Raw genomic sequence first — 56,531 nt, 5'->3', positions numbered from 1 at the left:
TGGAAGTTGCGGTTGGCCGAGGCGCTGACGTGGATCATGCCCGGCACGTCGAGTTCGACCATCTTCTCCCAGAGCGGGTACCAGAAGCGGTCGGAGAGCGGCGGGTCGGTCCAGTAGCCGCCGGACGGGTCCGGGTTGACGTTGCAGCCGACGAAGCCGAGCTCCCGCACGCAGCGCTCCAGTTCCGCCGTGCAGTTCTTCGGCGAGACGCCCGGCGTCTGCGGCAGCTGGCAGACGCCCACGAAGTTCTGCGGCATCAGGCTCGCCACGCGGTGGATCATGTCGTTCGACACGATCGACCAGTCGAGACTGGTCCGGGCGTCGCCGATGTGGTGGCCCATCCCGCCGGCCCGCGGCGAGAACAGGGCGAGCGAGATGCCGCGCTCGGACTGGAGCTTGAGCTGACGGCCGGCGACGCTCGCCCGCACCGCGTCGTCGCTGACCTTCAGGTCGGCGGGGGCGGGCGACTGCGCGGGATCGTTGACGGCGTCGATCTGGCGCTTGCGCCAGGCCAGCATGGCGGGCGGCTCGGTGGTGTAGTGCCCGTGGCAGTCGATCACGAGACCCGTATAGGGCGCGGCCCGGGCGGGGCCGGGCGCGGCGACCGCGGCCGCCCCCAGGCCCGCGAGGCCGCGCATGAAGCCGCGGCGCGGCAGGCAGCAGGGGCAGGCGGCGCCCGGCACGGGATCTGTCTCGGCGATCATCGGCCTGCGCCCTCCTGCAGGGCGGCGCCCTGGGGCAGGGCAGTGCCCTGGGGCAGGGCGGCGCGCTTGCGCAGCACCATCTCGCCCCGGAACAGGAATTTCTGCGCGCGCTTGCCGGTGTCGACCTCGGTGGTGAAGACGTTGCCCTTCGAGTCGACCGCGAGATTGTGGACCCAGTGGAAGTCGCCCGCCATCCGGCCGTTGCGCCCGAAGCGGCCGAGGACCTCGCCGGTGTCGCGGCTGAGCGTGCGGACCTCGTTGTTGGCGCCGTCCGCGTTGAGCAGGTAGCTCTGGCGCTCGTCCGGCCAGAGGGCGAGTTCCCACACGGCGCCGTTGGCCCGCGTGTTCCGCTCGACGAACATCTCCTTCACGAAGCTGCCGTCCTTGGCGAACACCTGGATCCGGTTGTTGGTGCGGTCGCAGACGTAGACGAGCCCGTCGCGGGCGATCTGCACGCAGTGGACCGGGTTGCGGAACTGCGCCGCGGGCTCCGCCGCCGGGTCGTAGGGACCGAGCTTCTCGTCGGTCGGCGGCTTTCCGTAGGCGCCCCACATCCGCTTGAACGCGCCGGTCTCGGCATCGAACACGATGACGCGGTGGTTGTAGTAGCCGTCGGCCACGTAGAGCTCGTTCGTCTCCGGGTCGACCATCATGCCGGCCGGCTTGCCGAGGCGGGTCGTGTCCTGGCTGTCCGTCTGCGGGCCCTGCTTGCCGATCTGGAGGACGAAGCGGCCGTCGGGGGTGAATTTGAGGATCTGGCCATCGGTGTCGCCGTTGCCGGCGAGCCAGACGAAGCCCTTGTGGTCGATGTGGATGCCGTGCTCGTTATGGGGCCACTGGTAGCCCTCGCCGGGGCCGCCCCAGGACCGGATCAGGGTCCCGGCCTGGTCGAAGACGAGGACCGGCGGGGCCGGCTTGCAGCACCGGGTGCGGGGCGGATCGAGGCTCGCGGCCTTCTCGTCGTCGGTCAGCGTGCGGGGCCGCTGGACCACCCAGACATTGTCCTGCGCGTCGACCGCGACGCCCGCGGCCTGCCCCATGATCCAGTCGTTCGGCAGCCGCTTCGGCCAAGCCGGGTCCACCTCGAAGCGGAGCGGCTCCTCCGCCGCGGTCGAGACGGTGAGGCCAAGGAATACGACGGCCACCAGACGCCGCAGCATGGCGTTTCTCCCTGTGTTTTATTGGCTTTGTGTCAGCAGCTGCATCAGATGATGCTTGGCCATCGGCGTCCAGCTTCTGGAGCGGGGTGCCTCGGACTTTCGGCGACGCTTTCGGTGGATTGTTTTCGGCCGACGGAGCCTTGACGGGCCCGTCCGCTTCGCGCCGTCCCGGAGGCCCTTTCCAGAAGCCCGCGCGGCCGGGGGTGGCGCCGGAGACCGGGCGCATCGGCTGGCCGTCAGGACCCTCCGGTCTCCGCCGAAGCGGGAGCGACCTCGGACCGCCCCGCATCGGCGAAGGCCTGCCGGGCCCGCTCGATCTCGGCGTGATGCGTTTCCGCCCAGAGCCAGACGCCGCAGAAGGCGGCGCCCAGGCTCTTGCCCAGCGGGGTCAGCGCGTAGTCCACGTGCGGCGGGATCACCGGATGCACCGTCCGGCGCACGAGGCCGTCGCGCTCCATCTGGCGGACCGTCTGCGTCAGCATCTTCTGGCTGATGCGGCCCACCGCCCGGCCGAGTTGCGTGAACCGAAGGGTGCCGTGCTCCTCCAGTGCCTCCAGGATCAGCAGGGTCCACTTGTCGGCGACCTTGCCGATGATGTCGTGCACCAGCGCCTCGATGCGCGGATCGGTCTCCGCCGGGACCTCCCCCCGGCGCCGCGCCTCGATCTCGGGGTCCGGTGCCGCCCTGCGCATTCGACACTCTCCTTCGGGTCCGTATAAATCTTTTGGGTGCCTACTTCAGCACGGAGAGCGTCCTCCATACCCTCGTGGGCGACACCGACGAAGGGCGCCGCCATGAAAACCTCAGGCAACACCATCCTCATCACCGGCGGGGGCTCGGGCATCGGGGAGGCCCTCGCGCACCGCTTCCACGATCTCGGCAACACCGTCATCGTCGCCGGCCGCCGCATGGACGCGCTGGAAGCGGTCGCCGCAGGCCGGCCGCGGATGCACGCGATGCCGCTCGACATCGCGGATGGCGGGGACATCGCCGCGTTCGCGCGACGGATCATCGCCGAGCACCCGTCCCTCAACGTGCTGATCAACAACGCCGGCATCATGCGCTTCGAGGCGCTCGACCGGGCGCGCGACCTCTCGGACGCCGAGGCCACGGTCACGACCAACCTGCTCGGCCCGATCCGGCTGACCGACGCGCTGGTCGAGCATCTGGCGGGGCAGCCCGACGCGGCCCTCATCAACGTCTCCTCGGGCCTCGCCTTCGTTCCGCTGACGGCGACGCCGACCTACAGCGCGACGAAGGCGGCCATCCACAGCTACACGCTCGCCCTGCGGGAGGTCCTCGCGGGCAAGGTCGAGGTGATCGAGCTGGTGCCACCCGCGGTCCAGACGGAGCTGACGCCGGGCCAGGCGACCCGCGAGGGCTATATGCCGCTCGCCGCCTTCATCGACGAGGTGATGGCGCTGTTCCGGGTGCAGCCGACCCCGCGCGAGATCCTGGTGGAGCGCGTCGCCTTCCAGCGTAACGCCGAGGCGGAACACCGCTTCGACGCGGCTTTGACGAGTCTCAACGAGGCCGCCCGCAAGGCGCGGGAGGCGCAGTCCTAGGCGTCGGGCCGGAGGATGCCGATGGCCGCGGAGGCCCGGTCGCCCGCACGTCACGCGCGCACAGCCGCGATGACGCCATCAGTGCCGGACCGACGTGCGGGTTGTGCTGGATGGTCGCGGCGCCGACGCAGCGTGATGGCCGCGCCTCGACATCCGGCTCCGCCAGCCCGCCCGCGAACTCGCCCAGAGCGAGAAATTGAGCAATAAATACAACTTCTGCAAGTATTACGCACGAAGCCGACTCGCCCGAGCGCCCGGCCCGGCCTGCCAGGGCCCCTCTCCCGAATACAGAGCCCTTCGGTACGACGACGGCATCTTCTTCGCGACGGCTCGAACGTGTGCGGCCGCCGCGGCGCGGCCTCCAGACCGGATGACGACTGGCCGCTGATCGATCACGATTGTTCCGGTGATACCGGTATACCAATAAAAGTGACGCCCGACCCGGAACCCGTTTGCGCGCAATCCGTTTGTGCCCCGCTGCCAGACCGGCGGCGGGAACCAGAGGGTGTTGCGGACCGTGACGGCGGGGGTCGACAGGCATGAGCTCCGGCAGATCATCGCCGGCCTGAGCGAGGGCGTGATCCTGGTCGAGCCCGACCAGACCATCGCCTACGCCAACGTTGCCGCGCTCGCCATGCACGGGGCCGGGTCGATCGACGAGCTCGGTCCCACCGTCGATGCCTACCGCGAGCGCTTCTGCCTGCGCTACCGCAACAACCGCACGCCCGAGGCCTACCCGATCGAGCGGGTCGTGGCCGGCGAGCGCTTCCACGACGTCGTCGTGGAGGTGACGCGCCCCGACAAGCCGGAGGTCGCGTTCGTCCACTCGCTCCGAAGCCTGGTCGCGACGGATCACCAGGGCAATCCGAGCTGCCTCGCGCTCATCCTGAAGGACGTCTCCGACCAGTTCGAGGCCGAGGAGCGCTTCGAGCGGACCTTCAACGCCAACCCGGCGCCCGCCGTGATCACGCGGCTCTCCGACCTGCGCCACGTCAAGGTCAATCACGGTTTCCTGGAGATGACCGGCCACACCCGGGACGCCGTGATCGGCCGCAGCGTCTACGAGGTCGACGTGCTGTCGGGGGCGCGCAACCGCGACCTCGCGGTCTCGCGCCTTCACCAGGGCGGCACCATCCCGCAGATGGAGGCCTGCCTGGACCTGCCGGACGGGGGCAGCCGCTTCGTGATCGTTGCGGGCCAGCCCATCGCGATGGGCGACGAGCCCTGCATGCTCTTCACCTTCGCCGATCTCGAGCTGCGCCGGAAGGCCGAGACGGCTTTGCGCCAGAGCGAGGAGCGCTTCGCCAAGGCCTTTCGGCTCACCCCCGTGCCGACCCTGCTGGCGCGGGCGCAAGACTTCCAGGTCACCGGCATCAACGAGGCCTTCACCCGCGTCTTCGGCCTGGGCGAGGACGGAATCGTCGGGCGCTCGCTCGCAGAGGTCGGGCTCTGGGTGACGGACAAGCAGCGCCTGACCTTCGAGGCGGCCCTTGCCCGGGACGCCTACGTGCTCGGGGTCGAGGTCTGCCTGCGCCACGGCGATGGGGCGAACCTCGACTGCCTGGTCTCCGCCGAGCGGGTGACGATCAACGACGACGCCTTCGTGCTGCTCGTGCTGCAGGACATCAGCGAGCGCAAACAGACGGAGCGCGAGCTGTTCGACGCCATCGAGACCGTGATGGCCGACACCTCGTGGTTCAGCCGCGGCCTGATCGAGAAGCTGGCGAACCTGCGCCGCCCGGGCCGCGACGGCGCCGACGCATCGGCGCCGAACCTCACGGTGCGCGAGCGCCAGATCCTGAACCTGATCTGCTCAGGCCTCGACGACGACGCCATCGCGCGGAAGCTCGGGCTCTCGCGCAACACGGTGCGCAACCACGGCGCCGCCCTCTACCGCAAACTCGGCATCCACAAGCGCACGGAAGCTGTCGTCTGGGGACGCGAGAACGGCTTTCCGTATCAGGCGAGTAGCAGTTGATGTCCGGCATACCAGTATGTCCGCATCATTGAACCGGGCTCGACGGCGCACATCTGCCGGCCGGTGCAGCGTTTTCCGGAGCGGGACGTCGCGGCCGGGACCGAACACGGGATCTCGGCTTCGGCCGAGCAAGGCGAGGCCCCGATAGACGGGGCCGCCATCCACCTCGCCCGAAAGACCGCGGCGAGATCATCCGGGGCTGTCCTCGCGGCGAGCCCGGCACACGACAGGAGAAGCACATGGTCGACATCGACAGGGTCACGGGTGCCGCCCGGGAGATCGGCGGCAAGGTTCAGGGCGCGGTCGGCGACCTCACCGGCTCGCACCGCGACTCGGCCGAGGGCCGCGTCCGCGAGGCGGCCGGTCAGGCCGAGAACCTCTACGGCCAGGCCAAGGATGCCGTGCGTCACGCCGCCGACGAGGCCTACGACGTCGCCGAGGACGTCTACGACCAGGGCCGCCGCTACCTGCGGGAGGGACACGACCAGTCCGCCGCCTGGCCGCACGCCTCGCTCCTCGTGGCAGGCCTCGTCGGCTTCGGCCTCGGCCTTCTCGTCAGCAAGCTCTGACGCCCCCTTCCATCGCCCGATTCAAAGACCGGAGTAACCGCGTGAGCACGACGTCCAGCGTTTCCCCCGTCGCCGCAGGCGACACCCGCGCCATCCTTCTCAACGAAGTCTCCTGGGGCGCCATCTTCGCGGGCGCGGTCACCGCGCTGGTGGCCCAGGTGATCATCAACCTCGTGGGCGTCGGCGTGGGCCTCGCCTCGGTCGGCACCAACGCCGCCGACAACCCGGCCGCCTCGACCGTCTCGCTCGGCGCCGGCCTCTGGTTCGTCGGCTCGGGCATCGTCGCATCGCTCGCGGGCGGCGCCATCGCGGGCCGGCTCTCCGGCAAGACCCTGCCGGGCGCGGCCGCGCTCCACGGCCTCGTCTCCTGGGCGGTGACCACGCTCGTCGTGCTCTACCTGCTGACCTCGGCCGCCACCGGCCTCGTCGGCGGCACGCTGAGCACAGTCTCGGGCGCGCTGGGCGGGGCGGGCAACCTCGTGGGCGGCACGATCCAGACGGCGGCCCAGGCAGCGGCGCCCTCGCTCTCGAAGATCTCCAACCCGCTCGACGGCATCGAGCAGAAGGTGCGCGAGCAGGCCGCCGGCCAGGATCCGCAGGCCGCCCGCGACGCGGCGGTGGCGGCCGTGCGCGCCGTGCTGACCGGCGACCCGGCTCAGAAGGAGCAGGCCAAGACCCGGGCCGCCGACGCGCTCGCAAAGGCCCAGGGCATCTCGCCCGATCAGGCCAAGGCGCAGATCGACGACTACCAGAAGCAGTACGAGCAGGCGGTCGCCACCGCCAAGCAGAAGGCCGAGGCCGCCGCGGTCGCGACCAAGTCTGCGGCGACCCAGGGCGCCTTCTACGCCGCGCTCGCCCTGATCCTCGGCGCGCTCGCGGCCTTCTTCGGCGGCCGCCTCGCCGCCCCGAAGCCCGTCACCCTGCTCGGCACCTACGACGCCCGTCGGATCTGAGCATCCCCGATCGGTCCCCACGCGACTGCGGGGGCCGCCCACGACCGGCGCGGCCGGTGACCCGCAACCTTCGACAGCAACCTTCGAGAGGAGAGCACGCGATGAGCAGCACCACGGACAAGCTGAAGGGCCTGGCCAACGAGGTGGCCGGCAACGTCAAGCAGGGCGTCGGCAAGGCGACCGGCAATGACAAGCTCGTGGCCGAGGGCAAGGCGCAGGAGCTGAAGGGCGAGGCGCAGAAGACGGTGGGCGACGTCAAGGACGGCGCCGGGAAGCTCGCCGACAAGTTCACCGGCAAGCACTGAGCGGCACTGAGCCGCCCTTCGGGCCGTCCGGGCTCGCCGGGAGCATTCCGCCATCGGCGGCAGAGCGGGGCGTCGGGCAGGTGTCCGGCGCCCCGCCTCGGCTCCGGGGCGCCCGAGGGCCGGACTTTTCAAGCCCTTGCCTTTTACGGCATCTTAGGCGCCCTCGGGGACAAGGACCTTTTCGCACGGGATCCCACGCGCCATGGACACCAGCACGACGCGGGACCCCGAGGCCCGCGGGCCGGCCCGCGACGGCATCCTGCCGGCCGAGGACATCGCGGCGCTCGCCGAGGCCGGGTCGATCCGCTCCGCGATGCCCTTCGCGCCGGACCAGATCCAGCCCGCGAGCCTCGACCTGCGGCTCGGGCGCCGCGTCTTCCGCGTGCGGACGAGCTTCCTGCCGGGCCGGGAGCGCGCCGTCTCCACCTGCGTCGCGGCGCTCTCGCTGCACGAGATCGACCTCAGCGAGGGCGCCGTGCTGGAGACCGGCTGCGTCTACATCGCTGAGCTCCAGGAGAGCCTCGCGCTGCCGGGGGACCTCGCCGCCTCCGCCAACCCAAAGAGCTCGACCGGGCGCATCGACGTCTTCACCCGCGTCATCACCGACCGGGCCGCCGCCTTCGATCAGGTCGAGCCGGGCTATGCCGGCCCTCTCTACGCCGAGATCTCGCCGCGCACCTTCCCGGTCCTCGTGCGCACCGGCTCGCGCCTGTCGCAGATCCGCTTCCGCCGGGGCGACCCGCGCCTGCGCGAGGCGGAGCTCGCCGCGCTCCATGCCCGCTCGCCCCTCGTCAACGTGGCCGAGCCCTCGTTCCAGGGCGGGGTCGCGGTCTCGGTCGATCTCGCGGGCTTCGACGGGCTGATCGGCTACCGGGCCAAGCGCCATACCGGCCTCGTCGACGTCGACGCGCCCGGCCGCCATCGGGTCGGCGACTTCTGGGAACCGCTCGCCGCCGACGGCTCCGGCACCCTGATCCTCGATCCCGGCCAGTTCTACATCCTGGCCTCGAAGGAGGCGGTGCAGGTCCCGCCCGACCACGCCGCCGAGATGGTGCCGTTCGATCCGCTGGTCGGCGAGTTCCGGGTGCACTACGCCGGCTTCTTCGATCCGGGCTTCGGCCATGCGGGGGCGGGCGGCAGCGGCGCCCGGGCCGTGCTGGAGGTGCGCTCGCGCGACGTACCGTTCCTGCTGGAGGATGGGCAGATCGTCGGCCGCCTCGTCTACGAGCGGATGGCGGCGCTGCCCCGGACCCTCTACGGCGCGGCTGGCGCCGGCTCGAACTATCAGGCGCAGGGCCTCAAGCTGTCCAAGCACTTCGCCTGAGCGGTGGGGAGCGGGCCCGGCGGACGACGCGGCGGGCCCTTCGCCGTACAATCCGCCGGATGACGCCGTCCGGTTTCGACCCTCCCGCTCCAGCCCGCTGCGGAGGACAGATGTCCCCGAAGGAGGGCAGGGCGGAGGCCGGTGCCGCGTCGGAGAAGAATCCGCCGTTTGAGAGGCGTCGGCCCGCCCGGGGCCGACCTCTCATACCGTGTCCGTTTGAATAGCTCGGTCCGGCCCGCCGCGCCGTCATTCCGGGGCGCCGAAGGCGAGCCCGGAATCCATGAACAACCGCCGTTCATCGTCCCGCCGCTTCGGTGTTCTTGATCCCGGGCTCCGCTTCGCGGCCCCGGGATGACGCGGAGACGACACCGAGGCGATCATCCGGAACCGCCATCACCGGTGTGGTCGGGCGTGGGCGCGAGCCCGCGCCCGCTTGGCTCACGCAGCCCGCACGGTGGCGAGGAAGCGCCCGACCTCCAGGCTCAGGTGCTCGGACTGGCGCGAGAGCTCGGTGGCCGAGGTCAGGACCTGGGTCGCGGCGGCACCGGTCTCGGTCGCGGAGCCGGCGACGCCCGCGACGTTCGTGGTGACCTCGCTCGTGCCGGCCGCCGCCTGGGAGACGTTGCGCACGATCTCCTGCGTCGCGGCCGTCTGCTCCTCCACCGCCGCCGCGATCGCGTTGGCGACGCCGCTCAGATCCCGGATCCGCTCGGTGATGCTGCCGATCGCCGTCACTGCCTGACCGGTCGATCCCTGGATCTGGCCGATCTGGCGCCCGATCTCCTCGGTCGCCCGGGCGGTCTGGTTGGCGAGCTCCTTCACCTCGGCGGCCACCACCGCGAAGCCCCGGCCCGCCTCGCCCGCGCGCGCCGCCTCGATCGTGGCGTTGAGCGCTAGAAGGTTCGTCTGGTTCGCGATCTGCGAGATCAGCGCCACCACGTCGCCGATCCGCGCCGCCGCGCCGCTCAGCGCCTGCACCAGCTCGGCCGTGCTGTCGGCCTCGGCCACGGCCGTCTGGGCCAGGCTCGCCGAGCCCGCCACCTGCCGGCCGATCTCCTGGACCGAGGAGCCGAGCTCCTCGGCCGCCGCCGCCACCGTGGCCACGTTCGAGGCCGCCTCCTCGGCCGCGGCCGCCACGGCGCTCGACTGGCCGGCGGCGGCATCCGCCGTGCCCGACATGCTGCGGGCGGTGGCCTGCAGCTCGGTCGCCGCCGACGTGACGGTCGCCATGATGCCCCCGACCGCCCGCTCGAATCCGTCCGCCATCTGGCGCATGCCGGCCTTGCGCTGCTCCTCCGCCGAGGCGCGGGCGAGGGCGGTCTCCTCCTCGAGCTGGCGGGTGCGGATCAGGTTCTCCTTGAAGACCTGCACGGCGCCCGCGATCGCGCCGATCTCGTCCTCCCGCTCGCGGTAGCTCACCTCGGTTGTCGCATCGCCGCCGGCCAGACGCCCCATCAGGCCGGTCATCGTGCGGAGCGGGCCGGACACGGTGCGGTTGAGCAGGAAGATGCCGAGGAGGGCCGCGCCGATCATCGCCAGCAGGCCGGCCAGGACGGCGGTGCGCGTCTCCGACGAGGCCGCGGCGGCCGTCGCGACCCGCCCTTCCAGCAGGGCGCGCTCGGCCGCGTCGATCTCGGCGACCCGGGCGCGCAACGCGTCCATGGGGACCTTGCCCTGACCGGAGATCTCGATCTGCCGCGCCTGGGCGCGGGTCTCCGGATCGCGCATCAGGGTGATGGCCCGCTCGGCGATCTGCTCCCGCCACTCCCGCGCCAGCCCGTCGATCTGGTCGATGCGCCGCTGCTGCTGCGGATTGTCCGCGGTCAGCTTGCGGATCTGAGCGGAGGCCTCGGCGTAGCTCCTGACACCGGTCCGGTAGGGTTCCAGGAACTGCTGGTCGGCGGAGAGCAGGTAGCCGCGCAGGCCGGTCTCCTGGTTGACCATGGCGGCGGCCAGGTTCTGAGCCTGCTCGAGCACGCGGTGCGTGTGCTCGTTCCAGTCACCGGCGTCCCGCATGGACGCCACGCCGCGCCACGTGACCGCGGCGGAGCCGAGCGCAGCGAGAATCAAGATTGAGAAGACGGCGGCCAGTTTCGTGACCAATCGAAGCCGAGCGAAAGCGCGCATCGGAGCGGTAACCTCATATTCGGTGGATCGGCGACACGGGCATCGGTCGCGCATCCCCAGAACATGAGCAAAGAGAGTAAGGAAATCTCTAATTGAACTTCGGCTCCGGCCACAAAGACGCCAACCGGGAGGTGCATTTGGAAATATATACAACCCATAATCATCAAATTGTCACGCTCGAGCGCGGTGATCAATCGATCGTGATCACCTGCCTCCGCGAGCCCGACGCGAAGGTGACTGGACAAAGCGGCCGACGCGGTGCCGTTCAGGTCCCGGACACGCTGCGGGCGAAGGCGTGCACCAGCACCATGTCGAGCTTGCCCGCCATGCCGAGCAGCACGTCGACGGCCTCACCGCTCGGCATCGGCGCGCGGTAGGGCCGGCTCTCCACGAGGGCGGCGTAGATGTCGCAGATCGTCACCAGCCGGACGGGGTCACTGATGGCGCTGCCCGCAAGGCCGTCCGGGTAGCCCGAACCGTCGAGCACCTCGTGGTGGTGGCGCACGACGTCGAGGGTCAGGTCATCGAAGCCGCCCGCTTCTACGAGGATGCGGTGCCCGACCGCGGCGTGGGAACGCATCACGGCCTGCTCGGCCGGGTCGAGCCGGCCGGGCTTGTTCAGGACGTCCAGCGGGATGCGCGCCTTGCCGACGTCGTGGACCAAGGCGGCGCGCACGATCTGCTGCCGGTCGCGCTCGGAGAAGCCGAGGTCGATGGCGAAGGTCGCGGCGAGCCCGGTCACCAGCAGGCAGTGCTGGTAGGTGGCGTCGTCGTAGCTGCGCACGGTGGCGAGCCAGCGGTCCAGACCGCCGGTCTCGACCGCGGTGAGCACCGGCGTCAGGCCCGCGTCGATCGCCTCGGCGCGGACCAGCTCCCCGTTGCGCGCGGCGTCGAGCAGGCCGGTGATGACCGTGCCGGTCTCGGCGGCCCCGCGGGCCACGACCGCCTCGATCCCGGTCGAGGCCGGGCGCAGATGCGCGAGCACCGCCTGCGCCACGGTGCGGATCGGGGTGTCGCCGGGCAGGCAGAGCTCGGCCCCCTGGCTGCGCGCCTCGGCGAGGCTGCGCTCGCCCATGCTGCGCATCAGGCAGATCAGGGGCGTGCGCGCGCCGCCGGCCGCGCCCCGCAGGGTGCGCAGGCTGCGCGCGGCTTCCGGCTGGAGCAGGTCGACATCCGCGACGAGGCCGAGGGCACCCTCGATGCGCCCCGGAAAGCGCCCCTGCACCGTCGAGACCCGGCAGGGCGCGATCTGCTCGAGAAGCTGCGCCAGGGCTACGGTGCGGTCGGGCCGGTCGGTGAGAAGGAGGAGCATGCCCGGAGCCGGGGACCGACGGTTGAGTGGAGGTGCCGAATCTGCCGTTCCAGGCACGCGGCTGGATGAAATACCTATCGCATCCCGTCGGAGTTTTCCCAGGGGTGTTCCCGAATCTATCCAGGGCGGCTCTCGGCAATGCCGAAGAGATTACTAATTCCGTCTCCCGCCCGCGGGACCGTCCGGCACCTCGCGGACGGCGGTGCGCTCCGGCGCGGCCATACCCGCCTCCGGGCCCCGGTCCGCCTGGGCCGCGGAGGTCCGGACGGCCGCGCGGGCGGGCCGTGGCTCAGCATCGCCGGCGGAACCGCCGAGGCGCACGAACGGAAGCGTGAAGGCTGCCAGGAAGGCGAGACCGAGCAGGGCGCCGGTGAGCATGCCGGCCGCCACGCCGCTGCCCACGCGCATCTGCGCAGGCCGCAGCGGACCGGGCACGATCCGGCTGCGGCGGCGGAACGACAGGCCGCGCGCGGTGGGACGCCGGGAGGGCGCAAGGTCTTCGGTCATCGGGAGCGGTGAGCCCGGCGGATCGGTCGCCCTACCGGATCCTGCCGCCACGGCGGAATCATGGCCGTTCGCCGCACCGCAACGCATTCTGCCGATCTTCGTCATCGAAGCGTTGCGGGATCCGCCGCGGCGCCGCCCGATCACGCCTCCGCCGCCGCCGCATCAATGAGCCAGACCAGCCGGCCGAGGCTCGCGGCGCGGCCCGCCGGCAGATCCTCGCCCGCGTGCAGGCGCCGCAGTGCCTCCCGCTTGCCCGTGCCGGTGACGAGGAACAGCGACCAGCGCGACGAGGCGAGCGCCGGGTAGGTGAGGGTGATGCGCGGCACGAAGGGCGCGAGCCCCGCCTCCGGCACGCCGACCGCGAGCGCGTCGGTCTCGGCGAGGGCCGGCTTGCCGGGAAACAGCGAGGCGGTGTGGCCGTCCTCGCCGAGGCCGAGCAGGACGAGGTCGAAGAGCGGCCGCGCCGGATCGAGCCGCTCGGCCCCGTAGAAGTCGAGCAGGGTGCGCTCATAGGCCCGCGCGCCCGCCTCGGGCCCCAGATCGGACGGGATGAAGTGCAGGTGCGTCTCCGGCACCGGCGCGCCGTGCCCGAAGGCCTCGCGCACCATGCGGACGTTGCTGCGCGCGTCGTCCCAGGGCACCACCCGGTCGTCGCCGAAGAACCAGTGCAGGCGCGCCCAGGGCAGGCGATCGACGTAGTCCGGCCCGGCCAGCAACTCGTAGAGCCGCTTCGGCGTCGAGCCGCCCGAGAGGCAGACCGCGATCCGGTCCCCGGGCGCGTCGGCGCAGACCGCCACCAGATGATCGGCCGCCGCGCGGGCGACCGCGTCGGCATCGGGCAGGATCTGGGCGCCGGGGGGCAGATGGCTCGGCATGGCGGTCCTTCGTCGAGTCCGTCGTCTGTTCGGGTACCCCGTCGCGCGGGCCGCAGTTCCTCACATCTTCGGCTGCTTCGGCTCCAGATGGCCGCCGAAGCCCTTGCGCATCGCGGAGAGCAGCTTGTCGGCGTAGCTCTCCTGCTCGCGCGAGCGGAAGCGACGGTAGAGCGCGTTCGACAGGACGGTGGCGGGCACGCCTTCTTCGACCGCCGCGTTGATGGTCCAGCGGCCCTCGCCCGAATCCTCCACGAAGCCCGAATAGTCCTCGAGGTGCTCGTCGCCGGCCAGAGCGCTCGCCGTCAGGTCGAGGAGCCAGGACGAGATCACGCTGCCGCGCCGCCAGACCTCGGCGATGTCGCCGAGTTCGAGCTCGTAGCGGCGCGCCTCGGGCACGCTCTCGGCATTGGCGTGGCGCAGGATGTCGAAGCCCTCGGCATAGGCCTGCATCAGCCCGTACTCGATGCCGTTATGGACCATCTTCACGAAGTGGCCCGCCCCCGAGGGGCCCGCGTGGATGTAGCCGAGCTCGGCCCGGGGATCGCGCCCCTCGCGGCCCGGGGTCCGGGGGATCTCGCCCGCGCCCGGCGCGAGCGTGCGGAAGATTGGGTCGAGCCGGTCGACGGTCGGCTTGGCGCCGCCGATCATCATGCAGTAGCCGCGTTCCAGGCCCCAGACGCCGCCCGAGGTGCCGACATCGACGTAGTGGATGCCCTTGGGCCGCAGCTCGCCCGCCCGCCGCACGTCGTCGCCGTAGAAGGAGTTGCCGCCGTCGATGATCGTGTCCTCGGGCGCCATCAGGTCTCCCAGCTGCCGCACCGTCTCCTCGGTGATCGCGCCGGCCGGCAGCATCACCCAGGCGGCGCGCGGCGCCTCCAGCTTGGCGACGAGATCCGCCAGGCTGTCGGCACCCGTGGCGCCCGCCTCGACCAGGGCCGCCACCGCCTTCGGGTCGCGGTCGTAGACCACCGCGCTGTGTCCGTCCCGCAGGAGACGGCGGACGATGTTGCCGCCCATCCGGCCGAGGCCGATCATGCCGAGTTGCATCGCTGCCCTTCCTTCAGATCGCCCCCGGTTTGGTTCGGGACGAAGATCAGCCGATCGCCGCCTTCAGCGCCGCCGCGACGCGCTTGAGCCCCGCGTCGAGATCGCCCTTGATGTGGACGCGCAGCGCCCGGCGCCCCCGCTCGGAGAGAACGGAGAAGTCACCCCGCGCCTGCGCGGCCACCACCGTCGCGAAACCGAGCTTGCGCCCGGGGATCGCGAGGTCGGCCGCGGGCTCGGCGGTGATCTGCAGGAACACGCCGGTGTCCGGCCCGCCCTTGTAGGCCTGCCCCGTCGAGTGCAGGAAGCGCGGCCCGAATTCGAGGCAGGTCGCGACGTGGCGCGCGTCGCGCACCGCGAGGCGGGCCTCCTGCAGGACGGCGTGGTTGGCCTCGTTGCGCGGCAGGTAGGCCAGCAGCGCGAGGTAGTCGCCGGCCTTGAGGCGGCCGAGATGGGCGTGCAGCGCCGGGTCGAGCCCGTCGGCCGCCGGCCCGAGCGCCTCGGCATTGGCGAGATCGGCGTAGAGCGCGATGCTCCCGTCCTCGTAGAGCGGCGTCTCGGCGGGCAGCGACCCGCTCTCTTCGGCCGCCGAGAACAGCTTCTTGGTCTCGACCTTGCTCGCCTCGACGTCGGGCTGGTCGAAGGGGTTGATGCCGATCACCGCGCCGGCCACCGCGGTCGCCATCTCGAAGCGGAAGAATTCCTGCGGCAGTTGCTCGACCTTGTCGATGCTGATGCGCACCACCGGGTGCCCCTCGCGCTCCAGGCTGCGCAGGGCCTCGTCCTGCCGTGTCACCGCGTGGCCGTCGAGGCGCAGGTAGACGAAGACGCGGTCGTGGCCGTAGGCCGCCGGCACGTCGACCGGCTCGCCGTCGATCGGGATCAGGCCCTTGCCCTGCTTGCCGGTCGATTCGGCGATGAGCTGCTCGACCCAGCCGCCGAAGCTCGCGATGGCCGGCGAGGCCACCAGCGTGACCTTGTCCCGGCCCTGGAGCGCGGCGGCGCCGAGCAGCGCGCCGAGGCGCACGCCCGGGTTCTCGGAGGGCGGCACCGCCGGCCCGCAGGAGCGCACCATGGTGCGGGCGATGTCCAGGAACTCGGCGACATCGATGCCGATGGCAGCGGCCGGCACCAGCCCGAAGGCCGAGAGCACCGAGTAGCGCCCGCCGATCTGCGGCACCCCGTAGAAGATTTTTTCGAACTGATCATCCTTCGCGGCCTGCTCCATGGCGGAGCCGGGATCCGTGATCGCCACGAAATGGGAGCCGGCCCTATCGCCGACCTCCGCCTTCATCCGGCCGAGGAAGTAGTCGCGGAAGACGTTCGGCTCCAGCGTCGAGCCCGACTTCGAGGCGACGATGAAGAGCGTGTTGCGCAGATCGACCGCCGCCTCGACGGCCCGGACCTCGTCGGGATGCGTCGAGTCGAGGATGCGGAGCTTCGGGAAGCCCTCGCGGTTGCCGTAGGTGAGGCTCAGCACCTCCGGCCCGAGGCTGGAGCCGCCCATGCCGAGCACCACGGCGTCGCTGAAGCCGCGCCCCTTCACCCAGTCGGCGAAGTCGGCGTACTGGCCGGCCTTCTCCAGCTCGTCCTCGACGATGCGGAGCCAGCCGAGCCACTTGTCCTCGTCGGCCCCCGACCAGACGGTCTTGTCGTGGGCCCAGAGTCGGCGGATCGCGCCGCTCGCGCGCCAGGACTCGACCACCTCGGCGGTGGCCTTCTCCAGATCCTCGGCGGTGGCGAAGCTCTGGCCGTTGAGCCGGTGCCCGAGGAGCGCCGCGCGCTTGCCCGCGACCGCACCGAGCAGCTTGTCGGCGGCGTCGATGAAGAGCTGCACGCCCTCGTCCACGAGCTGCTTGGCCACCGCCTCGATGTCGATGCCGGCATTCGCCAGCGCGCTCATCACCGCGCGGGCGCCCTCGACATCCGCCTCGATCGTGGCGCGCACCTGCCCGTGATCGCGGAAGGCGTCCATGGTGGCGGGCGGCATGGTGTTGACGGTGTTCGGACCGATCAGCTCCTCGACGTAAAGCACGTCCGAGTAGGCCTTGTTCTTGGTGCCCGTGGAGGCCCAGAGCAGGCGTTGCGCCTTGGCGCCCTTCTGGGCCAGATCCTGCCAGGTCGACTCCGAGAAAATCGCCTTGTAGCGCTGGTAGGCGAGCTTGGCGTTCGCGATCGCGACCTTGCCCTTCAGCGCCTCGAGCGCGGTCTTGCTCGCCGGGTCGTTGGCCGCAGCGATCTTCTCGTCGAGGAGCTTGTCGACGAGGCTGTCGATGCGGCTGATGAAGAAGCTCGCCACGCTCGCGATGCGCGAGACGTCGTGGCCGGCCTTCGCGCGCTCCGCCAGCCCCTCTACGAAGGCGCGCGCCACCTTCTCGTACGCGCTCTGCGAGAACAGCAGCGTGACGTTGATCGAGATGCCCTCGGCGGTGAGCTGGCGGATCGCCGGGATGCCCTCGGGGGTGGCCGGCACCTTCACCATCAGGTTGTCGCGCGAGACCGCCTGGTGAAGCCGGCGCGCCTCGGCGAGCGTCGCCTCGGTGTCCAGCGCGAGGTAGGGCGAGACCTCCAGGCTGACATAGCCGTCCGCGCCGTCGCTCGCCTCGTAGACCGGGCGCAGCACGTCGGCGGCGTTCTGGATGTCCTCGACGGCCATGCCCTCGTAGAGGTCGATGACGCGGGCATCACCCTGCTCCATCACGGCCTTGAGGCTGGCGTCGTACTCGTCCGAGTGGCCGATCGCCTTCTCGAAGATCGACGGGTTCGAGGTGACGCCGCGCAGGCCGTCCCGCTCGACGAGCGCCTTCAGCTCGCCCTTGGCGATGAAGCCGCGCGCGACGAAATCGAGCCAGACCGCTTGATCCTGTTCCGCATGCAGGGCCTTGAGCGCGTTCATGTCGATCCCTCGGAAGAGCTGGGGCGCGCGTGAGAAGGGCGCCGCCCCGGACGGGGCCTACGGACGATGTAGGGGCGCGGAGCACCCGCCCACAGGGGGCGATCCGCGCCGCAGGGCCTACTTCTTGTGCTTGGCGATCTGGTCGCGGGCGGCCTGCAGCACCTTGTCGGGGGTGAAGCCGAACTTGGTCAGCAGGTCCTTGATCGGCGCCGAGGCGCCGAAGGTGCTCATGCCGATGATGGCGCCCGCCGAGCCGGCGTAGCGGTCCCAGCCGATCACCGAGCCCTGCTCGACGGCGACGCGGGCCAGCACCTCCGGCGGCAGCACGCTGTTCCGGTAGGCCTCGTCCTGACGCTCGAAGAGGTCCCACGACGGCATCGAGACGACGCGGGCCTTGACGCCCTCTTCCTTCAGCGCCTCGTAGGCGCCGACGCAGAGCTGCACCTCGGAGCCGGTGCCGATCAGGATCACCTCCGGCGTGCCCGCGCTGTCGGCCAGCACGTAGCCGCCCTTGGCGGTGCCGGAGGCCGCGCCGTACTTGGTGCGGTCGAGCGTCGGCAGGGGCTGGCGCGAGAGCGCCAGCACGGCGGGCTGGTTCCGCAGCGTGAAGATCACCCGGTAGGCCTCGGCCACCTCGTTGGCGTCGGCCGGGCGGAGCGTCACGAGGCCCGGGATGCAGCGCAGCGAGAGCAGCTGCTCGACGGGCTGGTGGGTCGGCCCGTCCTCGCCCACGCCGATCGAGTCGTGGGTGAAGATGTGGAAGATCGGCAGCTCCATCAGGGCGGAGAGGCGGATCGGCGGGCGCATGTAGTCGGCGAAGACCAGGAAGGTCGCCCCGTAGGCCCGCAGGCCCGAGAGGCCGAGGCCGTTCACGATCGAGCCCATCGCGTGCTCGCGCACGCCGAAATGGATGTTGCGCCCGCCCGGCTCGAAGGGGGTCAGCGAGCCCGCGCCCTCGAAGGTGAGGTTCGACTTGTTCGACGGCGCCAGATCCGCCGAGCCGCCGAGCAGGAACGGCACGTGCTTGGCGATGGCGTTGAGCACCTTGCCCGACGATTCGCGGGTCGCGAGCCCCTTGGCGTCGGCCTCGAAGACCGGGATGTCCCGGTCCCAGCCCTCGGGCAGGCGGCCCTCGAAGAAGGCGTCGAGCGCCTCGGCGTGCTCGGGGTCACCTTGCTTGGCGGCGGTCAGGAAACCCTGCCACTGGTCGTAGAGGGCGGCGCCCCGCTTGCCGATCCCGTCGCGGAACACCTCCTTGACGCCGTCCGGCACCAGGAACTCGGCGTCCTCCGGCCAGCCATAGGCGCGCTTGGCGCCCTTGACCTCGTCGGGGCCGAGCGCGTCCGAGTGAGCCTTGGCGGTGTTCTGCTTCGTCGGGGCGCCGTAGCCGATGATCGAGTTGACGATGATGATCGTCGGCCGGTCGCTCGACTGCAGGAAGGTCTCGAGCGCGGCCGCGATCGCGTGCACGTCGTTGGCGTCGGCCACCCGCAGCACCTGCCAGCCATAGGCCAGAAAGCGCGTCGCCACCTCCTCGCCGAAGGCGAGCTCGGTGTGGCCCTCGATGGTGATCGTGTTGTTGTCGTAGATCCAGCAGAGGTTCGACAGGCGCAGGTGCCCGGCGATCGAGGCGGCCTCCGAGGCCACGCCCTCCATCAGGTCGCCGTCCGAGCAGATCGCGTAAACGTTGTAGTCGAAGAGCGGCAGGTCCGGCTTGTTCAGGCGCTCGCCGAGGAAGCGGCCGCCCATCGCCATGCCGACCGAGTTCGCCACGCCCTGGCCGAGCGGGCCCGTCGTGGTCTCGACGCCGGTGGTGAAGTGGTACTCGGGATGGCCCGGCGTGCGGCTGTCGAGCTGCCGGAATTTCTTGATGTCGTCCAGCGAGATGGCGGGCGCGTTGCCGCCGTCCTTCTCGGCCACCTCGGCGAGGTGGAGCAGCCCGTAGAGCAGCATCGAGGCGTGGCCGGCCGAGAGCACGAAGCGGTCGCGGTTCGGCCAGTGCGGGTGCGCGGGGTCGTAGCGGAGATACCGGTTCCACAGGGTGTAGGCGACGGGGGCCAGCGCCATCGGGGCGCCGGCATGGCCGGAATTGGCCCGCTGCACCGCGTCGATCGCCAGCGTGCGGATCGTGTCCACCGCCAGCTTCTCGGTCTCGCTCAAGCCCGTCTTGGCGACGGTGTCTGCTCCGCTCATCGTGTCAGCCTTCCAAAAACGTAGGGGCGCTCAGAGCGCGGGCGATGCGGCGACGTGGGCCTCGGCCGGACCTTTGCCCGGACTCCCGCTCTCCGCCCCGCCGCGCTCCCTGGCCGGGCCTTCCGTGCGGCTGTAATTGAGGATGGTGTTCACAAGCGCAACATGCGTGAACGCCTGCGGGAAGTTTCCCACCTGGCGTTTGGCCTGCACGTCGTACTCCTCGGAAACCAGCCCGACGTCGTTGCAGATCCCGATCAGGCGCTCGATCAGCGCGCGCGCCTCCTCCCGGCGGCCGAGGCCGATCAGGTTGTCGGCGTACCAGAAGCTGCAGGGCAGGAAGGCGCCCTCGCCGCCGGGCAGGCCGTCGGTCGCCTGGTCGTGGGTCTCGTAGCGCAGGATGAAGCCGTCGCGCATCAGGTGTCGGCCGATGGCCTCGACGGTGCCGACGACGCGCGGGTCGTCCTGCGGCAGGAAGCCCATATGGGCCATCAGGAGCAGGCTCGCGTCGAGGTCCTTCGAGCCGTAGAACTGGACGAAGCTGTTCAGCTCACGATCGAACCCCCGCTCGCAGACCTCGGCGTGAATCTCGTCGCGGGTGGCGCGCCACGCCGCCAGCGGCGGGTCGGGCAGGCGGCGCCCGCTCGGACTGATCGCGGCTCCCGCCTCGCAGATCGCCTCCCAGCTGCGGATGGCGCGGTCGTAGGCGACCCAAGCCATCACCTTCGAGTGCACGAAGTGCTTGCGCCCGCCGCGCACCTCCCAGATGCCCTCGTCGGGCTCGCGCCAGACGCGGTCGAGATGGTTCATCAGGGCGCGGCCGACGCGGAACCCCTCGCGGTCCTCAGGCATGCCGCGCTGGCGGGCCTGATAGAGCGCGTCGAAGACCTCGCCGTAGACATCGAGCTGGAACTGCTCGATCGCGGCGTTGCCGACGCGCACGGGCTTGGAACCCTCGTAGCCCGGCAGCCAGTCGAGCTCGATCTCGGGCAACAGGCGCTCGCCCGCGATGCCGTAGAGGATGTGGGCCTGCTGCGGGTTGCCGGCGACCGCCCGGGTCAGCCAGTCGCGCCACGCCCGGGCCTCCTCGATGTAGCCCGAATCCATCAGCGCCAGCAGGGTGAAGGTCGAGTCGCGCAGCCAGCAGAACCGATAGTCCCAGTTGCGCACGCCGCCGAGCTGCTCGGGCAGCGAGGTGGTGGGCGCTGCCACGATCCCGCCGGTCGGCCGGTAGATCAGCGCCTTGAGGGTCAGCAGCGAGCGCTTCAGGATGTCGTCCCAGGGCGTTCCCCTGGCGCAATGGTGCGACCAGTCGCGCCAGAACCGGGCGGTCGCGGCCAGCACCCGGCGCGGCTCGACGGGGGGCGGATCGTCCTCGTGCGAGGGGCCGTAGCTCAGCACGAAGCGCACGGTCTCGCCCTCGTGCACCGTGAATTCCGACACGGTCGTCTGGCGGTGCGAGCCCCGCAGGGGCACGTTGGTGCGCAGCACCACCTTGTGGGGTCCGGAGATCATGCGCAGGTCATCGAGCTCGCTGCGCGAGACCCAGGGAACGGCGAGCCCGTAATCGAAGCGGACCGCCAGCTCCGTGCGCATCGCGACCTTGCCGCTCAGGCCCTCGACCAGGCGGATCAGGTGCGAGCCGTCCTCGGCGGGCATGAAGTCGGTGACCTTGACCTCGCCCTCGTGCGTCCGGTGGCGGGTCTCTAGGATCAGCGTGCCGTCGCTGTAGGCGCGTGTGGTCTCGGCGTGCGGGGCCACGGGCCCGAGTTGCCAGAAGCCGTGATCGTCGGTGCCGAGCAGGCCCGCGAACAGGGCGGCGGCGTCGAAGCGCGGGAAGCAGAGCCAGTCGACGCTGCCCGCCCGGCTGATCAGGGCAGCGGTACGCCCGTCCCCGACGAGCGCGTAATCCTCGATGCGTGCGGCCATGGGAATGCTGTCTGCTCGGGCTCTCGATGCACCGCACCTAGTTCGGCGCGGGAACGGGTCCAGAGCGGGGCCGCGGCGATCTCGGATGAGCGGGCCGCGCGGCCCTCAGCGCATCCGGTCGACGAAGATCGAGACCGAGCCGCCCAGCGCGGCGGCGCGACCGCGCACGTAGCCTACCGCCTCGCCGACGGCGTGGGCCGCCGGTGCGAAGGGCAGGGCGAGGCCGGGCAGCCCGTCCTCCTCCGCCTCGACGTCCGGAATCGCGGCCGGCGGGACGAGCCAGGGCTGGGAGATCGCCACGGGCGCAGGTGCGGGTTCGGCGAGAGGTTCGGGCAGCGGTTCGCGGACGCGCTCCGCCGCGCGGGCGACGACGACCTCCGGCCGGCGGGCCGGAGCCTGCGCGGCCACCGGGCGGCGCACGGGTGCTACGGCGACACGCGGTGCGGGCACCGGGCGCGCCACGACCGGCAGATCCCCGGTGGCGCCGGACGTCACCGGAAAATGCTCGGCGAAGATCAGGGCGGCGGGCGCGCGCGCAGGGGTGGAGGGCACGTGGGCAGCCGCCGGTGCGAAGGCCTGCGCGTCGACGCGCGGCGCGGGCGGCGGCGTGGCCGGCCCGCGGCAGAGCAGGGAGCTGGCGCCGATCAGCATTGCGGTGACGAGCGTCGGCAGGAACGGGAGCGACAGGCGGGGTCCCGTCGTATCCCGCAGCGGGTCCTGTCCAAGCATCCGACTCACCGATCCACCTCGCGATCCGCGCCGCCGACACCGGAGAATGCGGCTCCGTTTGCGGCGGAAGCTGGGCCGTCGCGTCTCATTCTGTAAACGCGCGCCGCGGGCCGCCTCACAGGCACGGGCATCCGCACGGGCATGTGCCTTGCGTCGCCCATGGCAAAGCATAAGAGCGTGTCGGGAGAGTCGATCGTCACGCTCCGCCCACCCGTCGCGGACGAGAACACCGATCGGCACGGGAAGCCCCAGGGACTTGGCCGGAACCGGGCCGCGATGACAGATACCAACCTCACCGTCGCCGTGATCGACCCGAGCCGGGCGCGCGCCGCCATCCTGGAGGAGGGCTTGCGGGCGGCCGGGATCGGCCGCGTCGTGGTCGTGCCCGACACCGCCGACCTGATGGAGCGCGTCGCCGCGCTCGCCCCCGACGTGGTGGTGATCCACCTGGAGAGCCCTAGCCGGGACATCCTGGAGCAGATGTCGAGCGTCACCCGGCAGGCGGAGCGGCCGGTGGCGATGTTCGTCGACCGCTCGGATGCCGCGATGATGCAGGCGGCCGTCGATGCCGGGATCTCGGCCTACGTGGTCGACGGACTGAGACCCGAGCGGATCCGCTCGATCCTCGACATCGCGATCCTGCGCCACAACGCCTTCGCGCGGCTCCAGCGCGAGCTCTCGGAGGCCCGGGGCGAGCTCGCCGACCGCAAGCTGATCGAGCGGGCCAAGGGCATCCTGATGAACCTGAAGGGTCTCACCGAGGAGGAGGCCTACAAGCAGCTGCGCCGCAAGGCGATGAACGAGAAGCGCAAGATCGCCGACATCGCCCGCGCCATCGTCACCACCGCGGATTTGCTGGGATAGGACGATGCGCCTCCACATCGGATACGTGCCGCTCTGCGACGCCGCCCCGCTCATCGCGGCGCACGCCTTCGGCTTCGCCCGGGCCGAGGGGCTCGACCTCGACCTCTCGCCCGAACCCTCCTGGGCGACGCTGCGCGACCGGCTCGCGCTCGGCCATCTCGATGCGGCGCAGATGCTGGCGCCGCTGGCGCTGGCGAGCGGACTCGGCCTCTCGGGGCCGCCCGCGGATCTCGCGGTGCCGCTCGGGCTCAACCTCAACGGCAACGCCGTCACGGTGACGAACGCGCTCTGGGAGGCGATGGCGCCGGAGGGCGACGACCTCGACGCGGTCGCCCGGGCGCTCGGCCGGGTGGCGCGAGCCCGGGCCGAGACCGGCCGGCCGCTCACGCTCGGCACCGTCCATCCGTTCTCGTGCCACACCTACCAGCTCCGGCTGCTCGCCGAGCGGGGCGGGTTCGACATGGCGCGGACGCGCCTCGTCGTGGTGCCGCCCCAGCACAGCGTCGAGGCGCTCGGGCGCGGCCTCGTCGACGGCTTCTGCGCCGGCGCGCCCTGGAACGGCGTCGCGGTGGCCGCGGGCCTCGGGCACGTCGCGGCTCTCGGGCGCGATCTCGCCCCCGGCGCGCCCGAGAAGGTGCTGGCGGTCTCGCGGCGGCGCGACGCCGCGACGCTGCCGCTGGTGCGCGCCGTCGCGCGGGCCGGGCTGTGGTGCGCCGAGCCGGACAACCGCGCCGAGCTCGCCCACTGCCTCGCCCGGCGGAACTACCTCGATATCGACGCGGAGCTGATCGGCCGCACGCTCGCGGGCGATCTCACGGTCGGCGCCGCGCCGCGCCGCGTACCGGACTATATCCGCTTCGGCGCGGAGGCCCAGGCGCCGCGGCCGGACCACCTGCGCTGGCTCCTCGCCCAGATGCGGGCGGCCGGGCAGGTTTCGGCGGACCAAGACCTCGAGCCCGCGGCGAGCGCCCTCTACCGGCCGAACATCCTGGCGGAGGCTCTGCCCGGAGGCGCGGAATGAGCGGACGCCTCATCGCACGGAACAGTGAGGCGGTCCGGGCGTTGAGCTCCGCCATGCCCGGATGCCGCAAGCTCGACACCCTCCCAACCACGCCCCGTCCAGCGGACGGGCGGGTGGTGCTGTCGCACTACGTCCGGCTCCGTGCCCGACCGCCCCGGCCCGCGAACGACAACCGGCACGCCGCCGGCCCGGCCCTCTGGCACTGGGCGCTCCTCGTCGGCATCGGCCCGGTATTCGGCCTGATCGCCGCGGTCTCTGCCCTGATCTGACGACCCGGCCGAGCGACGTCGGAATTCCCACGCATCCTTGCCGGCATCCCGGGATCGCGATGCGGAACCAGCGGATCCGCACACGCCGACGCGGTAGGACATGAAGCCGCGCAGTCGGCGCCCTCCGGACGCGCCTGCGGCGCCTTGTCCTGACGGCCGAGAGACCCGGAGCGGCCCCGGGCAGTCGCCCTGCTCGCGCCTTCGCTGCCCGCATCGAATCCATTCGCCTCAATTTTGTGCATCGCACGCCGCTCACCGAGCGGCCCTGCTCTGCTGTCTCGAACAGGAAGAATTCCAAGTCGGCACGGCCACTTGGGAGCGATGCAGGGCGTCTGGCACGGAACCTGCCTTGAGGAAGGTGTTCGTCAACGGCGATGAACAGCACCGTCAGCGAGGCCGCTGATCCGGTTCGCGCTCAGGGCGGTCACAGCCGCGCGGGGGCGAACGGTCAGCGGCTTTTTGTTTTGGCGCTCCGCCCATCCCTTTCTCCGAGGATCGAGACTCTTCAGGCGATGGCAACATTCCGGACGGATCCGGCGGACGCCCAGAGGCCGCCCAGCGCAGAATTGCCGCGCGAGCGGCTCGTGGTCGTGGGCAACGGCATGGCCTCGCTCCGCTTCCTAGAGCGCCTGACCGAGGGCTCGCCAGGCCGCTACGACGTCACCGTGGTCGGCGCCGAGCCGGTCGCCGCCTACAACCGAGTCCTGCTCTCGTCGCTGCTGGGCGGCGAGGTTGACGAGGCGGCCTGCGCCTTCCGGGGCCTCGACTGGTACGCGGAGCACGGTATCCGCCTGATCACCGGCGCGCCCGTCACGCAGATCGACCGGGAGAACGGCCTGGCGATCGTCGGCGAGGCCCACGTCCTGCCCTTCGACAAGCTGGTGCTCGCGGTCGGCTCGACGCCGGTCCGTCTGCCGAAGCCCGGCATGGAGCTGTCGGGCGTCATCACCTTCCGCGACCTCGCCGACGTCGCGGCGATCCGCAAGGCCGCGGTGGAGCATGCCCGGGCCGTCGTGATCGGCGGCGGCCTGCTCGGGCTCGAGGCCGCGGTCGGGCTCAGTCGGCTCGGCGTCGACACAACGCTGCTCCACGTCATGGACCGCCTGATGGAGCGCCAGCTCGACCACGCGGCGGCGAACCTCGTGAAGCGCGCCATGGAGGCGCGCGGCGTCCGGGTCCTGCTCAAGGCCGACACCGCCGCGGTCGAGGGCGACGGCCGCGTCGAGCGGCTCGTGCTCGCCGACGGCACGGTGCTGCCGGCCGACCTCGTGGTGATGTCGGTCGGCGTGCGCCCGTCGGTCGCGCTGGCGCAGGCCGCGGGCCTCGCGGTCGCCCGCGGCATCACGGTCGACGACCGCATGACCACGTCCGACTCCCGCATCTTCGCGCTCGGTGAGTGCGCCGAGCACCGCGGCCAGATCTACGGCCTCGTCGAGCCCGCCTACGAGCAGGCCGACATGCTGGCCCGCCACCTCGCGGGGGAGGCGGCGGCCTATGCGGGCACCGCCCTCTCCACCAGCCTGAAGGTCTCAGGGCTCCCGGTCTTCTCCGCGGGCGTGGTCGACACGCCGGAGAACGCCGAGGCGATCGTGCTCTCGGATCCGGGGGCGGGCCTCTACCGCAAGCTCCTCGTCGCGGAAGGCCGCCTGATCGGCGCGGTCTTCGTCGGCGACATCGGCGAGCAGGCCCTGTGCAAGCGCCTGATCCGCGACGGTGAGCCGGTCGGCGACGATCTCGACGACATCATGTTCGGGCGCCCGGCGCCCGAAGCCCTGGCAGCGTGACGGAGGCGGACATGGCTGAGGACTTCAACGCCGAGCAGAAGCGCTACCTCGAAGGCTTCGCCTCCGGCATCGCGGCGGCCCGCCTGACGGGCGGCCTCGCGATCGGGCAGGGGACCGGCGCGCCCGCGGCCGAGCCGACGGGCCCCGACGCGATCCACATCAAGGCACAGGACCGCACCATCAAGGACGGCGGCAAGCTCTGCGACCAGGAGAAGTGGAAGCGGGCCGAGAACCCGTTCGACGGCCACAACCGCCTGAAGGCCGAGGCCGCCGCCGGCAAGCAGCCGAAGCCCGAGGACAATTTCCGCTGGCGCTACCACGGCATGTTCTGGGTCGCGCCGAACCAGGTCTCCTACATGTGCCGGATCCGGGTGCCGAACGGCATCCTGCACCACTGGCAGTTCGCCGGCATCGCCGACCTCGCGGACGCGCATGGCGGCGGCTACAGCCACGTCACCACCCGGGCGGGCCTGCAGGTGCGCGAGATCGCGCCGGAGCACGCCCAGCCCTTCCTCGATGGGCTGACCGATCTCGGCCTGACCGCCCAGGGCGCGGGCGCCGACAACATCCGCAACGTCACCGGCTCGCCCACCGCCGGCATCGACGCGCAGGAGTTGCTCGACACGCGGCCGCTCGCCAAGTCCTGGCACAACTGGATCCTCAACGACCGCTCGCTCTACGGCCTGCCGCGCAAGTTCAACGTCTCGTTCGACGGCGGCGGCGTGATGCCGGCGCTCGAGGAGACGAACGACATCGGCTTCCAGGCGATCCAGGTGCTGGAGGGGGCCTCCGTCGCGCCGGGCGTCTGGATGCGCCTCGTGCTCGGCGGCATCTCGGGGCACCGGGATCTCGCCCGCGACACCGGCGTCGTCCTCAAGCCCGAAGATTGCAACCGGGTCGCCGACGCGATCATCCGGGTCTTCATCGAGAACGGCGACCGGACGAACCGCAACAAGAGCCGGATGAAGTACGTCCTCGATGCCTGGGGCTTCGAGAAGTACCTCGCCGCCGTCGAGGAGAAGCTGGGCTACAAGCTCGACCGGGTCGCGCCCGAGCACGTCGCCCCCCGCAAGCCCACCGACCGCTTCGCCCATGTGGGCGTGCATGCCCAGGTGCAGGAGGGCCTGAACTGGGTCGGCGTGGTGCTCCCCGTGGGCAAGATGACCACCGACCAGATGCGGGAACTCGCCAAGATCGCCGCGGCCTGCGGCGACGGCCAGATCCGCATGACGGTCTGGCAGAACTTCATCTTCTCGGGCGTGCCGGATGGGCGTGTCGCCGAGGTCGAGGCCCGGGTGCTGGCGCTCGGCCTCTCGGTGAAGGCCGCGGGCATCCGCTCGGGCCTCGTGGCCTGCACGGGCGCGCGCGGCTGCAAGTTCGCGGCCTCCGACACCAAGGGCCACGCGATGCTCATCGCCGACCACGTGGAGGCGACCGTGACGGAGCTCGACGTGCCGGTGAACGTGCACCTCACCGGCTGCCACCATAGCTGCGCCCAGCACTACATCGGCGATATCGGGCTCATCGGCGCGAAGGTCGTCGTCTCGGAGGAGGGCGACACCGTCGAGGGCTACGACATCGTGGTCGGCGGGGGGTTCGCCGAGAATCCGAAGATCGGCACCGAGATCTGGAAGGCGGTCAAAGCCGAGGAGTGCCCGGGGCGCGTCGAGGCGCTGCTGCGCACCTACCTCGCCCGCCGCCAGGGGCCGGAGGAGAGCTTCCAGGCCTTCACCGCCCGCACCGGCGCGGAGGCGCTCCGCGACGCCGCCGAGGAACAGCCCGCCCTGAAGGCCGCCGCATGACCCAGCACGTCTCGCCCCCTCTCGTCCTGATTCCCGAGACCGCGCCCTTCGACGCGGACCAGCGCGCCTGGCTCTCCGGCTACTTCGCGGCGCTCCTCGGCCCGGCGATCCCTGGCGCGACCGCGCTGGCGCCGGGGGAGGGCCCCGCGGCGGGCCCGAAGCTCGCCGACAACGATGATGCGCCCTGGCACGACCCGTCCATGCCGCTCCCCGACCGGATGGACCTCGCCAAGGACCGCTCCGAGCCGCAGCAATTCATGGCCGCCATGGCCCAGCAGGATTGCGGCCAGTGCGGCTACAACTGCGCCGACTACGCCAACGCGCTGTTCCTGAAGAAGGAGGAGCGCCTGAACCTGTGCCAGCCCGGCGGCAAGGACACGCTCCGGATGCTGAAGAAGCTGGAGGAGGCGTTCGGCGCGTCCGGCGGCGCGGCGCCTGCGAAGGCCGCGGACGAGGGGCCGAAGGCGCCCGTCGAGCTGGGGCCGCTGGGCTTCTGCCGCGAGAACCCGGTCGAGGCGACCTTCCTCTCCCGCACGCGCCTCAACGCGCCGGGCGGCGAGAAGGAGACCTGGCACATCGAGATCGACCTGAAGGACACGCCGATCGACTATGTGGTGGGCGATTCGCTCGGCCTGTTCCCGGCCAACGCCCCGGCCCTGGTCGACGCGGTGATCGCGGAACTGGGCGCGCGGCCCGAGCGGATGATCGGGGGCAAGACGCTCCGCAACCGCCTGCTCACCGAGTACGCGCTGGGTGCCGCGCCGGACGGGCTCTACCAGCTCCTCTCGCTCCTCACCTCGGGCGAGCAGCGCAAGAAGGCCCAGGCACTCGCCTCCGGCGAGGATCCGGACGGCGACGCGCAGTATCTCGATGTGCTGGCCGCGCTCCACAAGTTCCCGGGCGCGCGCCCCGACGCCGAGGTCTTCCTCGAGGCGCTCGACGAGCTGCAGCCGCGGCTCTACTCGATCTCGTCCTCGCCCAAGATGGACGTGGGCAAGGTCTCGCTGACGGTCGACGCGGTGCGCTACAACCACCGCTCGCGGCTGCGCCTCGGCGTCGCCTCGACGCATCTGGGCGAGCGCCTGCCCGAGCAGACCAAGGTCCGGATCTACCTGCAGAAGGCGCACGGCTTCGCGCTGCCGGACGATCGCTCGAAGGACGTGATCATGTGCGGCCCCGGCACCGGCATCGCGCCGTTCCGGGCGTTTCTCCGCGAGCGCGCCGCCACGCGGGCGCCGGGCCGCAACTGGCTGTTCTACGGCCACCAGCGCCAGGCCTCGGACTTCTTCTACAAGGACGAGCTGAACGGGCTGAAGGAGGACAAGGTGCTGACCCGCCTCTCGCTCGCCTGGTCGCGCGACGGCTCGGAGAAGACCTACGTCCAGGACCGGATGCGCGAGAACGGCGCCGAATTGTGGAAGTGGCTGGAGGGCGGCGCCCATTTCTACGTCTGCGGCGACGCCAAGCGGATGGCCAAGGACGTCGAGCGCGCGATCATCGACGTCGCGGCCCAGCACGGCGGCAAGAACCCGGACGAGGCGGTGGCGTATCTGGCCGCGCTGAAGAAGGCCGGGCGGTATCAGGCCGACGTGTACTGACCAGCCCGATCCTCCTCCCCTCCGGGGGAGGACGATCGCGGAGACGAACCGGCTTCCCTCCGCCGTCATTCCGGGGCGCTCGCCGCGTGAGCCCGGAATCCATGACCACCGCAGCGACTCGTTCTGACGCTTCGGTGGGCACGGATCCCGGTTTCCGCCGACGCGGCCCCGGGATGACGGCGCGGCCATGGTTGCAGCCGGACGCGAAGGCCCTCACCCGCAGAAGGGGGAGGAAGCGCGCGGGCGGCCCGACTCTTGCTGCCGTCCTCGACAACGATCCCGTGAGGAAGTGCCCATGACCGTGCACGTGCCGGAGCAGACGGTTCGCACCACCTGCCCCTATTGCGGGGTGGGCTGCGGGGTGCTCGCCACGCCGGATGGGCAGGGCGGCGCGGGCATCGCGGGCGATCCCGAGCATCCGGCCAATCTCGGTCGGCTCTGCTCCAAGGGCTCGGCGCTCGGCGAGACCCTGTCGCTGGAGAACCGCCTGCTCCACCCGCAGGTCGACGGCGTCCGCCAGAGCTGGGAATCGGCGCTGGGCACCGTCGCGGGCGGCCTGCGCAAGGTCGCCGAGCGGCACGGGCCGGACGCGATCGCCTTCTACCTCTCGGGTCAGCTCCTCACCGAGGATTACTACGTCGCCAACAAGCTCGCGAAGGGCTTCATCGGCACGCCCCACGTCGACACCAACTCGCGCCTCTGCATGTCGTCGGCGGTCGCCGCCCACCGTCGCGCCTTCGGCTCGGACACGGTGCCGGGCTGCTACGAGGATCTCGACGAGGCCGACCTCATCGTGCTCACCGGCTCCAACACCGCGTGGTGCCATCCCGTCCTGTTCCGCCGCATGATCGATGCGCGCACCAAGCGCGGCACCAAGCTCGTGGTGATCGACCCGCGCAAGACCCAGACGGGCGAGGAGGCCGACCTCTTCCTCGGCCTGAAACCCGGCAGCGACACCGCCCTGTTCTCCGGCCTCCTCGTGCATCTGGCCGACACCGGCGCCCTCGACGCCCGATACGTTGCCGACCACACCGCGGGCTTCGACGCCGCCCTCGACCGAGCCCGGCTGATCGCCCCGGACCGCGCCGCCGTCGCGGCGCTCACCGGCCTGTCGGAGGCCGAGATCGGCGGCTTCTATGACCTGTTCGCCCGTACCGAGCGGGTCGTCACCGCCTTCTCGCAGGGTGTGAACCAGTCGGCGCAGGGCACCGACAAGGGCAACGCGATCGTCAACTGCCATCTCGCCACGGGGCGGATCGGGCGCCCCGGCATGGGCCCGTTCTCGCTCACCGGCCAGCCCAACGCGATGGGCGGGCGCGAGGTCGGCGGGCTTGCCAACATGCTGGCCGCCCACATGCACTTCGCGCCGGAGGAGGTGGACCGGGTCCGCCGCTTCTGGAGCGCGCCCAACATCATCACGGGCGAGGGCATGAAGGCGGTCGCCCTGTTCGAGGCGATCCAGCGCGGCAAGATCAAGGCCCTGTGGGTGATGGGCACCAACCCGCTGGTCTCGATGCCGCGGGCCGACCTGATCCGGGAAGCGATCGCCAAGCTCGACCTCTACGTGGTCTCCGAGGTCATGGCCGATTCCGACACCGCCCGCGCGACGGGACGGAAGACGGTGCTGCTGCCGGCGCTCGCCTGGGGCGAGAAGGACGGTACGGTGACGAACTCGGAGCGGCGCATCTCGCGCCAGCGCCGCTTCCTCAAGGCCCCGGGCGAGGCGCGGCCCGACTGGGCGGTGCTCGCCGATGTCGGGCGCCGGCTCGGGCACGGGCAGGCCTTCAGCTTCACCAGCGCGGCCGCCGTGTTCCGCCAGCATGCCGGCCTCTCGGCCTTCGAGAACAACGGCACGCGCGACTTCGACATCGGCGGGCTGGCCGACATCTCGGACGCCGCCTACGAGGTGAACCGTCCGGTGCAGTGGCCTCTGCCGAAGCGCGGCGGCACGAAGGCCCGGCTCTTCGCGGACGGGCGCTTCTACACCTTCGACGGCCGCGCCCGCTTCGTCGCCGTGCAGGCCCCGGCGCTCGCGCAACCCGTGAGCGAGGCCCAGCCGCTGGTGCTCAACACCGGCCGCGTCCGCGACCACTGGCACACGATGACGCGCACGGGGAAGAGCCAGCGCCTCTCGGCCCACCGCGCCGTGCCGTTCTGCGAGGTCCACCCGGACGACGCCGCCCGCTACGGCCTGACCGACGGCGCCATCGCGGCGGTCTCGACCGAGCACGGCTCGGCGGAACTCGAGGTGATGGTGACGCCCTCGGTCGCCCCCGGCAACCTGTTCATGCCGATGCACTGGAGCGACGCGACCGCCTCCAAGGCCCGGGTCGGCGCCCTGGTGCGCGGCGTGCCGGACCCGGTCTCGGGCCAGCCCGAGCTCAAGGCGACGCCGGCCTCGGTCGCTCCGGTCGCCTACCGGGCGCGCGGTTACCTGCTCACCCGGGAGGGCATCGCGCCGCCCGAGGGCTGGTGGTGGGCCCGCGCCGCGGTCACCGGCGGCTGGGGCCTGCTCTTCGCCGCGCAGGAGGGCTCGCGCGAGATCGCGATGCTGATGCGCGGCCTGTTCCAGGGCTACGAGCTCGCCGAGTACGCCGACCACGCCCGCGGGCGCTACCGCTGCGCGGTCTACGAGGGCCAGCGCCTCGTCGCCTGCCTCGCCTACGCGCCGGCCGACCAGAAACCCGACTGGGAGGCCGCCAAGGCGCTCTTCGCCCTCGATGCGCCCGACGCCCCCGAGCGGCGCGCGCTCCTGTCGGGCCGGGCGGCGAGCGCGGCGGCGGGCCCGGTGGTCTGCGCCTGCCACGGCGTCGGGCTCGACGTGATCACGGCGGCGATCGCCGGGGGTGCGGGCAGCGTCGAGGCGGTGGGCGCGGCCTGCAAGGCGGGCACGAATTGCGGCTCGTGCATCCCAGAGATCCGCAAGCTTCTGCCCGCGGCGCTTGCGCGCTCGGCGGCATGATCGCACTTTGGACGGATTCCCGTGTCGAAGCCCATCCTCATGCGCAGTCCCCGTGAACCCCGCGAGACCAAAGCCGGCCTGGAGCCGCTCGCCGTCCTGCCCGTCTTCGTGCCGCTCCAGGGCAAGCGCGCGGTGCTGGCGGGCTCGAACGGCGGCGCGCCCTGGAAGGTGAAGCTCTTGGCCGCCGCCGGCGCCGAGGTCGACGTCTACGCGGAGGACGCGAGCGAGGAGCTGCGCGCGGTGCCGGGCGAGATCGTCTCGGGCCGCGTGACGCTCCACGCGCGGCGCTGGACGCCGGAGGATCTCTGGGGCGCGGCCTTCGCCATCGGGGCGATGGAGGACGAGCGCGACTGCGTGGCCTTCGTGGCCGCGGCGCGGGGCGCCGGCGCCATCGTCAACGCGGTCGACCGGCCGCATCTCTGCGACGTGAAGTTCGGCGCCATCGTCAACCGCTCGCCGCTCGTCGTCGGCATCTCGACCGAGGGCGCCGCCCCGGTCTTCGGCCAGACCGTGCGGGCGCGGATCGAGGCGATGCTGCCGCGGGGCTTCTCGCGATGGGTCGCCGCCGCGCGCGACTGGCGCGAAGCGGTCACCGAGCGCTTCCACGGTTTTGCCGAGCGCCGCTTCTTCTGGGAGCGCTTCACCGAACGCGCCTTCGCCGAGCCCGACCGGGCGCCGGGCGCCGACGACCTCGCGGGGCTGCTCGCCCAGACCGAGGCGGCGCCGAAGGGCGGCGCCGTGACGCTCGTCGGCGCGGGCCCGGGCGACGCGGAGCTCCTGACGCTGAAGGCGCTCCGGGCGCTCCGCAACGCCGACGTGATCCTGTACGACGACCTCGTGGCGCCCGAGATCCTCGACTACGCCCGGCGCGAGGCCCGCACGATGCTCGTCGGCAAGACCGGGCACGGGCCCTCCTGCCGCCAGGACGACATCAACGCGCTGATGGTGCAGCTCGCCCGCTCGGGCAAGCAGGTGGTGCGGCTGAAATCCGGCGACCCGCTGGTCTTCGGCCGGGCCGGCGAGGAGATCGAGGCCTGCCGCGCCGCCGGAATCCCGGTCGCGGTGGTGCCGGGGGTGAGCGCGGCGCAGGGCGCGGCGGCCACGCTCGGCGTCTCGCTGACCCATCGCGACGCGGCGCGCCGCCTGCAATTCGTCACCGGCCACGACCGTCGCGGCGCGCTGCCCGACGACCTGAACTGGGGCGCGCTGGCGGATCCGAGCGTCACCACCGTGGTCTACATGCCCAAGCGCACCCTGCGGGCGCTTCTGGAACGGGCGGTGGCGGAAGGCTTGGCGCCGACGACGCCGGCGCTCGTGGTGTTCAACGCCACGCGCCCGACCCAGGCGACGGTGCGCGGCAGCGCCGCCGACCTCGCCGACCGGATCGAGGCGGCGGGGCTCGACGGTCCGGCGATCCTGATGGTGGGCGAGGCCCTGTCGGAGGCGCGCGGCGCCGCGCTGGCGGCGGAGGCGGTGGAGCGCGTCGCGGTCTGACCCCGAGACCTGAGGACTTGCCGCCTCCCACCTGCAGAGCCAACGACGTCTTGCACATCTCGGGCGATCCCCCCGCATTCTCCCTCTCTCCTCTGCAGGAGAGGGTGGACCGGCCGTTAGGCCGGGTCGGGTGAGGGGTGTGACAGTGCCGGAAAGGGCGCGGCCGTCACGCAGGGCACAGTCCTATTCTGAAGCGTTCACCCCGCTCCCGACCCCTGCTGACACAGGGGCCACCCTCCCCCGCAGAGGGGGAGGGAGGATGCGGGGGCACCGGCCCGGGATTTTGAAGGCGATCTGCCCCGACCTCAGGCCGCCTGGGCCTGCGCCAGCGCCTCGGCGATCGCGTCGAGCGCGGCCTGCGCGCCCGCACCGTTCGGGCCGCCCGCCTGGGCCATGTCGCGGCGGCCGCCGCCGCCCTTGCCGCCGAGATGGCCCGCGCCCGCGCGCACGAGCCCGACCGCGTCGTAGCGGCCGGTCAGATCCTCGGTGACGCCGACCACGAGGCCGGCCTTGCCGTCCGCGGCCACGCCCACGATCGCCACGATCCCCGAGCCGAGCCGGGTCTTGCCCTCGTCGGCGAGGCTCTTGAGGTCGCGCATCTCGACGCCCTCGACCACGCGCGCCATCAGCTTCACGCCCGCCACCTCGCGGGCCTCGTCGCCCCCGCCTGCGGTTGCCCCGCCCATCGCGAGCTTCTTGCGGGCATCCGTCAGCTCCCGCTCCAGGCGGCGGCGGTCCTCGATCAGCGCCGCGAGCCGGTCCGGCGCCTCGGCGACCGGCGCCTTGAGCTGGCCGGCGAGCGCGGCGAGGGCCCGGCCCTCCTCGGCGCGGTAGCGGCGGGCCGCGTCCGCGGTCATCGCCTCGATACGGCGGACCCCGGCACCGACCGCGCTCTCGCCCACGATGGTGATGAGGCCGATATCGCCGGTGCGGGCCGCGTGCGTGCCGCCGCAGAGCTCGATGGAGAAGTTCGGCAGGCGGGGAGCCTCGGCGGGCGCGCCGGAATCCTCGACCGGCCTGCCCATCGAGACGACGCGCACCTCGTCGCCGTACTTCTCGCCGAACAGGGCGCGGGCGCCCGACGCGATGGCGTCGTCCACGGCCATCAGCTTGGTCACCACCGGCTCGTTCTGCAGCAGCACGGCGTTCGCGATGTCCTCGACCCGCTGCAACTCGGCCGGCTCGATCGGCTTCGGGTGGCTGATGTCGAAGCGCAGGCGTTCGGGCGCCACCAGCGAGCCCTTCTGGGCGACGTGGTCGCCGAGCACCTGCCGCAGGGCCTCGTGCAGCAGGTGGGTGGCCGAGTGGTTGGCCCGGATCGCCCGGCGGCGGGCGTGATCGACCTTCAGCTCGACGGCGCCGTCGCGCGCGAGCGTGCCCTCCTCCACGGTGACGTGGTGGACGAAGAGGTCGCCGAGCTTCTTCTCGGTGCCGCTGACGCGGGCGCGCAGGCCGGGACCCGCGACGATCCCGGTATCGCCGACCTGACCGCCGGACTCGGCGTAGAACGGGGTCTGGTTCACGAGCATCAGCCCGCTCTCGCCGGCTTTGAGCGCCTCGACCTCGGCGCCCTCGCGGAGCAGCGCGACGACGATGCCCTCGGCGCCCTCCGTCTCGTAGCCCAGGAACTCGGTGGCGCCGACGCGGTCGCGCACGCCGAACCACACCGTCTCGGTCGCGGCCTCGCCCGAGCCCTTCCAGGCCTCGCGCGCCGCCTGTTTCTGGCGCTGCATGGCGGCGGTGAAGGCCTCGGTGTCGACGCCGATGCCGCGGGCCTTCAGCGCGTCCTGGGTCAGGTCCAGGGGGAAGCCGTAGGTGTCGTAGAGGGTGAAGGCGGTCTCGCCCGAGAGCTGCCCACCCGCCGTGAGGTCGCGGCTCTCGGCGTCGAGGATCGCCAGGCCGCGCTCCAGCGTGCGGCGGAAGCGGGTCTCCTCCAGCCGCAGGGTCTCGGAGATCAGGCTCTCCGCCCGCATCAGTTCGGGATAGGCCTGGCCCATCTCGCGCACGAGCACCGGCACGAGGCGGTACATCATCGGCTCGCGCGAGCCGATGAGCTCGGCGTGGCGCATGGCGCGGCGCATGATCCGGCGCAGCACGTAGCCGCGGCCCTCGTTCGAGGGCAGCACGCCATCGGCCACCAGGAAGGACGCGGCGCGCAGATGGTCGGCGATGACCCGGTAGGAGGCGAGCGTCGCGGGCTCCGGCGCGCGGGAGACGGCGTGGGCCACCGCGTCGATCAGCGCCCGGAACAGATCGGTCTCGTAGTTCGAGTGCACGCCCTGGAGGATCGCCGCCATGCGCTCCAGGCCCATGCCGGTATCGATCGAGGGCCGCGGCAGGGCGAGGCGGTTGCCCGGCTCGATCTGCTCGTACTGCATGAAGACGAGGTTCCAGAACTCGAGGAAGCGGTCGCCGTCCTCGTCCGGAGAGCCGGGCGGGCCGCCCTGGAGCGCGGGGCCCTGATCGATGAAGATCTCCGAGCACGGCCCGCAGGGGCCGGTGTCGCCCATCTGCCAGAAATTGTCCGAGGTGCCGATTCGTATGATCTTCTCGTCCGAGAAGCCCGCGATCTTCTTCCAGAGCGTCGCCGCCTCGTCGTCGTCCGCGTAGACGGTCACCAGCAGGCGGTCGGACTTGAGGCCGAACTCCTTCGTGATCAGGGTCCAAGCCAGCTCGATCGCGCGCGGCTTGAAATAGTCCCCGAACGAGAAGTTGCCGAGCATCTCGAAGAAGGTGTGATGGCGCGCGGTGTAGCCGACATTGTCGAGGTCGTTGTGCTTGCCGCCCGCGCGGACGCATTTCTGCGCCGTGGTCGCGCGCTGGTAGGGCCGCTTCTCGACGCCCGTGAAGACGTTCTTGAACTGCACCATGCCGGCGTTCGTGAACATCAGCGTGGGGTCGTTCTTCGGGACGAGCGACGACGAGGGCACGACGGCGTGGTCGGCCTTGGCGAAGTAGTCGAGAAAGGTCGACCGGATCTCGTTGACGCCGCTCATCGAGGATAGACTCTGCTGGGAACGTTCGTGTCGTGCGCCTCAGCCGAGGCCGGCGCGTTCGCGCCCTCTTAGCCGAGGCGGACCGATTAAGTCACGGGTGACATTCTACGGCTAAGCTCGCCCCAGTCGGGGCGGCGTTTGCCACAGGATCGTCCCAAGCGCGGCCGTGTTGTCGCCACATCTGTCAAGCCATCTCACGGACAGGGCGCCGTCACCGGCGCGTGATCAGGGCACGTGAGTCGCAATGCAGGGCCGCACCGTCGGAACGTCGCGCAACGCCTCCTCTGTCGCCAGCAAGGCGCCCTCCCGCTTCGGTGCCGGCCCGGCCGACGCCATCACGGCCGAGACCCGGGTGGGACGCGACCACGGCAGCCGCCCGGCGCTCGCCCGCTCCCTCCTCTCCGTCACCCTGGTCGCCGGCGGCCTGAGCGCGGTGCTGATCGGCTCCGGGGCCGAACTCGGCCGGATCGGCCTCGACACCGCGGTCTCGACAGCGCACGCCGCCACCGAGATCCAGATGCCGCGCCCCCGGGTGCAGACCGTCTCGCTTGCTCCGCGCGCGGTCGAGAACCCGGCGCCCCGCGCGCCGCTGCGCGCCTCGACGGCCTTCGCGCAGGTTCACGATCTCGATACCGATCTCGGCTCGAACAGCGTCGACCGCGTTTCGTACGACTTCCTCCTGTCGGAGAGCGCGGTCGGCGACCCGAACGACGTGCTGGAATTCGGCCCGATGAAGATCCGGCGCCACCTCGTCCAGACCATCGTGAAGGCCGCCCAGGCCGTGCAGACCGATCCCGTGCTGCTGATGGCGGTGGCCGACAAGGAGTCGAGCTTCATTACCGCGGTCCAGGCCAAGACCTCCTCGGCCACCGGCCTCTACCAGTTCATCGAGCGGACCTGGCTCGGCGTGGTGCGCGATTTTGGCGCCAAGTACGGCCTGGAGAAGGACGCCGCCCTGGTGGTGGCCGACGCCAACGACCGGCCCTCCGTGCAGGACCCGGCCGAGCGCGCCCGCATCCTCGAACTGCGCCGCGATCCATACCTGTCGGCCCTGATGGCGGGCGAGATGCTGAAGCGCGACGCCGCCCGCATCGCGCTCCGCATCGGCCGCGAGCTGACGCTCGGCGAGGTCTACCTCGCCCACTTCCTCGGGCCGGACGACGCCGAGGAGTTCCTGGCCAAGGTCGTGAACACGCCGGGCGCCGCCGCCGCCGCCCTCCTTCCGGGGCCGGCGCGGGCCAACCGCACCATCTTCTTCGCCTCCGCCGCCCAGCGCGGGCGCCGGGCCAAGAAGGCCGTCAGCCTCTCGGTCGCCCAGGTGCACGAGAAGTTCGAGGCGATGATGAACACCCGCGGCGCCCGCTACCAGAACGTGCGCGCGGTCTCGGGGATCATGGCCTTCGCGGACGCCGACGCGCCCGCCACGCCGTAGAGCCCCGCGGAATCGCGGGGGCCTCGCGCAACTGACGGCCGGTTCCCGACTTCTTTCCAGAGGCCCCGACCGGGGCGGGCAGAAGCGTTCGGGAGGTATTTTGAGCACAGCGGACCGCGACGGGGCCGGCGCGCGGCGCATTCCCGCGCTGGACACGCTCTCGCCGGGCGTTCCCCTGGACCAGATCGGGCAGACCCTGGCCTCGTTCTACGACGACCTCGTGGCCGAGGGCGTGCCGGAGCACCTCGCCGCCCTCGTCCGGCGCGTGCGTCAGGCCGAGTCGGAGCCGGCCGCAGAGGCGGCGCCCGCGCCCGCCGCCGCGGAACCGAAGCGCCTCGCCCTTGTGGTCGAGGACGAGCCCCAGATCCGCGACCTCGCCGAGACCCTGCTGGAGGAGACCGAGCTCGCCGTCATCGGCTGCGACAGCGCCGAGGCGGCGCTGCGAGTGTTGCAGGAGCGCGGCGGCGACGTCGCCCTGGTCTTCGCCGACGTGCGGCTGGCCGGCGCCATGGACGGGCTGCAGCTGGCGCACGCGGTGGCGACGCTCTGGCCGCGCGCGCGGCTCGTGATCACCTCCGGGCACGGGGTGAGCCGGCCCGACCTGCCGCCCGAAGCGGTGTTCATCCAGAAACCCTGGCGCCCGCTCGACGTTCTGGTCGAGGCCGAGCGCGCGAGCGGCGAGCCGCCGCCGCCCGTGCTCTGATCCTCCGATGCCGGGGCAGGGCGCGGCTCTTGCATCGCGCCGCGTTCCTCTCCCAGCGGTGTGCCCCATGAAGATCAGGACCGGTTTCGACATCGCCTTCGATTCGGGCCAGCCAACACCGATGATCCTGATGCTCAGCGTCCACCCCTCGCGGATGCCGGACGTGCTCACCCCGCACGTGATCCGCCTCGACCCGCCGGTGCCGGTGCACGAGTACCGCGACCGGTTCGACAACATCTGCCACCGCATCGTGGCCCCGCCCGGCCGGATCGCGATGTCGGCCTCCTTCGAGGTGCAGGATACCGGGCAACCCGACGACTACGCCCCTGCGGCGCGCCAGATCCCGGTGCAGGACCTGCCGGACGACGTGCTCGTCTTCCTCCTTGGCTCGCGCTACTGCGACACTGACAAGCTCGCCCAGACCGCCTGGAACCTGTTCGGCAACACGCCGGAGGGCTGGGCCCGCGTCCAGGCGATCGTGGACTACACCCATAACCGCATCCGCTTCGACTACATGCGGGCGGACGCGACGCGCTCGGCCCATGACGGCCACACCCAGCAGGAGGGCGTCTGCCGGGACTTCGCACATCTCGCCGTCACACTCTGCCGCTGCATGAACATCCCGGCGCGCTACGCCACGGGCTATCTCGGAGATATCGGCGTGCCGAAGGACCCGGCGCCGATGGACTTCTCGGCCTGGTTCGAGGTGTTCCTCGAAGGCCCCGAGGGGCCGCGTTGGTACACGTTCGACGCGCGCCACAACCGGCCCCGCATCGGCCGCATCGTGATGGCGCGCGGGCGCGACGCCACGGACGTCGCCATCACGACGAATTTCGGATTCCAGAGCCTCGCCCGGTTCGACGTGCACACCGACGAAGTCTTCTGAGAGCCCTCGCGGACCGCCCGGAGGTCCCGCCTCGCGCGCCCGTGAACAACGCGGAACAAACCGGTGCAGGGATGCGGCGAACGTCCTGACCCGTACCGGTATTCCGCCACAGAGCAAAATCTTCGCGGCCCTGTGGAACCCTGTGCCTATGCTCACGCTTGTAATGGCAAAGGTTATTGCTCAGGCAGGTTCATCATGAAGACCTCCGCCACTGTGCTCGCCGCTCTGTTCGGCGCATCGCTTCTTGCTGCGGTTCCGGCGCACGCCGCCTCGTCCTACTACGACCCCTTCGGCGCCAGCGATGCCGAGGATTATTACGGCGGTGCCGATCAGCCCTACGGCTACCAGGGCACGCCGGGCCGCGCCTACCAGCCGGGCTACGGCCAGGGCGTCCAGGCCGCGCCGCAGGCGCAGGTCCAGCCGATCCCGCGCGAGATCGTCGCCTTCAACGCCCCCTACAAGCCGGGCACGATCGTGGTCTCGACCTCGGAGCGGCGCCTGTACTTCGTGATGCCGAACGGCGAGGCGATCCGCTACGGCGTCGGCGTCGGCCGCCCCGGCTTCACGTGGTCGGGCACCAAGACCGTCACCGCCAAGCGCGAGTGGCCGTCGTGGACGCCGCCGGCCGCGATGCTCGCCCGCCGCCCCGATCTGCCGCGCTACATGGCCGGTGGCATCGAGAACCCGCTCGGCGCCCGCGCCATGTATATCGGCTCGACCGAGTACCGCATCCACGGCTCCAACGAACCGGACACGATCGGTCAGGCCGTCTCCTCGGGCTGCATCCGCATGACCAACGAGGACGTCACCGACCTCTACGAGCGCGTGAAGGTCGGCGCCAAGGTCGTCGTGCTCAACTGAACCGGGCCATCGGCCTGTCCGAACGCCGCGTCATCCCAGGATGGCGCGGCGTTCGCGTTTTGCGGTCCGTCAGTTGGCCCGCTTCCAGGTCTGGCTCTTGCAGAACACGCTCATCACGCAGCCCGAGACCTCGACGGTGTTCGGCCCGGTCATCTTGAGCGTGCCCGAGTAGGTCTTGCCGTCCTTCGGGTTGTAGAGCGTGCCCGAGTAGCCGTCCCCGGAGGCGTTCGGGGCGTTGACGATCTGGACGCCGACGACGCTGCGGCCGCGAAGCGCCGGATCGGGGTTGTTCGCGTCGAGGCCCTTGCCCGAGACGCTGACCAGCGTGCCGCAATAACCGGCACCGCAGCGGGCGAGCCGCACCTTCGAGTCGCCCGTCTCGGTGAGCCAGATGCCGCTGGGATCGCCGGCCGCGTGGCCGGGCGCGGCGGCCAGCAAGGCGGCCAGCAGGCCGGCGGCGCGGAGCGTGGAACGGCGGCGCGGTGTCATGGAATCCTCCCGATCGCCCGGCGCGCGGCCGGACCGCGAGGCTCTTAGCCGGAGGATCCGGCCCGCGCCAAGGTCAGGGCCTGACAGGCCCCAGCACCGCACCGAGATAAGTCTCGGCCACCTCGCAGAAGGGCAGGCCGTCGGCGGTCGCGAGCACCGCCTCCACCGCGAAGAGCGGGGTGTCGCGCCCCGGCGCCGCGGCCTGGTCGAGCGCGCGCAGGCCGATGTTGCGGCGCACCGGCGCGAGCGGGCGTACCACCCGGCCGAAGGGCGCGTCGGTCTCGTCGAGGGCGCGGTTCATCTCGGGTGTGAGGCGGCCCGGGACGTACCAGTTGTCGGCCTCTGAGAGGACGTGCGGGCCGCAGGCGAGGCGCACCCGGCGGTAGCGCACGGGCTCGTCCGGGCCGACGCCGAGGCGCCCGCGCTGCTCGGCGCTCGGCGGCTTGTCGGGCGCGGGCATGCGCCGGGCGACGAGGCGCGGCTCGGGGCTGAGGCCGCGCTCGGCGCACCACGCCTCCAGCACGGCCGTCGCGCTCGGCGACGCCAGGATGCGGGCCTGGAGCGCTTCGGCGAGCCCGGCCGCCTCCGCCCGCCGCGCGGCCTCGACGGGTTCGGCCCTGGCGGGAGAGAGTGGCATGAGCACCGCGAGGCAGGCCAGGACGAGGGCCGGCAGGGTTGGGGGGAGACGCATCGGACCAAGGGCCGGATGAGACGGATTCTGGGGATCGCCGATCCGCCATAGCGGGCGGCCGCCGGATCGTCCATCGGGCATGGAGCGCGGCGGGTGCAGTGCACCAGACACCGCTACTCGGCACCTGCACCAGCAACCCGCATCAGCAACCGACGCAGATGTCGCGCACCACATGGTCACGCACCGGTCCGGTACGCTGGTCCGGCAGCCGGCCGCCCGGAGGTATGGGGGGCGCCACGTGGACCGGGCGGAACCGCTCCGCCTCGGCGGGCGCGCTGAAGGTCGCGGCGGAGGGGGGCACGTAGGGGGCGGCGCGGTAGAAAGGGCTGCCGCGGTCGAGACCGGCCGTCGCGGCCGGGGTCGGCAGGGCGACCAGCGCGCCGGCGAGCAGGGCGGCGAGGGCGAGCACGGGCATTCGGGCCTCCGCGGGACGGCATCCTCCCGGGTCAACGGCGGCGCGGACGATTCGTTACGGCCGCGCCCGGTCCACGGGCCGGCGCATCAGGCCGAGGGCGTCTTTTGCCGCGCCCGGTCGGCCGCGATCAGGCCGCCCAGGGTCGCCCCGGTCCGGTCGGCCAGCACGTCGGCTAGGGTGAAGCGGTCGAGCTCCCGGATGAAGCCGCGCTCGGCGGCGTCGAGCGCGTGCTTGATCAGGCAATGCGCGGCGAGCGGGCAGGGGCCCCGCCCGCAATCGATCAGGCAGCCGGTGCCCTCCAGCTCCGCCACGACAGCGCCGAGGCGGATCGCGGCGGGCTCGCGCGCGAGGCGCACGCCGCCGGTCCGGCCCTGCTTCGCCACGACGAAGCCCGCCCGCACCAGACCCTGGACCGCCTTGTGCAGATGGTGCGCCGAGATGCCGAAGGTCCGGGCGATGTCCGGCGTCGTGGCCCAGCCATCCGCCTTCACCGCGCCGAGATACAGCAGCAGCCGCAGCGAGAAGTCCGTGTAGAGCGACAGACGCAGGTCGGCCCCCCGGTCGAGAGCGGCCCCAGAGGCCCGAAAATCAGTTCTTCGGCCGTTCTACACCAGGCCGGCAGCATCACCCATGCGCCGCCTTATAAACCGCAACGTCGAAAACTCGCACACAAGTTACTTGTATGAGCCGCCCGCATCGCGGCCTACAAGATGGGTGCACCAGCCCGCTATCGGCTGCGCTGTCCCCCTCGCGTCCGGCACGGCCGCGGACGGTCGCCGACCGTCCTGGCGAAAGCTGCCTATCTCACGACCCCAAGATGCCGCACTTCTTCTTCGACATCCACGATCACGAGCTCTCGCACCGGGACGAGGAGGGCAGCGAGTGGCCGGATGCCGCCTCGGCCCAGGATCAGGGCAGGCGGCTGCTGGCCGACATCGCGCGCGACGAGGTCTTCCGGCACGACCCGCTTCACCTCTCGGTGAGCATCCGCGACGATCAACGCCGGGTGGTCGCGACCTGCGCCCTCTCCCTGGCGAGTACGCCGGTCGTCTGAGCGCGAATGGGCCAAGGGAGAGGCGCAAAGGAGCGGCCCAAGAGACGCGGCACGCTGCCCGCAGGATCCGGAAGAACACGGCGATGCGGGCCGCACTGTGGCTGACGTCGAGGGCTTGGGCGAAGGCCGCCTCGGCGTCGAGGCGTTCCCGCCATCAAGGTGCGGGAGGGTGATGGTGGAGCCTAACGGGATCGAACCGATGACCTCTTCCATGCCATGGAAGCGCTCTCCCAGCTGAGCTAAGGCCCCACATTCATCATCCATCCGGGTCTGGTTCCGGATGGCGCCTCGCCGATGCCGCGGGGTGTCTGCCCTCGGGCGTTGGCGAGGCCGGTTCTATAAGCGGATGCCGATCCGCGCTCAACCCCCTTTTTCGCACCGATCGATCATTTTCGGATCGGCGCCGCCCGAAGCGGCTCGGGCGGCCGGTGGGGCGGGAGGTCAGCTCTCCTCGTCGTTCTCGATGTCGCCGTCGATCAGATCGGAGACGTCGTCGCCGGAATCCTCTTCCTCCAGGAAGGTGTCGGCATCGTCGTCGCCGCCCGCATCGTCTCCGGAATCGTTGTCGCCCGAGGTATCCACGTCGTCCTCGGCGGCCTCGACCTCATCGAGGGAGACCATCTCCGGCCCCTTCTCGTCCGTCTCGTCCTCGTCGTCCGTGCTCGCGCTGCGGGACAGGGCCGGGGCGGCGACGCGGCTCGCCGTCGTCGCCTGATAGGCCGAGCCGCACTTGGGACAGACGGCCGGGTCGCGGGCGAGATCGTAGAATTTCGCGCCGCAGTTCATGCATTGGCGCTTCAAGCCGAGTTCCGGTCTGGCCACGGGCGAAAACCTCGTCAGGGGGCTGTCAGGGGAGGGGCCCCGTTAGTCGCGGCGCGGACAGCTGTCAAATGGTGCACGGGGCAGGCCGATTTCCGCACGGAGCTCAGCGGCTTCCGGGCCACGGGGGGCCGATTTCCGGGCGCGCGGCGGGCATTGCGGAGGCCGGGCGGCCGGCATCCCATGCCGACAGTCCGGTCCGGCGGTCCAGGATGACGCCGCGCCCCATCGGTGCTAACCGGCCCGTCGATCCCCTCCGGCGTTGATACCGGCGCTCACCGGCCCGCCCGCCGCCTTCGGACCCGAATCCCGTGTCGCACGATTCCGAACCCCAGCCCCTCACCGCCTCCCCCGGCGCGCCGTTGCGCGGCTCGCTCCGGCCGCCGGGTGACAAGTCGATCTCGCACCGCGCGATGATCCTCGGCCTCCTCTCCATCGGCGAGACCCGGGTCGAGGGCCTCCTGGAGGGTGACGACGTGCTGCGCACCGCCGCCGCCGCGAAGGCGCTGGGCGCGGGCGTGGAGCGGCTCGGCGAGGGCCGCTGGGTGGTGCGCGGCGTCGGCATCGGCGGGATGAGCGACCCGGCCGAGACCCTCGATTTCGGCAATGCCGGCACCGGCTCGCGCCTGATGATGGGCGTGGTCGGCGGCCAGCCGGTCACCGCGACCTTCGACGGGGACGCTTCGCTCCGCAGCCGGCCGATGCGCCGCATCCTCGACCCGCTGGTGCGGATGGGCACCGAGGTGGTCTCCGAGGCCGAGGGCGGGCGCGTGCCGCTGACCCTGCGGGGGCCCCGAGAGGCGATCCCGATCACCTACGAGACGCCCGCCGCCTCCGCCCAGATCAAGTCGGCCGTGCTGCTCGCCGGCCTCAACGCGCCCGGCACCACGACGGTGGTCGAGGCGGCCGCGACCCGCGACCACACCGAGCGGATGCTGCGCCTGTTCGGGGCCGAGGTCGCGGTCGAGTCCTACGGCGCGGGCGGCCACGGGCGGCGCATCGCGCTCACCGGCCAGCCCACCTTGCGCGGCACCGACGTGGTGGTGCCGGCCGATCCTTCCTCGGCGGCCTTCCCGCTGGTGGCGGCCCTGATCGTGCCGGGCTCCGAGGTGACGATTCAAGGCGTGATGATGAACCCGCTGCGCACGGGCCTGATCACCACGCTCCTCGAGATGGGCGCCGACATCGAGCGCCTGCGCGAGCGCGAGGAGGGCGGCGAGACCGTCGCCGACCTGCGGGTGCGCGCGAGCCGGCTGAAGGGTGTGGACGTGCCGGCCGAGCGGGCGCCCGCGATGATCGACGAGTACCCGGTGCTCGCCGTCGCCGCCGCCTTCGCCGAGGGCACCACCCGGATGAACGGCCTGCACGAGCTGCGGGTGAAGGAATCGGACCGCCTTGCGGCGGTCGCCGCCGGCCTCAAGGCGAACGGCGTCGCCCATCTGGTCGAGGGCGACGACCTCGTGGTGCACGGCGACGGCGCGGCGCCCCGGGGCGGCGGCACGGTCGCGACTCATCTCGACCACCGCATCGCCATGGCGTTCCTCGTGATGGGTTTGGCGACCGTCAAGCCCGTCACCGTCGACGACGGCGCGATGATCGCCACGAGCTTCCCGAGCTTCCTGCCGACGATGCGGGCGCTCGGCGGCGGGATCGCGGAGTAAGGCGATGCCGATGGTGATCGCGATCGACGGCCCCGCGGCCTCGGGCAAGGGCACGCTCGCCAAGCGGCTGGCCGACCATTACGGCCTGCCCCACCTCGACACGGGGCTGCTCTACCGGGCGGTCGCGCTGACCCTGATCGACGCGGGCGCCGCCCTCGACGACGAGGCCGCCGCGTCCCGGGCGGCGGCCAGCCTGATCGCCGACCGCCTCGCCGACCCGCGCCTGCGCGAGCGCGCGATGGGCGAGGCGGCCTCGCGCATCTCCGGCATCCCGGCGGTGCGCGCGGCGCTGCTCGCCTGGCAGCAGCGCTTCGCCGGCACCCCCGACGGCGCCGTGCTCGACGGGCGCGACATCGGCACGGTGATCTGCCCGGACGCGCGGGTGAAGCTCTTCATCACGGCGAGCGCGGAGGAGCGCGCGCGGCGGCGCCACCGCGAGCTGACGGGCCGCGGCGAGGCGGTCTCCCTCGCGGCGATCCTCGCCGACATCCAGGCCCGCGACGCCCGCGACGCCTCGCGCAGCGCTGCCCCGCTCAAGGCCGCGGCCGACGCGGTGGTGCTCGACACGACCGAGCTCGACGCCGACGAGGCCTTCGCCGCGGCCCGCGCCGTGGTGGATCGCGCCCGCACCCAGTGACGCCTGGAGGCTCCCTCCCGCGCCGCCCTCTGCCGCACGGCGGCGGAGGGGCAGCGTGAGCGAGCCCGCCGCGCCTGCGTGCCCCGAGCGCCGGGCCTCTTTCCCGCTCCTCGTCGCCGTGACCATGACGGGCACGCTGGCGCTGCACATCTTCGTGCCGGCGCTGGCGGACGCGGCCGCGGATCTCGGCACCACGCCGGCCGCGGCGCAGCTCACCATCACGCTCTTCCTCGTGGGGCTGGCGGGCGGGCAGCTCGTCTACGGGCCGCTCTCGGACCGCTACGGGCGCCGCCCGGTGCTGATCGCGGGGCTCGGCCTCTATCTCGCCGGCCTGCTCCTCGCGCTTCTCGCCCCGAACATCACCGTCCTGGTGATCGCCCGCGTGCTGCAGTCGCTCGGCGCCTGCAGCACGCTGGTGATCGGCCGTGCCATGGTGCGGGACGTCTCGGCGAGCACCGACGCGGCGCGCCGGATGGCCTTGCTCACCATGGCGATGACGCTGACCCCCGCGCTCGCCCCGGCCCTCGGCGGCCTCGTCGATATCTGGCTCGGCTGGCGCGCCGTGTTCGGGGTGCTGGCCCTGCTGGTCGGCGTGCTGGGCGCACTGGTGGTCTTCACCTTGCCGGAGACGAACCGGCACCCGGTGGCGCTGCCGGGGCCCAGCGCGATGGCCGCGGCCTACCTGCGGCTCCTGCGCATCCCGGTCTTCCGGGCCTATCTGGTGGCGGGCGCCTGCGCGGGCACCAGCCTCTACGCCTTCCTGGCGGTGGCGCCCTTCCTGCTCGTCGACCGGCTCGGCCGCTCGTCGGGCGAGGTGGGGCTCGACTGCCTGATCGTGGTGTTCGGCATGGTGGCGGGGGCGGTAGCGGCGAACCGGCTGGCCGGCCGCGTACCGATCCGGCGCCTCGCCCGGACCGGCAACCTCGTCTGCCTCGCGGGTGCCGGCACGCTCCTGGCGATCGACCAGTCCGGCCTCCTCGGTCTGGTCAGCCTGATCCTCCCGCTCATCGTCTACGCGGTCGGCGTCGGCCTCGTGGGCCCGAACGCGGTGGCCGGGCTGATGAACGTCGACCCGCGCGCGGCGGGCGCGGCCTCCAGCCTCTACGGCTTCACCCAGATGACCTTCGGCGCCGTCTTCACCGTCGCGGTCGGGCTCTGGCATCAGAGCAGCGCGACCCCTGTCGCCGCCACGCTGCTCGGGGCCGCGACCGTCGCGGGCATCGCGTTGCGGCGCGCCTGAGGCGGCCGCCCGGACGTGCGGGAGGCCGCCTCAGGCGCCCCCCCGTTCCGGCGTCGCGATCCGTGCCCGCCTTCAGGCGGCCCGGACGGTGGCGAGGAAGCGCCCGACCTCGCCGGTGAGGTGCTCGGACTGGCGCGAGAGCTCGCCGGCCGCGCCGAGCACCTGGGCGGCGGCGGCGCCGGTATCCTCCGAGGCCCGGGCCACGCCGACGATGTTCCCGGTCACAGCGCTGGTGCCGACCGAGGCCTGGGCGACGTTGCGGACGATCTCCTGGGTCGCCGCCCCCTGCTCCTCTACCGCCGCCGCGATCGAGGTCGCCACGCCCGAGATCTCGCGGATCCGGCCCGTGATGCTGCCGATCGCCTGCACGGCCTGCTCCGTCGAGCCCTGGATCCGCCCGATCTGGGCCGAGATGTCCTCGGTGGCCCGCGCCGTCTGGGAGGCGAGCTCCTTCACCTCGCTGGCCACCACCGCGAAGCCCCGGCCCGCCTCGCCCGCGCGCGCCGCCTCGATCGTGGCGTTCAAGGCCAGCAGGTTGGTCTGGCCCGCGATCGAGGAGATCAGCGCCACCACGTCGCCGATCTTGGAGACCGCGCCGCTCAGCTCGTGCACCAGTGCGGCGGTCTCGTCGGCCTCGCCGACCGCCCGCCGGGCGAGGTCGGCCGAGCCGGCGACCTGCCGGCCGATCTCACCGACCGAGGCACCGAGTTCCTCGGCCGCCGCCGCGACCGTCCCGACATTGGCGGCCGCCTCCTCGGCGGCGGCGGCGACGCCGGTGGATTGGGCGGCGGTCTGGGTCGCGGCCGCCGTCATGGTCTGGGCGGTGGCCTGCAATTCGGTGGCGGAGGCGGAGACGGTGCCGACGATGCCGCCGACCGCGCGCTCGAAGCCGTCGGCGAGCTCGACCATGGTGCGGCGGCGCTCCTCGGCGGCGGCCGCATCCGCGATGCGCCGGATCTCGGCCTGCTCGGCGGCCTTCTGCGCCACCATCGCCTTGATGCCCTCGACGGCGCGGCCCACCGCGCCGATCTCGTCCCCGCGCCGCGCCTCCGCGATCTCCGCCTCGATCTCGCCGCGAGCCATCCGCTGCAGCACCGCGACCAGACGGCCGAGCGGCCGGCTGATGCCGAGAACGACGATGCCGACGGCGAGCGCGAGGGCCGCCACAAGGCCGGCCATGGCGGTACCGATGAGCACGGCGGTCGCGCTCGCGGCCTCGGCGGCCGCCTCCGCCTTCGCCTTCGCGAGTTCCTGAGTCAGAACGTCGATCCGCTGCTGCACCGCGTCGCGCACGGCGCTGCGTGCCGGGGTGCCCTCGACCAGCGCGATGCGGGCGGCCGCCTCGGGCTCGCCCTTCAGGGCCAGCAGGGTCGCCCGGTCGAGGACGGCGAAATAGTCGGTGACGCTCTGGCGCACCTTCTGCAGGATCGCGCGCCGCTCGGGCGTATCGGCGAGGCGGATCAGGGTGTCGACCGCCACGTAGCTGGCGGCCACCGCCTCGTCGTAACGCGCCTTGTAGCCGGTGCGCTCGGCCGGCCGGGTCTCGATAACGATGTTGCGGCTCTGGACCGTCGCCTCGGTGACGTTGATGCGGGCGCCGAGGATGTTCTCCAACCGCGCGGCCTGGATGTCGATGATGTCCCGTGTCCGCCCAGCGAGGATGTCCAGGGCGCCGCGCGCCTGCATCACGAGACCGGCCGCGACCAGCGAAACAACCAGAAGTGGAATGATCACCTTCGCGATGATCGGGACCCGGTTCAGGAAAGTCATGATTGCCATCGACAAGCAGGAGTGCCGATGACAGGGGCGTTGCGCGCCGTGAAAGCCGCGTTAACGATGCAACCAGAGCGCGAGCATGGCGACGGGAAGCAGCGCTGAGCGACCGATGTTACAGTAATCTGACGCCTTCGACCCGGCGGCGGGCACCGATGCGTCAGCCGCCCGTCATCGGCGGAAAGAAGGCGATCTCCGCGGCCCCCGCGATCGACGCCTCGGGCTTGGCATGGACTCGATCGATCGCGGCGCGCACCACCCGGGGATTCTCGAAGGCGTGGGCGTATTCCTCGCCGCGCCCCCGCAGCCAGCCGACGAGGTCGGCGAGCGTCCGGACCTCGGCCGGCGGCTCCACCACCTCCTCGGGGCGGCCAACGCGCTCGCGCACCCAGGCGAAATAGACGAGCTTCATCGGACGGGACCTCCTGCGGCGCGACCGGACCCGCTCAGCGCGGGTCGTCGATGGCGTGCTTCACGCCGGCCCTCATGTAGTCCCAGCCGGTCCAGAGCGTGAGGGCGGCGGCGATCCACAAGAGGACGAGGCCGATGCGCTCGGTGCCCGGCAGCACCGTCTCGCCGGCCGGCCCGGCGACGAGGAAGCCCAGGGCCAGCAGCTGCACCGTGGTCTTCCACTTGGCGACCCGACTCACCGGCAGGCCGACCTTCAGCTCGGCGAGATACTCGCGCAGGCCCGAGACCAGAACCTCGCGGCAGAGGATCACGATCGCGGCCCAGGTCGAGGCACCCGCGATGGTCTGGTCGGCCACCAGCATCAGCAGGCAGGCGGCCACCAGCAGCTTGTCGGCGATCGGGTCGAGCATGCGCCCGAGCGCCGAGGATTGCCCGTAGGTGCGGGCGACGTAGCCGTCGAGATAGTCGGTGATCGCGGCGGCGGCGAAGACCGCGAGCGCCGTGAACCGGGCTGTGTGCGAATCGGGCCAGAACAGCAGCCCGACCATCACCGGAACGGCGACGAGGCGTCCGTAGGTGAGGCAGTTCGCGAGCGTCCAGGCCTGCGACCGGCGTCGGGGGAGGACGGCGTTCATCGGCGCGGTGAAATCACGGCTTCCCTCGGGCGTCAACGGCTCAGTCCCCTCGCGCGCCTCAGGAGCCCGCATGGAAGAAGTCGTACACGGCGCGCGCCGTCGCGGCGTTCACGCCGGGCGTCTTGGCGAGGTCCTCCAGCGCGGCGCGCTGGATCGCCTTCACGGTACCGAAATGGTGCAGGAGCGCGCGCTTGCGAGTGGGGCCGATGCCAGCGATCTCGTCGAGCGGGTTCTTCACCATCTCGCGCTTGCGCTTGGCCCGGTGGCTGCCGATGGCGAAGCGGTGGGCCTCGTCGCGCAGGCGCTGCACGAAGTAGAGCGTCGGGTCGCGCGGCGGCAGGCGGAAGGGCGGCCGGCCGGGCACGAAGAAGGTCTCGCGGCCCGCGTCCCGGTCGCGGCCCTTGGCGACGCCGACGAGGGGCACGTCGGTGACGCCGACCTCCTCGAGCGCCGTGCGGGCCGCGTCGAGCTGCCCCTTGCCGCCGTCGATCAGCACGAGATCGGGCCAGGCCGGGAAGGCGTCGGAATCCGCCTGCGGCTCCGGCACCGGCTCCGCCACGCCGCCCTCCAGCGCCGAGACGGCGGCCTCGCGCGCGGTTCGGGGCGCCTCCTTGACCAATCGCTTGAAGCGCCGCTGCAGCACCTCGCGCATCATCCCGTAATCGTCGCCCGGGGTCAGCTCCTCCGACTTGATGTTGAAGGTGCGGTAATGCGTCTTCATGAAGCCGGTGGGGCCTGCCACGATCATGCCGCCGACCGCGTTCGTGCCCATGATGTGCGAGTTGTCGTAGACCTCGATCCGGCGCGGCGCCCGCTCCAGCCCGAAGGCCTGCCCCAGGGCGGTGAGCAGCTTGCCCTGCGAGGCGGTGTCGGCGAGGCGCCGCGCCAGCGCCTCCTTGGCGTTGCGCTGGGCGTAGTCGACGAGGTTCTTCCGCTCGCCGCGGCGCGGCCAGTGGATCTCGACCCGGTGCTCGACCCGGCTCGAGAGGGCGGCGGCGACGAGTTCCGCATCCTCGACCGCGTGGCTCGTCAGGATGGTCCGCGGCGCCGGCTTGTCGTCGTAGAACTGGCCGATGAAGGAGCCCAGTACCTCTTCCGGCGTCATGGTGCGGTCGGCCTTCGGGAAGTAGGCGCGGTTGCCCCAGTTCTGGAAGTTGCGGAAGAAGAACACCTCGATGCAGAACTGGCCGGCCTGCTCGTCGAGCGCGAAGACGTCGGCCTCCTCGACCCCTTGGGTGTTCACCCCCTGGACGCCCTGGATGGCGGACAGCGCCGCGATGCGGTCGCGAAAGCGCGCGGCGCGCTCGAACTCCATCGCGTCGGAGGCCTCCTGCATCTCGGCGCGCATGCGGTCCTTCACGGCGTTCGACTTGCCGTCGAGGAAGTGCTTGGCCGCCTCCGCCATGCCCCGGTAATCGGCCTCGCCGATCTCGCCCGTGCAGGGGCCGGAGCAGCGCTTGATCTGGAAGAGCAGGCAGGGCCGGGTGCGGTTCTCGTAGTAGCTGTCCGTGCAGGTGCGCAGCAGGAAGGCGCGCTGCAGGGCGTTGACCGTGCGGTTCACCGCCCAGACGCTGGCGAAGGGGCCGTAATAGCTGCCCTTGCGCCGCCGCGCGCCGCGGTGCTTCACGATCTGAGGGGCCGGCCCGTCGTCGGTGACGAGGATGTAGGGGAAGGACTTGTCGTCCCGCATCAGCACGTTGAAGCGGGGCTTGAGCTGCTTGATGAGGTTCGCTTCGAGGAGCAGCGCCTCGGTCTCGGTCGCGGTGGTGACGAACTCCATCGCCGCCGTCTGCGAGATCATCCGGGCGATGCGGTTCGAGTGCGCCTGGCCCCGCGCGTAGGAGCCGACCCGCGCCTTCAGGTTCTTGGCCTTTCCGACGTAGAGGACGTCGCCCTTGGCGTCGAACATCCGGTAGACGCCGGGCGAGGTCGGCAGCGTCGTCCAGAAGCGCCGGATCACCTCGGTGCCGGCCTGAACGGCGCCCGGCTCGAAATCGAAGTCGATCTCCTGGCCGTCCTCGGGCAGGAGATCGGGGGCCTCGTCGTCGCGGCCGTCCTCGGAGCCGTCGTCGAAGCGGTCGGGCGGAAGGTCTGACGGGGCGCGCCGGCTCATGCGGCTGATCTAAGCGTCCCGGATTCGCCGGGGAAGGGGCTGCGAGCCGCTCTCTTCCCCGAACCGGCGACGACTTCGGCGGCGCGCTCTAGTCGAACAGCGCGTCGATGTCCGACTGGTCGACATGGCCCGGATCCTCCTCGAGCTTCGGCCCGTTGAGAAGCGAAGACTCGTCGTCCGGATCGGCCGCATCGACCGGGCCGAGGATATCGCGAAAACTCTCCAGGCTGTTCCAGGTCTCGAGAACCCGGTCGAGATGGTCCTCGACGAATTTCATCACGCCGACGATCTTGCTGATGCGCTGGCCGGTCAGGTCCTGGAAGTTGCAGGCCTCGTAGGCGACGACGACCCGCTCGAGGATCGCGTCGACGTTCTCCTGGGCCGCCTTGCCCAGGTTGCCCGCGCGCAGCATGTTGGCGTTCTGCTCGATCTCCTCCATCACGGTGAGAAGGGTCGAGGTCGCGTTCTCGGTGGATTCCACCACCGCGTCGAGCTCGTCCGCGGCCCGGCGCATGCCCTTGCCGGTGTTCTCGGAGCGGTGCAGGGCAGCGATCTCGGACTTCGTCCGGGCGATCGCGTCCTTCATCACGTCGAGCTCGGAGCGCATGGCGAAGGCCTCGGCGAGCTCGCGCCGACACGCATCCACCGTCTCGCCGGCACTCGCCTGGGTGATGCGGCGCAGGTCCTGGATGGCGCCGAGGATCTCGTCGAGCCGCGCCGTGTCGGCGGGCGCCGCCTCAGCGACGGCCGGAGCCTGCACCGGGGCGATGCCGAAACTGTCTTCGATGCGGTAGCGCTTCTGGATCATCGCGGCGGGTCGGCCTTCTGGACGTTCTGCCAAGATTAGCGCCGAGGGGGTTTCCAGAGGGTTTCCAATTTTTCAACGCGGATCGGTGGATCCGATCTTTAAGGGAGGGTTCACGCTGAATCCGTCGCGCCGGGGGAGATCCCGGACGTGCGGCTGGATTCACCATCTTCCTTCACCGGATTCGCGGGGGCTGGCCGGATCGTCCAGGGCGAGCGGGCCGACTTCCAAGCCCGTCAGGCGCGGGGGGTGGACGATGGCGGGGCGTGTGCGGTTGGGAGTGTGCGCGGTGGTGGTCCTCGCCACGGCGGGGATCGGGCCGGCGGCGGCGCAGGCCCGCTACGCCGAGCCGGGCGCCTATGGCGGCGGCCTGATCGAGTACCTGATGACCGGCAGCGTGCCCGCGCGGAGCGCGGCCGCCTACGCGGATCCCGGCCCGCGCGCCTATCCGGCCTATCCGGGTGCGACGCGCTACGGCGCCGCGGTCCCGGGCCGGGCTTGGCAGCCAGAGCGCCACGCCGCCCTGCCGCAGGCGCCCGTCGCGGCCTCGCGGGCCGAGGCTTGGCCCTATCCAGGCGCGGCCGATCCGATGACCGGCCCTGTGCCGCAGGAGGCCATGCAGCAGGCAGCCGAACCCCGCGAGGAGCGGATCGGCCGCGGCCTCGACCCGCGCTTCCAGCGTCAGGAGGTCGCCTATCACGGGCCGCAGCGGCCGGGCACCATCGTGGTCGATACGCCCAACAAATATCTCTACCTCGTCCAGCCGGGCGGCCGGGCGCTGCGCTACGGCATCGGCGTCGGCCGGCCGGGCTTCGCCTGGGCTGGACTGAAGACGGTGAGCCGCAAGGCGGAGTGGCCGGACTGGACGCCGCCGCGGGAGATGCTGGCCCGCCGCCCCGACCTGCCCCGCCACATGGCGGGCGGCCCGGAGAACCCGCTGGGCGCGCGCGCCCTCTATCTCGGCTCGTCGCTCTACCGCATCCACGGCACCAACGAGCCGCACACGATCGGCCAGTCGGTCTCCTCGGGCTGCATCCGCATGATGAACGCAGACGTGGTCGACCTCTACGAGCGCGTGCCGGTCGGCACGCGCGTCGAGGTGATGTGATGGGGCCGGCGCCGCGCGGGTCGCGGCGCCGGCCCCTGGAGCCTCAGGCCCAGTCGCTGTCGTCGCCGCCGTCCATGTCGCCGGCGAAGTCCTCGCCGCCGCCCGCGCCGCCGTCATCGTAGCCGCCGCCGAGCGGGGCGCCGAAATCCTGCGTGTTGGCGTTGTCCGAGCCGTAGTAGTTGTTCACGACCGTCTCGCCGCCGCCGCCGAGCCCCGCCGCGGCCGCGCTGCCGAGCTGCGAGTGGCCGCCCGCGAAAGCGTTGGACAGCGCGCTGCCGAGCAGCATGCCGCCCGCCGCGCCCGCCGCCATCGGCAGGGCGGTCGCCATGAAGCCGCCGCCGCGCGCCGGCTGCTGCGGCTGGCCGCCCCAGGGACCACCCTGCGGGCCGCCCTGCTGGGGATAGCCGCCCTGCTGCGGGTAGCCCTGCGGCCCCTGCTGCGGGTAGCCGGGCTGCTGGCCGTAGCCGGGCTGGCCGCCCCAGGCGCCGCCCTGCGGGCGCGGGGGCTCCTGGCGCTGGCCGCCGCCGAAGATGCTCGACAGGAAGCCGCCGCCGGAGCTCTGCGGCTGCGCCTGCTGGCGGCGCGCCTCCTCCAGCTGCTGGTTGAGGCTCTTGATCGCCTCCTCCTGCACGTAGATCAGCTGGGCCATCGCGTAGGGCGCGTAGGGCTGCTGACGGATCCGGTCGGCGATGAAGCGCTCGGCATCCGCGTCGCGGGGCTGGCTCGCGGCCTGCTCCAGGCGCTGGAAGATGCCGTTGATGACGTCGCGTTCTTCGCTGTTCATGGGGTCGTCCTCCTCGAGTCACGACCCGCGGGCAATCACGGGCCGCGCGGACGCCAGAGCAAATGGGGAGGGCGCCAGTCCTTTGTCAGGGGCGGATGCGAAAACTTCGCCGTTCGCGACGGTAAGATTTTCGGGATTAAAGTCGAACCCAAACGAAAAAGCCCGGCACGCGGCCGGGCTTCGAAAAGCGCACGCGGGCGCCGACCGCAAGGCCGGCCGGCACCCGGAGAGCTTGGTCTTAGTACGAGCCGAACTTGTAGTTCACACCGGCGCGGACGACGGCGAACTCGGTGTCGCGACGGGCATTGGCCAGACCCGAGACCAGGAGGGTGTTCGGGCCGCCGGCGACGTAGGTCTGCCCGGCGAAGTTGGTGGCGAAGGCGCCGTTGTTACGGCTGCCCTGGTCGAGGTTCACGTAGAGACCTTCGACCTTCAGCGTCACGGCCGAGGAGCGGAAGAAGTTCAGGAACGAGTCGGTCGGGAGCGCGTACTCGACGCCGCCGCCCACGGTCCAGCCGGTCTGGAAGTCGTCGCGGCTGGAGTTGGGCAGGCCGAAGTCGCGGCCGCCGCCCGAGCCGTAGGCGAAGCCGCCGGTGGCGTAGACGAGGGTGCGGTCGAAGGCGTAGCCGAGGCGGCCGCGCACGGTGCCGAAGTAGTCGAGGCTCGACAGGCCGTTCGGGTTGTAGACGAGCGAGCCGGGAACCAGGGTGCTGCCGGCGGGCGCCGCGAAGGCGAAGCGGTTCCGGTTGCGGCCGAAATCGGCGTACTGGGCGTCGGCCTCGACACCGATGACCACGCCCGAGCCGGGGGTCAGCTGGTAGTTGTAGCCGATCTGGCCACCGCCGACGAAGCCGTCGGAGGAGCGCTCACCACCGAAGGCGAGCACGCCCGAGGTGAAGGTGTTGCCGGCGGCGAAGAGGCGGGTGCCGGGCGAGACGGCGACGACGGTGGGGGCGCGGTCATCGCCCGTGCCGAAGCCGTAGCCCGCGTTGAAACCGGCGTAGAAGCCCGTCCAGGTGAAGACCGGAACCGGCGTGAAGACCGGCGGCGGGGCGGC

The 56,531-nt window shown here is 71.7% G+C and carries 48 protein-coding genes and 1 tRNA gene (1 of these 49 running past the window's edge); 23 read left to right on the top strand and 26 right to left on the bottom strand.

Annotation, left to right across the window (positions count from 1 at the left end; all coding sequences use genetic code 11):
- From MFF54_RS17155 to MFF54_RS17145, 3 genes are all read right to left on the bottom strand, one after another.
- A protein-coding gene (locus MFF54_RS17155; RefSeq protein WP_283206289.1) for an amidohydrolase family protein crosses the window boundary here: on the bottom strand, positions 1–704 show its 5' portion. The gene continues 466 nt to the left of window position 1, outside the view; the window shows 704 of its 1,170 coding nt (coding positions 1–704); it begins with the start codon at positions 702–704; the stop codon falls past the left edge of the window.
- Entirely contained in the window at positions 701–1,864 is a 1,164-nt protein-coding gene (locus MFF54_RS17150; RefSeq protein ID WP_238304053.1) for an NHL repeat-containing protein, read from the bottom strand. Before MFF54_RS17150 ends, MFF54_RS17155 begins: the two co-directional genes overlap by 4 nt.
- Before the next feature lie 236 nt (positions 1,865–2,100).
- Positions 2,101–2,556, bottom strand: coding sequence for a winged helix-turn-helix transcriptional regulator (locus tag MFF54_RS17145; protein WP_238304052.1), 456 nt, complete (start codon positions 2,554–2,556; stop codon positions 2,101–2,103).
- A gap of 102 nt (positions 2,557–2,658) precedes the next feature.
- Here MFF54_RS17145 and MFF54_RS17140 point away from each other — a divergent pair, with 102 nt between their 5' ends.
- The 6 genes from MFF54_RS17140 (at position 2,659) to MFF54_RS17115 (ending at position 8,558) form a co-directional block, all read left to right on the top strand.
- Positions 2,659–3,429, top strand: coding sequence for an SDR family oxidoreductase (locus MFF54_RS17140; protein WP_238304051.1), 771 nt, complete (start codon positions 2,659–2,661; stop codon positions 3,427–3,429).
- Positions 3,430–3,946: 517 nt separating this feature from the next.
- Complete coding sequence (locus MFF54_RS17135; RefSeq protein ID WP_238304058.1) at positions 3,947–5,407, top strand: helix-turn-helix transcriptional regulator; 1,461 nt, start codon at positions 3,947–3,949, stop codon at positions 5,405–5,407.
- A 239-nt stretch (positions 5,408–5,646) separates the two neighbouring features.
- Positions 5,647–5,976, top strand: coding sequence for a CsbD family protein (locus MFF54_RS17130; protein WP_238304050.1), 330 nt, complete (start codon positions 5,647–5,649; stop codon positions 5,974–5,976).
- 41 nt (positions 5,977–6,017) lie between these two features.
- Complete coding sequence (locus tag MFF54_RS17125) at positions 6,018–6,929, top strand: PhnA-like protein (RefSeq protein WP_238304049.1); 912 nt, start codon at positions 6,018–6,020, stop codon at positions 6,927–6,929.
- 101 nt (positions 6,930–7,030) lie between these two features.
- Positions 7,031–7,234 (top strand): CsbD family protein, encoded by a 204-nt coding sequence (locus tag MFF54_RS17120; protein ID WP_238304048.1) that lies wholly within the window; start codon positions 7,031–7,033, stop codon positions 7,232–7,234.
- Positions 7,235–7,436: 202 nt separating this feature from the next.
- Entirely contained in the window at positions 7,437–8,558 is a 1,122-nt protein-coding gene (locus MFF54_RS17115; protein ID WP_238304047.1) for a 2'-deoxycytidine 5'-triphosphate deaminase, read from the top strand.
- A gap of 438 nt (positions 8,559–8,996) precedes the next feature.
- Here the strand turns inward: MFF54_RS17115 and MFF54_RS17110 are convergent, their stop codons facing one another.
- From MFF54_RS17110 to MFF54_RS17070, 9 genes are all read right to left on the bottom strand, one after another.
- Positions 8,997–10,685: a methyl-accepting chemotaxis protein gene (locus tag MFF54_RS17110; RefSeq protein ID WP_238304046.1), complete on the bottom strand. Its 1,689-nt coding sequence runs from the start codon at positions 10,683–10,685 to the stop codon at positions 8,997–8,999.
- Between the two features lie 265 nt (positions 10,686–10,950).
- Positions 10,951–11,997: an HD-GYP domain-containing protein gene (locus MFF54_RS17105; RefSeq protein WP_238304045.1), complete on the bottom strand. Its 1,047-nt coding sequence runs from the start codon at positions 11,995–11,997 to the stop codon at positions 10,951–10,953.
- 153 nt (positions 11,998–12,150) lie between these two features.
- Positions 12,151–12,504, bottom strand: coding sequence for a hypothetical protein (locus tag MFF54_RS17100; RefSeq protein ID WP_238304044.1), 354 nt, complete (start codon positions 12,502–12,504; stop codon positions 12,151–12,153).
- A 140-nt stretch (positions 12,505–12,644) separates the two neighbouring features.
- Positions 12,645–13,379: a 6-phosphogluconolactonase gene (gene pgl, locus MFF54_RS17095; RefSeq protein ID WP_238304043.1), complete on the bottom strand. Its 735-nt coding sequence runs from the start codon at positions 13,377–13,379 to the stop codon at positions 12,645–12,647.
- A 60-nt stretch (positions 13,380–13,439) separates the two neighbouring features.
- Positions 13,440–14,426 carry a phosphogluconate dehydrogenase (NAD(+)-dependent, decarboxylating) gene (gene gnd / locus MFF54_RS17090; protein ID WP_238304042.1) on the bottom strand — a complete coding sequence of 329 codons (987 nt, stop codon included), beginning with the start codon at positions 14,424–14,426 and terminating at the stop codon, positions 13,440–13,442.
- Positions 14,427–14,472: 46 nt separating this feature from the next.
- Positions 14,473–17,319: a bifunctional transaldolase/phosoglucose isomerase gene (locus MFF54_RS17085; protein ID WP_238304041.1), complete on the bottom strand. Its 2,847-nt coding sequence runs from the start codon at positions 17,317–17,319 to the stop codon at positions 14,473–14,475.
- 117 nt (positions 17,320–17,436) lie between these two features.
- A complete protein-coding gene (gene tkt, locus MFF54_RS17080; protein ID WP_238304040.1) occupies positions 17,437–19,512 on the bottom strand; it encodes a transketolase in 2,076 nt (691 codons plus the stop codon).
- 30 nt (positions 19,513–19,542) lie between these two features.
- Positions 19,543–21,438 (bottom strand): glycoside hydrolase family 15 protein, encoded by a 1,896-nt coding sequence (locus MFF54_RS17075; RefSeq protein WP_238304039.1) that lies wholly within the window; start codon positions 21,436–21,438, stop codon positions 19,543–19,545.
- A 105-nt stretch (positions 21,439–21,543) separates the two neighbouring features.
- A complete protein-coding gene (locus MFF54_RS17070; protein WP_238304038.1) occupies positions 21,544–22,167 on the bottom strand; it encodes a hypothetical protein in 624 nt (207 codons plus the stop codon).
- Positions 22,168–22,443: 276 nt separating this feature from the next.
- Between MFF54_RS17070 and MFF54_RS17065 the strand changes: the two genes are divergently transcribed.
- The 8 genes from MFF54_RS17065 (at position 22,444) to cysG (ending at position 33,961) form a co-directional block, all read left to right on the top strand.
- Positions 22,444–23,031, top strand: coding sequence for an ANTAR domain-containing response regulator (locus MFF54_RS17065; protein ID WP_238304037.1), 588 nt, complete (start codon positions 22,444–22,446; stop codon positions 23,029–23,031).
- Positions 23,032–23,035: 4 nt separating this feature from the next.
- Entirely contained in the window at positions 23,036–24,052 is a 1,017-nt protein-coding gene (locus MFF54_RS17060) for a CmpA/NrtA family ABC transporter substrate-binding protein (RefSeq protein ID WP_238304036.1), read from the top strand.
- Positions 24,049–24,321: a hypothetical protein gene (locus MFF54_RS17055; protein WP_238304035.1), complete on the top strand. Its 273-nt coding sequence runs from the start codon at positions 24,049–24,051 to the stop codon at positions 24,319–24,321. The genes MFF54_RS17060 and MFF54_RS17055 overlap by 4 nt, the downstream gene beginning before the upstream one ends.
- A gap of 512 nt (positions 24,322–24,833) precedes the next feature.
- Positions 24,834–26,105 carry an NAD(P)/FAD-dependent oxidoreductase gene (locus MFF54_RS17050; protein WP_238304034.1) on the top strand — a complete coding sequence of 424 codons (1,272 nt, stop codon included), beginning with the start codon at positions 24,834–24,836 and terminating at the stop codon, positions 26,103–26,105.
- A gap of 11 nt (positions 26,106–26,116) precedes the next feature.
- The gene (locus MFF54_RS17045) at positions 26,117–27,907 is read left to right on the top strand and encodes a NirA family protein (RefSeq protein WP_238304033.1); all 1,791 of its coding nucleotides are present in this window, start codon (positions 26,117–26,119) and stop codon (positions 27,905–27,907) included.
- The gene (locus tag MFF54_RS17040) at positions 27,904–29,505 is read left to right on the top strand and encodes a sulfite reductase subunit alpha (RefSeq protein ID WP_238304032.1); all 1,602 of its coding nucleotides are present in this window, start codon (positions 27,904–27,906) and stop codon (positions 29,503–29,505) included. Before MFF54_RS17045 ends, MFF54_RS17040 begins: the two co-directional genes overlap by 4 nt.
- Before the next feature lie 295 nt (positions 29,506–29,800).
- Positions 29,801–32,467: a nitrate reductase gene (locus MFF54_RS17035; protein WP_238304031.1), complete on the top strand. Its 2,667-nt coding sequence runs from the start codon at positions 29,801–29,803 to the stop codon at positions 32,465–32,467.
- 39 nt (positions 32,468–32,506) lie between these two features.
- Positions 32,507–33,961: a siroheme synthase CysG gene (gene cysG / locus MFF54_RS17030; RefSeq protein ID WP_238304030.1), complete on the top strand. Its 1,455-nt coding sequence runs from the start codon at positions 32,507–32,509 to the stop codon at positions 33,959–33,961.
- A gap of 305 nt (positions 33,962–34,266) precedes the next feature.
- Here cysG and alaS read toward each other — a convergent pair whose 3' ends face one another.
- The gene (gene alaS, locus MFF54_RS17025; RefSeq protein ID WP_238304029.1) at positions 34,267–36,957 is read right to left on the bottom strand and encodes an alanine--tRNA ligase; all 2,691 of its coding nucleotides are present in this window, start codon (positions 36,955–36,957) and stop codon (positions 34,267–34,269) included.
- A 244-nt stretch (positions 36,958–37,201) separates the two neighbouring features.
- On the opposite strand from alaS, the gene MFF54_RS17020 reads away from it, so the two are divergent.
- From MFF54_RS17020 to MFF54_RS17005, 4 genes are all read left to right on the top strand, one after another.
- Positions 37,202–38,389: a transglycosylase SLT domain-containing protein gene (locus tag MFF54_RS17020; RefSeq protein WP_238304028.1), complete on the top strand. Its 1,188-nt coding sequence runs from the start codon at positions 37,202–37,204 to the stop codon at positions 38,387–38,389.
- A gap of 139 nt (positions 38,390–38,528) precedes the next feature.
- Positions 38,529–39,092, top strand: a complete 564-nt coding sequence (locus MFF54_RS17015; protein WP_238304057.1) for a response regulator — start codon at positions 38,529–38,531, stop codon at positions 39,090–39,092.
- A gap of 67 nt (positions 39,093–39,159) precedes the next feature.
- A complete protein-coding gene (locus MFF54_RS17010; protein ID WP_238304027.1) occupies positions 39,160–39,978 on the top strand; it encodes a transglutaminase-like domain-containing protein in 819 nt (272 codons plus the stop codon).
- A 195-nt stretch (positions 39,979–40,173) separates the two neighbouring features.
- Positions 40,174–40,839, top strand: coding sequence for a L,D-transpeptidase (locus tag MFF54_RS17005; protein ID WP_238304026.1), 666 nt, complete (start codon positions 40,174–40,176; stop codon positions 40,837–40,839).
- A gap of 69 nt (positions 40,840–40,908) precedes the next feature.
- Here MFF54_RS17005 and MFF54_RS17000 read toward each other — a convergent pair whose 3' ends face one another.
- From MFF54_RS17000 to MFF54_RS16985, 4 genes are all read right to left on the bottom strand, one after another.
- Positions 40,909–41,328 (bottom strand): DUF2147 domain-containing protein, encoded by a 420-nt coding sequence (locus MFF54_RS17000; protein WP_238304025.1) that lies wholly within the window; start codon positions 41,326–41,328, stop codon positions 40,909–40,911.
- Positions 41,329–41,401: 73 nt separating this feature from the next.
- The gene (locus MFF54_RS16995) at positions 41,402–41,965 is read right to left on the bottom strand and encodes a GntR family transcriptional regulator (RefSeq protein ID WP_238304056.1); all 564 of its coding nucleotides are present in this window, start codon (positions 41,963–41,965) and stop codon (positions 41,402–41,404) included.
- Positions 41,966–42,161: 196 nt separating this feature from the next.
- Entirely contained in the window at positions 42,162–42,434 is a 273-nt protein-coding gene (locus tag MFF54_RS16990) for a hypothetical protein (RefSeq protein ID WP_238304024.1), read from the bottom strand.
- Positions 42,435–42,520: 86 nt separating this feature from the next.
- Positions 42,521–42,976 (bottom strand): RrF2 family transcriptional regulator, encoded by a 456-nt coding sequence (locus MFF54_RS16985; protein ID WP_283206290.1) that lies wholly within the window; start codon positions 42,974–42,976, stop codon positions 42,521–42,523.
- A gap of 275 nt (positions 42,977–43,251) precedes the next feature.
- Here MFF54_RS16985 and MFF54_RS16980 point away from each other — a divergent pair, with 275 nt between their 5' ends.
- A complete protein-coding gene (locus tag MFF54_RS16980; protein WP_238304022.1) occupies positions 43,252–43,488 on the top strand; it encodes a DUF6894 family protein in 237 nt (78 codons plus the stop codon).
- A gap of 173 nt (positions 43,489–43,661) precedes the next feature.
- On the opposite strand, the gene MFF54_RS16975 is transcribed toward MFF54_RS16980, so the two are convergent.
- Together MFF54_RS16975 and MFF54_RS16970 are read right to left on the bottom strand one after the other, a co-directional pair.
- Positions 43,662–43,737: transfer RNA gene (locus MFF54_RS16975), tRNA-Ala, on the bottom strand.
- A gap of 192 nt (positions 43,738–43,929) precedes the next feature.
- Complete coding sequence (locus MFF54_RS16970; RefSeq protein WP_238304021.1) at positions 43,930–44,310, bottom strand: TIGR02300 family protein; 381 nt, start codon at positions 44,308–44,310, stop codon at positions 43,930–43,932.
- A gap of 308 nt (positions 44,311–44,618) precedes the next feature.
- Here MFF54_RS16970 and aroA point away from each other — a divergent pair, with 308 nt between their 5' ends.
- From aroA to MFF54_RS16955, 3 genes are read left to right on the top strand one after another with little or no spacing between them, the layout of a single operon-like run.
- Positions 44,619–45,968 carry a 3-phosphoshikimate 1-carboxyvinyltransferase gene (gene aroA, locus MFF54_RS16965; RefSeq protein WP_238304020.1) on the top strand — a complete coding sequence of 450 codons (1,350 nt, stop codon included), beginning with the start codon at positions 44,619–44,621 and terminating at the stop codon, positions 45,966–45,968.
- 4 nt (positions 45,969–45,972) lie between these two features.
- Positions 45,973–46,605, top strand: a complete 633-nt coding sequence (cmk, locus tag MFF54_RS16960; protein WP_238304019.1) for a (d)CMP kinase — start codon at positions 45,973–45,975, stop codon at positions 46,603–46,605.
- A 55-nt stretch (positions 46,606–46,660) separates the two neighbouring features.
- Positions 46,661–47,845 carry a multidrug effflux MFS transporter gene (locus tag MFF54_RS16955; protein WP_283206288.1) on the top strand — a complete coding sequence of 395 codons (1,185 nt, stop codon included), beginning with the start codon at positions 46,661–46,663 and terminating at the stop codon, positions 47,843–47,845.
- Between the two features lie 72 nt (positions 47,846–47,917).
- Here the strand turns inward: MFF54_RS16955 and MFF54_RS16950 are convergent, their stop codons facing one another.
- From MFF54_RS16950 to MFF54_RS16930, 5 genes are all read right to left on the bottom strand, one after another.
- Positions 47,918–49,615 carry a methyl-accepting chemotaxis protein gene (locus MFF54_RS16950; RefSeq protein WP_238304018.1) on the bottom strand — a complete coding sequence of 566 codons (1,698 nt, stop codon included), beginning with the start codon at positions 49,613–49,615 and terminating at the stop codon, positions 47,918–47,920.
- A gap of 163 nt (positions 49,616–49,778) precedes the next feature.
- The gene (gene moaD, locus MFF54_RS16945) at positions 49,779–50,030 is read right to left on the bottom strand and encodes a molybdopterin converting factor subunit 1 (RefSeq protein WP_238304017.1); all 252 of its coding nucleotides are present in this window, start codon (positions 50,028–50,030) and stop codon (positions 49,779–49,781) included.
- A gap of 34 nt (positions 50,031–50,064) precedes the next feature.
- Positions 50,065–50,664 (bottom strand): CDP-diacylglycerol--glycerol-3-phosphate 3-phosphatidyltransferase, encoded by a 600-nt coding sequence (pgsA, locus tag MFF54_RS16940; RefSeq protein ID WP_238304016.1) that lies wholly within the window; start codon positions 50,662–50,664, stop codon positions 50,065–50,067.
- A gap of 58 nt (positions 50,665–50,722) precedes the next feature.
- Positions 50,723–52,777, bottom strand: coding sequence for an excinuclease ABC subunit UvrC (gene uvrC / locus MFF54_RS16935; protein ID WP_238304015.1), 2,055 nt, complete (start codon positions 52,775–52,777; stop codon positions 50,723–50,725).
- An 88-nt stretch (positions 52,778–52,865) separates the two neighbouring features.
- Positions 52,866–53,585: a protein phosphatase CheZ gene (locus MFF54_RS16930; protein ID WP_238304014.1), complete on the bottom strand. Its 720-nt coding sequence runs from the start codon at positions 53,583–53,585 to the stop codon at positions 52,866–52,868.
- A 253-nt stretch (positions 53,586–53,838) separates the two neighbouring features.
- Here MFF54_RS16930 and MFF54_RS16925 point away from each other — a divergent pair, with 253 nt between their 5' ends.
- Positions 53,839–54,690, top strand: coding sequence for a L,D-transpeptidase (locus MFF54_RS16925; protein ID WP_238304013.1), 852 nt, complete (start codon positions 53,839–53,841; stop codon positions 54,688–54,690).
- A gap of 43 nt (positions 54,691–54,733) precedes the next feature.
- Here the strand turns inward: MFF54_RS16925 and MFF54_RS16920 are convergent, their stop codons facing one another.
- Together MFF54_RS16920 and MFF54_RS16915 are read right to left on the bottom strand one after the other, a co-directional pair.
- Positions 54,734–55,474: a DUF2076 domain-containing protein gene (locus MFF54_RS16920; protein WP_238304012.1), complete on the bottom strand. Its 741-nt coding sequence runs from the start codon at positions 55,472–55,474 to the stop codon at positions 54,734–54,736.
- 238 nt (positions 55,475–55,712) lie between these two features.
- Positions 55,713–56,531, bottom strand: an 819-nt coding sequence (locus MFF54_RS16915) for an outer membrane protein (protein WP_238304011.1), incomplete at its 5' end; no start/stop codon positions are given.

This window comes from Methylobacterium gregans, from assembly GCF_022179245.1.
GTDB classification, from domain to species: domain Bacteria; phylum Pseudomonadota; class Alphaproteobacteria; order Rhizobiales; family Beijerinckiaceae; genus Methylobacterium; species Methylobacterium gregans.
Note: the sequence above shows the minus strand (reverse complement) of the source record. Positions and strands in the feature narration are given on the sequence as shown.

Excerpts from the sequence above, each read along its gene's own strand:
- MFF54_RS17070 (WP_238304038.1), bottom strand. The coding sequence starts at position 22,167 with ATGCTTGGACAGGACCCGCTGCGGGATACGACGGGACCCCGCCTGTCG.
- MFF54_RS17075 (WP_238304039.1), bottom strand. The coding sequence starts at position 21,438 with ATGGCCGCACGCATCGAGGATTACGCGCTCGTCGGGGACGGGCGTACC.
- MFF54_RS17055 (WP_238304035.1), top strand. The coding sequence starts at position 24,049 with ATGAGCGGACGCCTCATCGCACGGAACAGTGAGGCGGTCCGGGCGTTG.
- MFF54_RS17035 (WP_238304031.1), top strand. The coding sequence starts at position 29,801 with ATGACCGTGCACGTGCCGGAGCAGACGGTTCGCACCACCTGCCCCTAT.
- MFF54_RS16950 (WP_238304018.1), bottom strand. The coding sequence starts at position 49,615 with ATGACTTTCCTGAACCGGGTCCCGATCATCGCGAAGGTGATCATTCCA.
- pgsA (WP_238304016.1), bottom strand. The coding sequence starts at position 50,664 with ATGAACGCCGTCCTCCCCCGACGCCGGTCGCAGGCCTGGACGCTCGCG.
- tkt (WP_238304040.1), bottom strand. The coding sequence starts at position 19,512 with ATGAGCGGAGCAGACACCGTCGCCAAGACGGGCTTGAGCGAGACCGAG.
- MFF54_RS16930 (WP_238304014.1), bottom strand. The coding sequence starts at position 53,585 with ATGATCCAGAAGCGCTACCGCATCGAAGACAGTTTCGGCATCGCCCCG.
- MFF54_RS16995 (WP_238304056.1), bottom strand. The coding sequence starts at position 41,965 with ATGCCACTCTCTCCCGCCAGGGCCGAACCCGTCGAGGCCGCGCGGCGG.
- MFF54_RS17020 (WP_238304028.1), top strand. The coding sequence starts at position 37,202 with ATGCAGGGCCGCACCGTCGGAACGTCGCGCAACGCCTCCTCTGTCGCC.
- MFF54_RS17065 (WP_238304037.1), top strand. The coding sequence starts at position 22,444 with ATGACAGATACCAACCTCACCGTCGCCGTGATCGACCCGAGCCGGGCG.
- MFF54_RS17005 (WP_238304026.1), top strand. The coding sequence starts at position 40,174 with ATGAAGACCTCCGCCACTGTGCTCGCCGCTCTGTTCGGCGCATCGCTT.
- MFF54_RS17145 (WP_238304052.1), bottom strand. The coding sequence starts at position 2,556 with ATGCGCAGGGCGGCACCGGACCCCGAGATCGAGGCGCGGCGCCGGGGG.
- MFF54_RS16920 (WP_238304012.1), bottom strand. The coding sequence starts at position 55,474 with ATGAACAGCGAAGAACGCGACGTCATCAACGGCATCTTCCAGCGCCTG.
- MFF54_RS17115 (WP_238304047.1), top strand. The coding sequence starts at position 7,437 with ATGGACACCAGCACGACGCGGGACCCCGAGGCCCGCGGGCCGGCCCGC.
- MFF54_RS17110 (WP_238304046.1), bottom strand. The coding sequence starts at position 10,685 with ATGCGCGCTTTCGCTCGGCTTCGATTGGTCACGAAACTGGCCGCCGTC.
- cysG (WP_238304030.1), top strand. The coding sequence starts at position 32,507 with ATGCGCAGTCCCCGTGAACCCCGCGAGACCAAAGCCGGCCTGGAGCCG.
- MFF54_RS16980 (WP_238304022.1), top strand. The coding sequence starts at position 43,252 with ATGCCGCACTTCTTCTTCGACATCCACGATCACGAGCTCTCGCACCGG.
- MFF54_RS17060 (WP_238304036.1), top strand. The coding sequence starts at position 23,036 with ATGCGCCTCCACATCGGATACGTGCCGCTCTGCGACGCCGCCCCGCTC.
- MFF54_RS17140 (WP_238304051.1), top strand. The coding sequence starts at position 2,659 with ATGAAAACCTCAGGCAACACCATCCTCATCACCGGCGGGGGCTCGGGC.
- MFF54_RS17085 (WP_238304041.1), bottom strand. The coding sequence starts at position 17,319 with ATGAACGCGCTCAAGGCCCTGCATGCGGAACAGGATCAAGCGGTCTGG.
- MFF54_RS17120 (WP_238304048.1), top strand. The coding sequence starts at position 7,031 with ATGAGCAGCACCACGGACAAGCTGAAGGGCCTGGCCAACGAGGTGGCC.
- MFF54_RS17150 (WP_238304053.1), bottom strand. The coding sequence starts at position 1,864 with ATGCTGCGGCGTCTGGTGGCCGTCGTATTCCTTGGCCTCACCGTCTCG.
- alaS (WP_238304029.1), bottom strand. The coding sequence starts at position 36,957 with ATGAGCGGCGTCAACGAGATCCGGTCGACCTTTCTCGACTACTTCGCC.
- MFF54_RS17130 (WP_238304050.1), top strand. The coding sequence starts at position 5,647 with ATGGTCGACATCGACAGGGTCACGGGTGCCGCCCGGGAGATCGGCGGC.
- MFF54_RS16925 (WP_238304013.1), top strand. The coding sequence starts at position 53,839 with ATGGCGGGGCGTGTGCGGTTGGGAGTGTGCGCGGTGGTGGTCCTCGCC.
- MFF54_RS17105 (WP_238304045.1), bottom strand. The coding sequence starts at position 11,997 with ATGCTCCTCCTTCTCACCGACCGGCCCGACCGCACCGTAGCCCTGGCG.
- MFF54_RS17100 (WP_238304044.1), bottom strand. The coding sequence starts at position 12,504 with ATGACCGAAGACCTTGCGCCCTCCCGGCGTCCCACCGCGCGCGGCCTG.
- cmk (WP_238304019.1), top strand. The coding sequence starts at position 45,973 with ATGCCGATGGTGATCGCGATCGACGGCCCCGCGGCCTCGGGCAAGGGC.
- MFF54_RS17000 (WP_238304025.1), bottom strand. The coding sequence starts at position 41,328 with ATGACACCGCGCCGCCGTTCCACGCTCCGCGCCGCCGGCCTGCTGGCC.
- pgl (WP_238304043.1), bottom strand. The coding sequence starts at position 13,379 with ATGCCGAGCCATCTGCCCCCCGGCGCCCAGATCCTGCCCGATGCCGAC.
- MFF54_RS16990 (WP_238304024.1), bottom strand. The coding sequence starts at position 42,434 with ATGCCCGTGCTCGCCCTCGCCGCCCTGCTCGCCGGCGCGCTGGTCGCC.
- MFF54_RS17010 (WP_238304027.1), top strand. The coding sequence starts at position 39,160 with ATGAAGATCAGGACCGGTTTCGACATCGCCTTCGATTCGGGCCAGCCA.
- gnd (WP_238304042.1), bottom strand. The coding sequence starts at position 14,426 with ATGCAACTCGGCATGATCGGCCTCGGCCGGATGGGCGGCAACATCGTC.
- moaD (WP_238304017.1), bottom strand. The coding sequence starts at position 50,030 with ATGAAGCTCGTCTATTTCGCCTGGGTGCGCGAGCGCGTTGGCCGCCCC.
- uvrC (WP_238304015.1), bottom strand. The coding sequence starts at position 52,777 with ATGAGCCGGCGCGCCCCGTCAGACCTTCCGCCCGACCGCTTCGACGAC.
- MFF54_RS17040 (WP_238304032.1), top strand. The coding sequence starts at position 27,904 with ATGACCCAGCACGTCTCGCCCCCTCTCGTCCTGATTCCCGAGACCGCG.
- MFF54_RS17045 (WP_238304033.1), top strand. The coding sequence starts at position 26,117 with ATGGCTGAGGACTTCAACGCCGAGCAGAAGCGCTACCTCGAAGGCTTC.
- MFF54_RS17050 (WP_238304034.1), top strand. The coding sequence starts at position 24,834 with ATGGCAACATTCCGGACGGATCCGGCGGACGCCCAGAGGCCGCCCAGC.